Source organism: Paenibacillus glacialis (assembly GCF_001637205.1).
In the GTDB taxonomy this organism is placed as follows: Bacteria; Bacillota; Bacilli; order Paenibacillales; family Paenibacillaceae; genus Paenibacillus_AQ; species Paenibacillus_AQ glacialis.
Window position 1 is genome coordinate 115,344 of sequence record NZ_LVJH01000017.1, and the last position, 57,671, is coordinate 173,014.

Annotated in this window: 59 protein-coding genes, 1 pseudogene and 1 riboswitch (2 of these 61 cut by a window edge); of the genes and pseudogenes, 52 read left to right on the forward strand and 8 right to left on the reverse strand. The window is 42.4% G+C overall.

The window, feature by feature from the left end; translation table 11 throughout:
- The 8 genes from PGLA_RS10390 to PGLA_RS10425 form a co-directional block, all read left to right on the forward strand.
- A protein-coding gene (locus PGLA_RS10390; RefSeq protein WP_068532265.1) for a GNAT family N-acetyltransferase crosses the window boundary here: on the forward strand, positions 1-736 show its 3' portion. Its footprint begins 485 nt before the window's first position; 736 of the gene's 1,221 nt are visible here — the last part of the coding sequence; its start codon lies off the left edge, out of view; the stop codon is at positions 734-736.
- A 557-nt stretch (positions 737-1,293) separates the two neighbouring features.
- Entirely contained in the window at positions 1,294-2,655 is a 1,362-nt protein-coding gene (locus PGLA_RS10395) for an FAD-dependent oxidoreductase (RefSeq protein ID WP_068532267.1), read from the forward strand.
- 265 nt (positions 2,656-2,920) lie between these two features.
- Positions 2,921-3,757 (forward strand): formate/nitrite transporter family protein, encoded by an 837-nt coding sequence (locus PGLA_RS10400; RefSeq protein WP_068532269.1) that lies wholly within the window; start codon positions 2,921-2,923, stop codon positions 3,755-3,757.
- A 217-nt stretch (positions 3,758-3,974) separates the two neighbouring features.
- Positions 3,975-6,041: a molybdopterin-containing oxidoreductase family protein gene (locus PGLA_RS10405; RefSeq protein ID WP_068532271.1), complete on the forward strand. Its 2,067-nt coding sequence runs from the start codon at positions 3,975-3,977 to the stop codon at positions 6,039-6,041.
- Between the two features lie 78 nt (positions 6,042-6,119).
- On the forward strand, positions 6,120-7,343 hold the full coding sequence (locus PGLA_RS10410) for an MFS transporter (RefSeq protein WP_068532273.1): 1,224 nt from the start codon (positions 6,120-6,122) through the stop codon (positions 7,341-7,343).
- A 34-nt stretch (positions 7,344-7,377) separates the two neighbouring features.
- Complete coding sequence (locus PGLA_RS10415; RefSeq protein WP_068532275.1) at positions 7,378-7,875, forward strand: GNAT family N-acetyltransferase; 498 nt, start codon at positions 7,378-7,380, stop codon at positions 7,873-7,875.
- A 126-nt stretch (positions 7,876-8,001) separates the two neighbouring features.
- Complete coding sequence (locus tag PGLA_RS10420; RefSeq protein WP_145939534.1) at positions 8,002-8,337, forward strand: hypothetical protein; 336 nt, start codon at positions 8,002-8,004, stop codon at positions 8,335-8,337.
- Positions 8,338-8,410: 73 nt separating this feature from the next.
- Complete coding sequence (locus tag PGLA_RS10425) at positions 8,411-9,073, forward strand: MOSC domain-containing protein (protein WP_211269527.1); 663 nt, start codon at positions 8,411-8,413, stop codon at positions 9,071-9,073.
- A 24-nt stretch (positions 9,074-9,097) separates the two neighbouring features.
- Here the strand turns inward: PGLA_RS10425 and PGLA_RS10430 are convergent, their stop codons facing one another.
- Entirely contained in the window at positions 9,098-9,352 is a 255-nt protein-coding gene (locus PGLA_RS10430; RefSeq protein ID WP_068532281.1) for a DUF2164 domain-containing protein, read from the reverse strand.
- Between the two features lie 228 nt (positions 9,353-9,580).
- Here PGLA_RS10430 and PGLA_RS10435 point away from each other — a divergent pair, with 228 nt between their 5' ends.
- The gene (locus tag PGLA_RS10435) at positions 9,581-11,272 is read left to right on the forward strand and encodes a glutamine--tRNA ligase/YqeY domain fusion protein (RefSeq protein WP_068532283.1); all 1,692 of its coding nucleotides are present in this window, start codon (positions 9,581-9,583) and stop codon (positions 11,270-11,272) included.
- A 62-nt stretch (positions 11,273-11,334) separates the two neighbouring features.
- On the opposite strand, the gene PGLA_RS10440 is transcribed toward PGLA_RS10435, so the two are convergent.
- Positions 11,335-12,573, reverse strand: a complete 1,239-nt coding sequence (locus tag PGLA_RS10440; protein ID WP_211269528.1) for an MFS transporter — start codon at positions 12,571-12,573, stop codon at positions 11,335-11,337.
- A 359-nt stretch (positions 12,574-12,932) separates the two neighbouring features.
- Between PGLA_RS10440 and PGLA_RS10445 the strand changes: the two genes are divergently transcribed.
- Entirely contained in the window at positions 12,933-13,616 is a 684-nt protein-coding gene (locus PGLA_RS10445) for a TorD/DmsD family molecular chaperone (RefSeq protein ID WP_084410929.1), read from the forward strand.
- Positions 13,617-13,623: 7 nt separating this feature from the next.
- Here the strand turns inward: PGLA_RS10445 and PGLA_RS27935 are convergent, their stop codons facing one another.
- Complete coding sequence (locus tag PGLA_RS27935; RefSeq protein WP_161487870.1) at positions 13,624-13,761, reverse strand: hypothetical protein; 138 nt, start codon at positions 13,759-13,761, stop codon at positions 13,624-13,626.
- Positions 13,762-13,812: 51 nt separating this feature from the next.
- On the opposite strand from PGLA_RS27935, the gene PGLA_RS27940 reads away from it, so the two are divergent.
- Positions 13,813-13,953 (forward strand): hypothetical protein, encoded by a 141-nt coding sequence (locus tag PGLA_RS27940; RefSeq protein ID WP_161487871.1) that lies wholly within the window; start codon positions 13,813-13,815, stop codon positions 13,951-13,953.
- 103 nt (positions 13,954-14,056) lie between these two features.
- On the opposite strand, the gene PGLA_RS10450 is transcribed toward PGLA_RS27940, so the two are convergent.
- The 4 genes from PGLA_RS10450 to PGLA_RS10465 all read right to left on the reverse strand — a co-directional run bounded on the left by PGLA_RS10450 (position 14,057) and on the right by PGLA_RS10465 (position 18,936).
- Entirely contained in the window at positions 14,057-17,203 is a 3,147-nt protein-coding gene (locus tag PGLA_RS10450) for an efflux RND transporter permease subunit (RefSeq protein ID WP_068532285.1), read from the reverse strand.
- Between the two features lie 54 nt (positions 17,204-17,257).
- Positions 17,258-18,157 carry a TetR/AcrR family transcriptional regulator gene (locus tag PGLA_RS10455; protein ID WP_068532287.1) on the reverse strand — a complete coding sequence of 300 codons (900 nt, stop codon included), beginning with the start codon at positions 18,155-18,157 and terminating at the stop codon, positions 17,258-17,260.
- A 117-nt stretch (positions 18,158-18,274) separates the two neighbouring features.
- Positions 18,275-18,589 (reverse strand): DMT family transporter, encoded by a 315-nt coding sequence (locus PGLA_RS10460; RefSeq protein ID WP_068532289.1) that lies wholly within the window; start codon positions 18,587-18,589, stop codon positions 18,275-18,277.
- Complete coding sequence (locus PGLA_RS10465) at positions 18,589-18,936, reverse strand: DMT family transporter (protein ID WP_068532291.1); 348 nt, start codon at positions 18,934-18,936, stop codon at positions 18,589-18,591. Before PGLA_RS10465 ends, PGLA_RS10460 begins: the two co-directional genes overlap by 1 nt.
- Positions 18,937-19,278: 342 nt before the next feature.
- Between PGLA_RS10465 and cls the strand changes: the two genes are divergently transcribed.
- Positions 19,279-20,787: a cardiolipin synthase gene (gene cls / locus PGLA_RS10470; RefSeq protein ID WP_068532293.1), complete on the forward strand. Its 1,509-nt coding sequence runs from the start codon at positions 19,279-19,281 to the stop codon at positions 20,785-20,787.
- Positions 20,788-20,892: 105 nt separating this feature from the next.
- Here cls and PGLA_RS28885 read toward each other — a convergent pair.
- Positions 20,893-21,113 (reverse strand): annotated as a pseudogene (locus PGLA_RS28885) (phospholipase D-like domain-containing protein); the annotation flags it as partial.
- A gap of 389 nt (positions 21,114-21,502) precedes the next feature.
- Between PGLA_RS28885 and fni the strand changes: the two are divergent.
- The 40 genes from fni to PGLA_RS10665 all read left to right on the forward strand — a co-directional run.
- Positions 21,503-22,555: a type 2 isopentenyl-diphosphate Delta-isomerase gene (gene fni / locus PGLA_RS10475; RefSeq protein ID WP_245699798.1), complete on the forward strand. Its 1,053-nt coding sequence runs from the start codon at positions 21,503-21,505 to the stop codon at positions 22,553-22,555.
- A gap of 284 nt (positions 22,556-22,839) precedes the next feature.
- Positions 22,840-23,400 (forward strand): ECF-type riboflavin transporter substrate-binding protein, encoded by a 561-nt coding sequence (locus tag PGLA_RS10480; protein WP_068532297.1) that lies wholly within the window; start codon positions 22,840-22,842, stop codon positions 23,398-23,400.
- Between the two features lie 15 nt (positions 23,401-23,415).
- A complete protein-coding gene (locus tag PGLA_RS10485) occupies positions 23,416-25,119 on the forward strand; it encodes an ABC transporter ATP-binding protein (RefSeq protein ID WP_068532299.1) in 1,704 nt (567 codons plus the stop codon).
- Positions 25,112-25,939, forward strand: a complete 828-nt coding sequence (locus tag PGLA_RS10490; RefSeq protein ID WP_068532301.1) for an energy-coupling factor transporter transmembrane component T family protein — start codon at positions 25,112-25,114, stop codon at positions 25,937-25,939. Before PGLA_RS10485 ends, PGLA_RS10490 begins: the two co-directional genes overlap by 8 nt.
- Before the next feature lie 63 nt (positions 25,940-26,002).
- Positions 26,003-26,212 (forward strand): GNAT family N-acetyltransferase, encoded by a 210-nt coding sequence (locus PGLA_RS10495; RefSeq protein ID WP_068532303.1) that lies wholly within the window; start codon positions 26,003-26,005, stop codon positions 26,210-26,212.
- Positions 26,213-26,599: 387 nt separating this feature from the next.
- Positions 26,600-27,700: a redox-regulated ATPase YchF gene (gene ychF, locus PGLA_RS10500; RefSeq protein ID WP_068532305.1), complete on the forward strand. Its 1,101-nt coding sequence runs from the start codon at positions 26,600-26,602 to the stop codon at positions 27,698-27,700.
- A 409-nt stretch (positions 27,701-28,109) separates the two neighbouring features.
- Positions 28,110-29,177 carry a peptide chain release factor 1 gene (gene prfA, locus PGLA_RS10505; RefSeq protein ID WP_068532307.1) on the forward strand — a complete coding sequence of 356 codons (1,068 nt, stop codon included), beginning with the start codon at positions 28,110-28,112 and terminating at the stop codon, positions 29,175-29,177.
- A 25-nt stretch (positions 29,178-29,202) separates the two neighbouring features.
- The gene (gene prmC / locus PGLA_RS10510) at positions 29,203-30,135 is read left to right on the forward strand and encodes a peptide chain release factor N(5)-glutamine methyltransferase (protein ID WP_068532580.1); all 933 of its coding nucleotides are present in this window, start codon (positions 29,203-29,205) and stop codon (positions 30,133-30,135) included.
- 79 nt (positions 30,136-30,214) lie between these two features.
- Positions 30,215-31,402: an FtsW/RodA/SpoVE family cell cycle protein gene (locus tag PGLA_RS10515; protein WP_068532309.1), complete on the forward strand. Its 1,188-nt coding sequence runs from the start codon at positions 30,215-30,217 to the stop codon at positions 31,400-31,402.
- Between the two features lie 261 nt (positions 31,403-31,663).
- Positions 31,664-32,290 (forward strand): stage II sporulation protein R, encoded by a 627-nt coding sequence (gene spoIIR, locus PGLA_RS10520; RefSeq protein ID WP_245699810.1) that lies wholly within the window; start codon positions 31,664-31,666, stop codon positions 32,288-32,290.
- A gap of 74 nt (positions 32,291-32,364) precedes the next feature.
- Positions 32,365-32,499 (forward strand): hypothetical protein, encoded by a 135-nt coding sequence (locus PGLA_RS29395; protein WP_281197288.1) that lies wholly within the window; start codon positions 32,365-32,367, stop codon positions 32,497-32,499.
- Positions 32,500-32,693: 194 nt separating this feature from the next.
- The gene (locus PGLA_RS10525; RefSeq protein ID WP_145939535.1) at positions 32,694-33,905 is read left to right on the forward strand and encodes an L-threonylcarbamoyladenylate synthase; all 1,212 of its coding nucleotides are present in this window, start codon (positions 32,694-32,696) and stop codon (positions 33,903-33,905) included.
- A gap of 114 nt (positions 33,906-34,019) precedes the next feature.
- Positions 34,020-34,580: a manganese efflux pump MntP gene (locus PGLA_RS10530; RefSeq protein ID WP_068532311.1), complete on the forward strand. Its 561-nt coding sequence runs from the start codon at positions 34,020-34,022 to the stop codon at positions 34,578-34,580.
- Between the two features lie 40 nt (positions 34,581-34,620).
- The gene (locus tag PGLA_RS10535) at positions 34,621-35,199 is read left to right on the forward strand and encodes a low molecular weight protein arginine phosphatase (protein WP_145939536.1); all 579 of its coding nucleotides are present in this window, start codon (positions 34,621-34,623) and stop codon (positions 35,197-35,199) included.
- 50 nt (positions 35,200-35,249) lie between these two features.
- Positions 35,250-35,330, forward strand: a riboswitch (ZMP/ZTP riboswitch).
- 103 nt (positions 35,331-35,433) lie between these two features.
- On the forward strand, positions 35,434-35,889 hold the full coding sequence (rpiB, locus tag PGLA_RS10540) for a ribose 5-phosphate isomerase B (RefSeq protein ID WP_068532313.1): 456 nt from the start codon (positions 35,434-35,436) through the stop codon (positions 35,887-35,889).
- A gap of 13 nt (positions 35,890-35,902) precedes the next feature.
- On the forward strand, positions 35,903-36,511 hold the full coding sequence (locus PGLA_RS10545; protein ID WP_068532315.1) for a TIGR01440 family protein: 609 nt from the start codon (positions 35,903-35,905) through the stop codon (positions 36,509-36,511).
- Positions 36,512-36,868: 357 nt separating this feature from the next.
- Positions 36,869-38,119 carry a serine hydroxymethyltransferase gene (gene glyA, locus PGLA_RS10550; protein WP_068532317.1) on the forward strand — a complete coding sequence of 417 codons (1,251 nt, stop codon included), beginning with the start codon at positions 36,869-36,871 and terminating at the stop codon, positions 38,117-38,119.
- Between the two features lie 450 nt (positions 38,120-38,569).
- Positions 38,570-39,205: a uracil phosphoribosyltransferase gene (gene upp, locus PGLA_RS10555; protein WP_068532319.1), complete on the forward strand. Its 636-nt coding sequence runs from the start codon at positions 38,570-38,572 to the stop codon at positions 39,203-39,205.
- Between the two features lie 21 nt (positions 39,206-39,226).
- Positions 39,227-40,384, forward strand: a complete 1,158-nt coding sequence (gene wecB / locus PGLA_RS10560) for a non-hydrolyzing UDP-N-acetylglucosamine 2-epimerase (protein ID WP_068532321.1) — start codon at positions 39,227-39,229, stop codon at positions 40,382-40,384.
- A 171-nt stretch (positions 40,385-40,555) separates the two neighbouring features.
- Complete coding sequence (locus PGLA_RS10565) at positions 40,556-40,789, forward strand: ATPase F0F1 (RefSeq protein WP_068532323.1); 234 nt, start codon at positions 40,556-40,558, stop codon at positions 40,787-40,789.
- The gene (locus PGLA_RS10570; protein ID WP_068532325.1) at positions 40,782-41,159 is read left to right on the forward strand and encodes an ATP synthase subunit I; all 378 of its coding nucleotides are present in this window, start codon (positions 40,782-40,784) and stop codon (positions 41,157-41,159) included. Before PGLA_RS10565 ends, PGLA_RS10570 begins: the two co-directional genes overlap by 8 nt.
- Before the next feature lie 30 nt (positions 41,160-41,189).
- Positions 41,190-41,951, forward strand: a complete 762-nt coding sequence (atpB, locus tag PGLA_RS10575; protein ID WP_068532327.1) for a F0F1 ATP synthase subunit A — start codon at positions 41,190-41,192, stop codon at positions 41,949-41,951.
- Between the two features lie 88 nt (positions 41,952-42,039).
- Positions 42,040-42,252, forward strand: coding sequence for a F0F1 ATP synthase subunit C (gene atpE / locus PGLA_RS10580; protein ID WP_036699216.1), 213 nt, complete (start codon positions 42,040-42,042; stop codon positions 42,250-42,252).
- 185 nt (positions 42,253-42,437) lie between these two features.
- Complete coding sequence (atpF, locus tag PGLA_RS10585) at positions 42,438-42,926, forward strand: F0F1 ATP synthase subunit B (RefSeq protein ID WP_068532329.1); 489 nt, start codon at positions 42,438-42,440, stop codon at positions 42,924-42,926.
- Positions 42,923-43,474, forward strand: a complete 552-nt coding sequence (locus tag PGLA_RS10590) for a F0F1 ATP synthase subunit delta (RefSeq protein WP_068532331.1) — start codon at positions 42,923-42,925, stop codon at positions 43,472-43,474. Before atpF ends, PGLA_RS10590 begins: the two co-directional genes overlap by 4 nt.
- Before the next feature lie 11 nt (positions 43,475-43,485).
- Entirely contained in the window at positions 43,486-45,000 is a 1,515-nt protein-coding gene (gene atpA, locus PGLA_RS10595) for a F0F1 ATP synthase subunit alpha (protein ID WP_068532332.1), read from the forward strand.
- A 177-nt stretch (positions 45,001-45,177) separates the two neighbouring features.
- Entirely contained in the window at positions 45,178-46,041 is an 864-nt protein-coding gene (gene atpG, locus PGLA_RS10600; protein ID WP_068532334.1) for an ATP synthase F1 subunit gamma, read from the forward strand.
- A gap of 103 nt (positions 46,042-46,144) precedes the next feature.
- A complete protein-coding gene (gene atpD, locus PGLA_RS10605) occupies positions 46,145-47,545 on the forward strand; it encodes a F0F1 ATP synthase subunit beta (RefSeq protein ID WP_068532336.1) in 1,401 nt (466 codons plus the stop codon).
- A gap of 107 nt (positions 47,546-47,652) precedes the next feature.
- On the forward strand, positions 47,653-48,069 hold the full coding sequence (locus PGLA_RS10610) for a F0F1 ATP synthase subunit epsilon (protein ID WP_068532341.1): 417 nt from the start codon (positions 47,653-47,655) through the stop codon (positions 48,067-48,069).
- Between the two features lie 303 nt (positions 48,070-48,372).
- Positions 48,373-48,630, forward strand: coding sequence for a DUF1146 family protein (locus PGLA_RS10615; RefSeq protein ID WP_068532343.1), 258 nt, complete (start codon positions 48,373-48,375; stop codon positions 48,628-48,630).
- Positions 48,631-48,940: 310 nt separating this feature from the next.
- Positions 48,941-50,293 (forward strand): UDP-N-acetylglucosamine 1-carboxyvinyltransferase, encoded by a 1,353-nt coding sequence (gene murA, locus PGLA_RS10620; protein WP_068532347.1) that lies wholly within the window; start codon positions 48,941-48,943, stop codon positions 50,291-50,293.
- Between the two features lie 238 nt (positions 50,294-50,531).
- Complete coding sequence (spoIID, locus tag PGLA_RS10625) at positions 50,532-51,872, forward strand: stage II sporulation protein D (protein ID WP_084410931.1); 1,341 nt, start codon at positions 50,532-50,534, stop codon at positions 51,870-51,872.
- A gap of 59 nt (positions 51,873-51,931) precedes the next feature.
- Entirely contained in the window at positions 51,932-52,669 is a 738-nt protein-coding gene (locus PGLA_RS10630) for a M23 family metallopeptidase (RefSeq protein ID WP_068532348.1), read from the forward strand.
- Positions 52,670-52,887: 218 nt separating this feature from the next.
- Positions 52,888-53,175 (forward strand): sporulation transcriptional regulator SpoIIID, encoded by a 288-nt coding sequence (gene spoIIID / locus PGLA_RS10635; protein ID WP_068532349.1) that lies wholly within the window; start codon positions 52,888-52,890, stop codon positions 53,173-53,175.
- Between the two features lie 121 nt (positions 53,176-53,296).
- A complete protein-coding gene (gene mreB / locus PGLA_RS10640; RefSeq protein ID WP_169810193.1) occupies positions 53,297-54,295 on the forward strand; it encodes a rod shape-determining protein in 999 nt (332 codons plus the stop codon).
- A 67-nt stretch (positions 54,296-54,362) separates the two neighbouring features.
- On the forward strand, positions 54,363-55,247 hold the full coding sequence (locus PGLA_RS10645; protein WP_068532353.1) for a flagellar hook-basal body protein: 885 nt from the start codon (positions 54,363-54,365) through the stop codon (positions 55,245-55,247).
- Between the two features lie 46 nt (positions 55,248-55,293).
- Positions 55,294-56,118 (forward strand): flagellar hook-basal body protein, encoded by an 825-nt coding sequence (locus tag PGLA_RS10650; protein ID WP_068532354.1) that lies wholly within the window; start codon positions 55,294-55,296, stop codon positions 56,116-56,118.
- Between the two features lie 13 nt (positions 56,119-56,131).
- Positions 56,132-56,335 carry a DNA-directed RNA polymerase subunit beta gene (locus PGLA_RS10655; protein WP_068532355.1) on the forward strand — a complete coding sequence of 68 codons (204 nt, stop codon included), beginning with the start codon at positions 56,132-56,134 and terminating at the stop codon, positions 56,333-56,335.
- A 344-nt stretch (positions 56,336-56,679) separates the two neighbouring features.
- Positions 56,680-57,117 (forward strand): 3-hydroxyacyl-ACP dehydratase FabZ, encoded by a 438-nt coding sequence (gene fabZ / locus PGLA_RS10660; protein ID WP_068532356.1) that lies wholly within the window; start codon positions 56,680-56,682, stop codon positions 57,115-57,117.
- 133 nt (positions 57,118-57,250) lie between these two features.
- Positions 57,251-57,671, forward strand: partial view of a phospho-sugar mutase gene (locus PGLA_RS10665; protein WP_068532357.1) — the start only. Its footprint extends 1,298 nt past the window's final position; only the first 421 of its 1,719 coding nucleotides appear in the window; its start codon is at positions 57,251-57,253; its stop codon lies off the right edge, out of view.

Here is a 57,671-nt window from a genome sequence, read left to right on the forward strand (position 1 = left end):
AATGGTTCCGGGTAATGTAGATCGTGTAACGATCGAACATCTGGATATAAAGACGATCTATGAAGAGTTTGCATTACAAAATCATGGGGCGATGCTCCGAAATGAACTAGCATGGGAAGAGTATTTGCGATGGGATTTGGATGACATGACGGTCGCCATTTACTATGATAGCAACGAGAAGCCGATGGGGTATCTGTTGTATTGGATAGCTGAGGAAGTCTTCCATATTAAAGAGATGATGTATCTCGATGAAGAGGCACGAACGGGATTGTGGAACTTTGTCAGTGCCCACTTTTCGATGATAACGTTGGTTAAGGGAGATATTTATAAGGACGAGCCGTTGGCGTTCATACTGGATGACGGCGATATTAAGGAGACCATTGCTCCGTATTATATGGCTCGGATTGTAGACGTCGCACTCTTCATTGAGCAGTACCCGTTTCAAATTCAAGAAGCGGATTGTCAGCTCGTATTCAGCCTGCACGATCCAATGCTCGAATGGAACCAAGGAACCTTTACATTAATGGTAGATAAAGCAGGGAAAGGGTATTTGAAGGAAGGCGGTGGCAAACCTTCTGTTATTATCAACATTCAGACATTGACCACCATGTTTATGGGTTACAAACGTCCAACGTATCTCGCGAAAATCGGTCGTATGCAAGGTGACGATACAAGTGTCCATTTGCTTGAGAAATTAATTCGGAATGAGCATCCTTACTTTTCAGATTATTTCTAAATATTAATTCCAGGTACACAAACAAACCGACTCTGTGCAGAGTCGGTTTGTTTGTGTGTAGATTTGTAGAAATCTCAACGATATAGTGAACCATAACAAAAATAACCCATTTCCCTAGCACTTCATCCGAAACGTACAATCTGAAGTAATGTAATAGAGGTCTAGATGAAGACAGGGTTGGTTATTTGGGGGACCCGAATGGATTGCAATAACTATATTAGGGCCGAGTGGGGGATTTCACGCCCCCTTCGGAACAGCTCCTTTTGAATATAAATGGTTGTTATATGTCACACTAAAACAGTGGGTTAAGATAGTTACATCACAATATTTGGATAGGATATAAATCACTTGTTTTCAGATATAATCAAGGATTATTACTCTCAAACAAGGAGAAGAGGCGACGTTGAGGGGTATTCTTAATTGTGAACATTGTGAAAATTTTATCAATACCCCTTGCAATGTGAAAAATATCACACTATAATAAAGGATATAAAGGTGAATTAATTCACAAAGTATTCAATCTATATAGAACACCCAATTTGGAGGAGGAACAAATCATGAAAATAGCAGTCATAGGTTGTACACATGCCGGAACGGCAGCCATCGTAAATACCGCAAAATTATATCCAGAAGCTGAAATTACCGTATATGAGCGTAATGATAATATATCTTTCTTGTCTTGTGGAATAGCATTGTATGTAGGTGGTGTGGTGAAAGATCCACAGGGTCTGTTCTACTCTTCTCCAGATCAATTAGCTACACTGGGAGTCAATACAAAGATGCTTCATGAAGTGATAAATATAGATACAGAGGGCAAGCGACTTACGGTACGTAATTTGGTGAACGGTGAGGAGTTTGGAGATACCTACGATAAATTGATTATGACGACAGGGTCATGGCCGATCATTCCGAAACTTGAGGGTATTGAATTAGAGAATATCTTGCTGTGTAAGAATTACAACCACTCGAACACGATTATCGAAAAGGCGAGTCAAGCGAAGCGTATAACGGTGGTCGGTGCAGGTTACATCGGCGTGGAATTGGTAGAAGCCTTTCAGATGAATGGTAAAGAAGTGACGCTGATTGACGGTGTCGATCGTATTCTTAACAAATATCTTGATCCTGAGTTCACAGATGCGATCCAAGAGACGCTTCAGAGTAAGGGCATTAAGCTTGCACTGAATCAGACAGTAACTGCATTTGAAGGAACAGATGGTCGTGTGAGCAAAGTCATTACTTCACAAGGGGAGTATGAAACAGACTTGGTTATACTATGCATTGGCTTCCGTCCGAATACGGAATTGCTGAAAGGGCAAGTGGATATGCTACCGAATGGTGCGATTATCGTGGATGATTATATGCAGACAAGTAAGAAGGATGTCTTTGCGGCAGGGGATAGCTGTGCGATTCATTACAATCCAACTGGCAAACATGCCTACATCCCTCTTGCTACGAACGCTGTACGTATGGGTACTCTCGTTGCGCGCAACTTGATGGCTCAGACGATTCCTTATATGGGCACGCAAAGTACATCAGGCATCAAAATATACGAAGACAATATCGCAGCTACAGGATTGACAGAATTATCCGCAATAGATGAAGGCTTACAGGTCGAGACAGTGAGCATGACCGACCATTACCGTCCTGAATTTATGCCAACATCAGAAAGCGTGACGTTGAAGGTTGTATTTGAAAAAGAAACACGCCGTATTGTCGGTGCCCAGCTTATGTCGAAGGTGGATCTCACACAATCGATTAATACGATCTCGGTATGTATTCAGAATCGGATGACAGTCGATCAGCTTGGATTCATCGACTTCTTCTTCCAACCGCACTACAACAAGCCATGGAACTTCCTGAACGCGGCTGGTTTACAGGCGTTGCCTGTGGTAGCTAAATCAGAACCAGTAATGGTTTAGGACGACATATTTAGCGAACTAACGAATCAGTCTTCTATTGAAATAATCTAACAGGTAGACCCCTTGAAGCATACATCAAGGGGTCTTTCTGTATAGAAATGTAAAAGTGACCAGGATCACTTTGCGCAAATCATAACTATTTTGTGAAAACTTTCACTACAATTCATTTATTGTGACATTTATTACGTTTAGAAGTGAAAGATTTACGTTACAATCATAATAATAGATTAGATTTTAACTAAATTGGATTAGAGGGGATAGGATCATGGCCTATTACAAACCTCAGCAAATTGCTGAAATTACAGTTGAGATGGGTACGAAGAAAGCCCATAATCGACTTGCAACGGTACTCATTCTTGGTTTCTTAGGTGGCGCCTTTATTGCACTTGGATTTCTGCTCGATATTCGTGTTATCGCCGGAGCACCAAAAGAATGGAGTTCCATCGTTAATTTCATTGGAGCATCCGTCTTTCCAGTAGGACTTATTCTTGTATTACTGGCTGGAGGTGAACTGCTAACAGGTAATATGATGGCAGTGCCACTGGCTCGTATGGCGAAGAAGATTTCGACATGGGAAATGTTGAAGAATCTAATACTAATTACATTATCTAACTTTGTAGGAGCAATATTCGTCGCTTACTTTTTCGGACATATCGTTGGGCTGACGGAAACGGGCGTGTATTTGGAGAAAGTAGTGGATATGGCGGGGCATAAATTAGATGCAACTTTTCTACAAGCCTTCGTCTCAGGCGTAGGATGTAACTGGTTAGTAGCTCTAGCGGTATGGTTATCTTATGGATCGGATAATATAAGTGGCAAAATATTAGGGATATGGTTCCCGACAATGGCCTTTGTGGCTATAGGATTTCAGCACGTTGTAGCGAATATGTTTCTTATTCCAGCAGCTATCTTTGCGGGTCACTATTCATGGGGAGAATATTTGATAAATTTCGTACCTGTTTGGTTAGGCAATTTAACGGGTGGCGTAATCTTTGTCGCTGCAGCTTATTGGGTAGCCTATCTACGTGAACAACAAGCGACTTCGCTTACGGTTACGGATAGTATCTCGAAAGCGAGTGCATCACAAAAACGTGCGTTGTAAGCTATATTTTTCATAGGGTGTATATGATAAGTTAGGTCGGTCTTTTCCTAATGGAATTTTAGGGAGGTCGACCTTTTTGGCATATGCGTAGCTTTCAACTGGTTTAGCCATGTTTTATTGGTTTTTCTTTGCGGAATTGAAGGTGTAGATTTATGATAGAAGTAGATTAAGGTCAGATGACGTTTATATAAAAAGATCCTAAAGGAGTGTAGCAGAGATGATCGAACAAGAGAATGGTGTGTTTCCAGCGGTATGTCCGCTCGATTGCCCGGATACATGTGGTCTGCTACTGCATAAAGAGAAGGGCAAGATTGTAAAAGTTACAGGGAACCCCGACCATCCAATTACGCAGGGAGCAATCTGCAATAAAGTAAGAAACATGACAGAGCGTGTATATCATCCTGATCGGATACTATATCCAATGAGACGAACGGGAGCTAAGGGTGAAGGTCAATTCGAGCGGATCTCTTGGGATGAGGCTGTTAGTGAGATTACAAGTCGTCTGAAACAGTGCATTCGTGATCATGGGTCGGAGTCTATTCTACCCTATAGCTTCTATGGAAATATGGGGATTCTCAGTGTAGATGGGATGGACCGTCGATTCTTCAATGCGCTTGGAGCAAGTCGCTTGAAGCAGTCCATTTGTAACTCCGCGGGTACAGCAGGCTGGAGATACACGATGGGCTTTAATGGTGGAACTAGCCCAGAAGACACGATAAATGCCGATGTTATTATCGTATGGGGCGGTAACATCATCAGCACCAACATGCATCAAGTGGTGTTAGCGGAGCAAGCTCGTAAACGGGGTGCGAAGGTTATCGTCATTGATGTACACCGTAATAGAACAGCACAATGGGCTGATTGGTTTATTCCCCTCTATCCAGGCACTGATGCTGCTCTGGCACTGGGGATGATGCATGTGATGTTCCGAGATGATCTTGTGAACGAACAATTTATGAAGCAATACACCATCGGACGTGAGGAACTTTGTAAGCATGTACAGTCGTATACGCCAGAAAGAGTGTCTCGTATTACAGGAGTTCCCATTGAAGATATTGAGAAGCTTGCTGTCATGTATGGACGCGCAGATACTTCTTACATTCATATTGGGAATGGTCTTCAGCATCATGATAATGGGGGTATGAATGTACGGAGCATTACTTGTTTGCCTGCCTTGACAGGACAATGGCTAAGACGTGGTGGTGGAGCTTCGAGATCTAATGGGGGCTATGCGCAGATGAATAGCGCTAAGCTTGAGCGGCCTCAGCTTCGCCCTAATCCTAAAGCACGCACAATCAATATGAATCGTATCGCTGAAGCTCTCGAATGGGAAGACAATCCTGTTAAGGCGTTATTCGTATATTGTAGTAACCCTGTTGTCGTCGCACCGGATGCAGACAGAGTGAAGCGGGGATTCGCCCGTGAAGATATATTTACGGTCGTACACGACTTGTTCCTCACAGATACAGCGAAGTATGCAGATATTGTGTTACCAGCCACATCATCATTTGAAAGTACGGATCTCTTTAGTTCATACTGGCACCAATATATCCAACTGCAAGAGCCTGTCATTCCTGCACAAGGTGAGAGTAAGAGTAATATGGAGCTGTTCTCGCTTTTGGGACGTGCGATGGGTATGGATGAAGAGCCTTTTAGCCAAAGTGAAGAGGATATGATTACGGAGGCGTTACAATATCCATCGAACCCGTATCTGAATGGTGTGACACTTAAAGCACTGAAAGAGCACCAATTTGTGAAGCTGGATATGACGCCACAACAGACCTTTCTTGAACGCCTACCGACACGATCGGGTAGAATAGAGCTATATTCATCGGCGATGATGGAGGCAGGGTTACCTCCACTACCGGAGTACGTTCCCCTTCACGAAGGTTATGATGGAGAACGCCGTCCAGGAGTAGATGATCAGTACCCACTGATGTTCATCTCACCACCGAATCATAACTTTCTAAATTCTACCTTTGCTAATGTGGAGAAGCTTCAAAGAATCGAAAAAGCTCCGACGCTGCAAATTCATCCACAGGATGCTGCAGTAAGGGGAATTAAAGATCATGATGATGTGATCGTATTTAATCTACGTGGGCGTTATGAGTTGAAGGCTATTGTTACGGATAAAATGCTTCCAGGTACTGTGATCAGTCAAGGATTATGGTGGGAAAAAGATGGACGGAAACAACGTGCCAACGTATTAACACCAGATCGACTAGCAGATATGGGAGAAGGAGCAACCTTTTTTTCAACAACAGTTGAAGTAAAGCTGCAGTGAAATAGGTTTCAATTATTTTGATTATGATATGAATCTATAAATCTATGTATCTATGAATCATCTGGGAGATTACAACTTATGAGAATGTTACAAACTTACCCGAAAGAAGTGAAGGTGTTTCTCCTTGCAAGTCTGATCAATTCTACGGGTAGCGCGCTGATGTGGCCCCTAACAACGATGTTTGTATTTGATGAATTGGGACATAATATGGCAGATGCTGGGCTTGTTATCTTAATTCAAGCTTTAGGTGGAATCATAGGGCAATTATTAGGGGGATCATTGTATCATCGGGTAGGGGTTAAGAAGCTTATTGTGGGATCATTAGTTCTGAACGCATTAGGACTATTCGCACTGCCTGTGACTAGCCAATACTGGTATTTCTATATGGCGTTAATGGGGTTTATCGGGTTTTGTAATGCGTTATCTTTACCTGCTATTCAGGCATTTATCGGGTTTCGATTTGCCGATCGGCGTGGAGAGTTATTTAATATTATTTATGTTGCTAACAATATTGGGGTAGCCTTAGGGACCGCTCTGAGTGGTTTTTTAGCAGACATTTCGTACAAGCTCACCTTTATCGCGAATGGTCTAACTTCGGCTGTATTTGCAGTGTTCTTTCTCATCTACTTGAATCGACTCGATGGCCAGCAGGGTGAAGTACATTTAGACAAAAGAAATACATCGACCTCTGACGAGAGCATATGGCGGTTGCTTGGGAATACACGCATTTATTTATATTTGGGTATAGGATCGATGTTTATTTTGTTGGGTAACTCGATGTGGAATTCGGGCGTGTCTCCATTCATTATTTCAGAAGGATTTCCGAAGAAAGCGTATGGATTCCTCTGGACGTTGAATGGTATTCTAATCTTCGTGGCTCAACCTGTCATCAGTCTATTAAAGAGGTGGCTGGCGAAATCCTCTTCTTCGCAAATGACGATGAGTGCTGTTTTTTATTTATTATCATATATCGTGATATTAATAACACATAATTATCCTGGATTAGTATTAGCGATGGTCCTAGCGACGTTAGGTGAAATGCTAATATCACCTGCTATTCCTGCATTTATCTCAGATCATGCAGGTCGAGCGGCCCCTTTCTACATTGGGCTGAGTGGAGGGGTTGGTGCTATCGGAAGGGTTATAGGACCCTATACGATGGGCCTCTTATATGATGGAGGTGGACTCATTCCAGTCGCATGGCTAGCTATAGGTACAGCTGCGATCGGTGTAGTGTTCTTCATAGTACATGCCACTCAGAATAGAGTTATGAAGCCCGAAATGGAATCATCTGCAGTCTAACGGTTGTAACAGGAGTCTTGAAAAGGGGTGCAATATGTTGAGGATTAACCAACGAACGCTTACAATACGCTTATCTGAAATGAGAGATGCGCAACAGATCATGGCTCTGGACACCGTTGTATGGGATGATTACAGTTCTCCTGAGCCTTTAAATTGGACATCAAGGGAAGACTTCTTACGACATTGTCACCCAGGGTCGCAGTTGGTAGCTCTCGTTGATGAACAATTGTGCGGGTATGTTGGATTTCGTTATCCTACGATGATCAGAACGAATCACCATGTGTATGAGATCAACATTGCCGTTCACCCACAATATCAGCATGAGGGAATTGGGACAAGACTGATGGATATGGTGAAAGCGTGGGCATCAGAGCAAGGTATGAAAAAGTTGAGTTTACGTGTACTTTCTTCCAATGCTGCTGCTTTGAAATTTTATGAGAAATGCGGTTTCGTTATCGAAGGTCGTCTAGTTAATGAATTTCATGTAAATGGACGATATGTAGATGATGTCTTGATGGGATATTTTTTTTGAATTAGAGAGCGATGCAGGGATCAATGGATCAGGAAGATAATATCTGTATCAAAACAATCTGTCATTTCGTAATACGGATTGTTCTTTTAATTCATATGTAATATATAGTTATAGAATGGGGGGGATATGATGAAAAAAGTACATTGTCAACATTGTGCTAAACATATTGAAGACCGTGGAGATTTGGTTGTGGTTCAAAAAGGGATATGGGGAATTGAACCGTATCATAATACTAAATGTTACGGAGCTGTTGCCAAGGGATTATCTGGATTACTTGTAAGTGGACCCATTAACTCAAAGGTAAATAGGTTATCTATTATTTTTACTGCTATCATAACGATTGTTGCGTTTTTTTTGAATATTCCTGGAGTAGTTAAGTTGGTAGTTCTCTTTTATTTGTTATACGTAGTTTCAATTAGAGCGTGGTCTTGGTTCAATTATGAACGACATTTATCTACATAGATTGAATTAAAGTTTGCGCTCACAAGTTCAATCATTTCTAAAGAGAATCATGAATGTGGGGGGGGGGCGTAGCGTGAGCCGACAATTGATTTCGCTAAATGTGGGGAAACCCATAACCGTTGAATATAAAGGCAAAGAGCTAGAGACAGGAATTTACAAGCAGTCGGTACAGGGTAATGTCTTTTTGGGTAACGAGTTATTTGATGGGGACGGGCAAGCGGATCTAGTTCATCATGGTGGGCCAGACAAAGCGGTATGTGTATACCCATATGAGCATTATCCTTACTGGGAGACCCAACTGGGAAAGCCTCTTGACTATGCAGCATTCGGTGAGAACTTAACTGTCACAGGCATGCTGGAAACCGACGTGTGCATTGGGGATATCTTTCAGGTAGGAGAAGCCGTTCTACAAGTTAGTCAGCCTAGATATCCCTGTTTTAAACTTTCCCAGAAACATGGGGCATCGGATCTTCCTGCCCAAGTTCTGAAGACTGGATTTAGTGGATTCTATTTCAGGGTATTACAGACAGGTTATATCAGCGGAACTTCAGCTATTCATAAGCATGAGTCGCATCCTGCACAAGTAAAGGTAGTCGAAATCCTGCGTCTTCTCGCTAGTGCTCGTACAGATAGAGACCAAGATACGTTGCAACGTATGATGGAATTGGACGTTCTGGCGTCTGTCGTAAAAGAAAAGTTCCAAAGATGGCTGGATGAAGCTCCATTGAATGGATAGCGTGAACACGTTCTCGTTGTATCATTAGCGCGTTTGCTTTATTTGGTACTCCAATGCATATAGATCTTCCTCAAGTGAACTCATCTGTTGTCGCACTAAGTGTCTGGAGTCACTAAGTGCTTGATTATAAACAATGGGCGCTAGATGCGACATGAAGAAATCGAATACGCCGTCTGCGGCTAGATCACCAATCGTCTCATCGCGTTCTTCTTCGAAATATTGCTGGATACGCTGTATGACTTGATCTCGTTGTTCTTTGGGTAATTTCATCGTTTTCATGGTATTAATCGGACCCCTTTTTTGTTTCTAGTCTCTGGATTTCATATTATCGTAATGGAAGCTCGCGGTCAAAAAGGTCTGTCTGAATAATGGTGTAAGCACATTTGGGTGAATCTACAAGGACGTGCTGTTATTGAACTATCCGCATTTTACAGGTATATTTGTATGAAGTAATTTATGTACGAGACAACATAAGACATATATCTCAACAATGAAAGGTTGATTGCAATGGAGAACCCAAGCACTCCCTCCAATTTTATTAAGAATGTGATTACGGAAGATTTGAAATCCGGTAAGGTGAAGGAAATCGTGACACGTTTTCCACCAGAGCCTAACGGTTATTTACATATCGGACATGCTAGAGCAATCTGGATTAACTTTACGTTAGCAGCTGAATTCGGTGGAAAGACGAATCTGCGATTCGATGATACCAACCCAGTCAAAGAAGATACAGAATATGTGAAATCCATTCAGGAAGATGTGAAGTGGCTCGGATTCGAATGGGAAGAGCTTCGATTCGCCTCTGATTATTTCGATGAAATGTACAACCGTGCGGTGTTGTTAATCAAGAAAGGGAAAGCCTTTATCGATGATCTCAGTGCGGACCAAATTCGTGAGACTCGAGGAACATTGAAGTCACCCGGCAGTAATAGTCCATACCGTGATCGAAGTGTGGAAGAGAATCTCGAGTTGTTTGAAGGAATGCGTGCGGGTAAGTTTGACGATGGTGCTAAAGTACTGCGCGCTAAGATTGATATGTCATCACCTAATATCAATTTACGTGACCCGATCATTTATCGAATTTCTCATACTTACCACCATAACACGGGCGATAAATGGTGTATCTATCCGATGTATGCCTTCGCGCATCCATTAGAAGATGCGATCGAGGGAATTACACATTCTCTCTGCTCGTTGGAATTTGAAGATCAACGTCCTTTCTATGACTGGGTAGTGGCGGAATGCGAAATGCCAAACGTTCCTCATCAATATGAGTTCGGACGCTTGAATGTGGAGCAGACTTTAACGAGTAAAAGAAAGTTGAAGTTGCTGGTTGACGAACAACATGTCGATGGTTGGGACGATCCTCGGATGCCTACGATTTCGGGTCTACGTCGACTAGGATATACCCCTGAGGCTATTCGTAACTTCATTTATGAAACGGGTATTTCTAAAACACAGGGTGTGGTAGATCTACAAATGCTTGAGCACTTTATTCGTGAGGATCTGAAGCTTAAAGCACTACGTACGATGGCGGTATTGAACCCGCTTAAAGTGGTTATTACCAATTATCCAGAAGGTCAGAATGAGTGGTTTGATGTCGAGAACAACATTGAGAATCCTGACATGGGTAATCGACAAGTTCCATTCTCACGTGAAATATATATTGAGCAAGATGATTTCATGGAGGTTCCACCTAATAAATATTTCAGACTATTCCCAGGTAACGAAGTGCGGCTGAAGAATGCATATTTCATTAAATGTAATGAGGTTATCAAGGATGAAGAAGGTCATGTTGTTGAAATTCACTGTACGTATGACCCTGAGACGAAGAGTGGAAGCGGATTTACTGCTCGTAAGGTAAAAGGAACGATCCATTGGATCGATGCAAGCCAAGCAGTTCCGGCTGAATTCCGTTTGTACGAGCCACTTATCAAGGCTGAGGAATCCGAAGAGGAGACTGAACAGACAGAAGAGGGCGAGGAGAAAGAAGAGAAAACATTCCTTGATCAAATCAACCCGAATTCGCTCGAGATCGTGCAAGGTTTTATAGAACCGGGAATGAGAGATGTAGTCTCACAGGATAAATTCCAATTCTTCCGTCATGGTTACTTTAACGTGGACTCCAAGTATTCCACACCAGGACATCCGGTATTCAACCGTATCGTATCACTCAAGAGTTCATTCAAAATAAAATAGATCGTAAATAACAAATCAGCTCGCAGTGATATCACTGCGAGCTGATTTGTTATTTATACTACTTATATCGTTAAGTCTTCATCTGGATCTTCTTTACGCTCCGGAAGAGGGAGCTTGTAGCCATGCGTAAGGATCAGGTACCACATCCATCCGAACCCCACAGCACCTATTAAAGCAAATAACATTCCCGTTCTATACATGGCTTCCGCACCGAAGTTTTGGAACATCCATCCGCCTACGAAGGCACCAATGACACCAGAGAGACCGCTCCATGAGAGCGTGTATACAGCTTGGCCCGTTGCGCGGTAGGGACGAGGTAACAATAACAACGTTAACTGGGTTCCAACATAGAAGAATCCACCAAAGGTAATACAGTGTAGAACTTGAATGGCAGCCACTTGTAGTGGTTGTGTGGCTTCAGCCATTAGGAGCCAGCGAAGACCGAAGAGCAGACTTACTAAGGACAGACAACCCAACATCCATGATATTTTGCGTTTCATGTAACGGTCAAACAGGAAGAACACTGCAATCTCTAAAAAGGAAGAAAGGAATACGGCTAACCCGACAATTCTTTTGGATCCTCCGAGCTCCGTTATATATAATGACATGAATGTATTATTCATTGCATTAGGGATCGATACCAGAAGACCCATGAGAATAAAGCAGAGGAAATATCGATTACTCATAATATTGAGGAATCCCCTGAGATACAATGTGGGTGATTCGGAAGAACGTTTTAGTGGAGGAAGGACTAAGACAGCTCCTATAGCTATTATAAGAACAGCAGTAAATAATGACGATACTTTGGATATACCTGTCCAATCTAGAATCTGTCCTACCGCAATGGCGGTTACACCCCAACCTATAGATCCCCATAAGCGAAAAGAACCAAACTTATAAGGTGTATCCTCAATATATCCTAGAATAAGGCTGTTACTATGCGAGAAGATAGGTGTCTGAAAGAAGAAGAATAGGATCATTGCCAAATACACCGACGCATATGTATCGGCTTGAAAGACGAATTGAACCAGTACTAATGCTCCACTCATCATAATAATGATAATGCGTTTCATATTAAGTAGACGGTCGCCGCAATATCTCCAAAAAGGGTTAGCGAACAAGGAGACAAAGGGCCCCATGGCCATTAGTGCTCCGATTTCAAATTTCTTCATGCCTACATCCTGTAGGTATAGTTGAAAAAAGCTTGTGAAGATAACCATGGTGCCATATATGAAGAAATTAAATAGCTTAAGGGATGTTAAGGAAGACTTTATTTGTATAGATTCACGCAATATCGACATTCCTTTCCGATTTGAATGCAAATCGACAATGGCTATTTACTGTGTTTAAGTTGACCACTCCACTTTATCACGTGTTGAAAGGGGATTCAAACCAGCAAATTTCCATATTGTAAAGGGCTGTATGAAATGAATGTATCCATAGATGATTTGTCCCTAGTATCGTATGCATTTGCCTTTTTAGATATGAATCAAATCTCTAAATGTAAAGGAAATGGTCTTGAAATCCAGTTTCTTGACTTGTGAACTATGTCACATGAATTAATTAACATTTGATGTAATCTGAATTTAAAGAAAGCGCTACCTTTTAGAACTTTTACAATGTACCTTCTCAAATTACTAATACATAAGGAGGTTAACTGATGACGATGACTTTGGAAATGGTTAGAGAGTTAGAAGAATATGTACGTTGGAAGCAAGGGAGAGGCTGGGTATACCAGTTACTTATAGATTTCTTAGGGAACCCACCAAGTTTGTCGCTGATTGCTCTGTGGCAGAAACATATGGTAAATAGAGAAGAAGCGGTACTCACACAAGAGGGGCAGAAACTTAAGGATTATTTATCCGAAATGATGCCAAAGCAATTTACTCAAGTATGTGAAGTCGAGAGGGCTGAGTATCACCGTTTATTCGAAGGTATTCGACCGATAGTTCCTTCGCTTTGTGAAAGTGATTATCGAAGTATATTGAGCAAGAATAGTGTGGATTTTACGTTGGATATTAGTAATATGTATGCACAATCGAGTATTGTCTTTAATAAATTACACCATGAACAAGATGATCACATCTCGATTGAGTTAGAATTTATGGCTGTTCTCGGTGAACGAATGTCAGATGATATACGTTTACGAACTTCCCAACAATTATTAATTGATACTCAAATTCAGTTTCTAGAGCAGCATGTAATGAAGTGGGTTCCAAGTTTAGCTGACGTCTTATGTAAACAAGCACAAACTCCAGTATATAGAAGCCTTGGCTATATCATTCAAGAGTTTCTACCCTATGATATTGCAATGTTACGCTCATGGCGAGCAGAACTTGACTAGTGTTTGATCATTTCATAGCCGCATTCACCCCTTTACCACCTGGAACGGATAGGTATCCATTCATGCGGTGCAATTGGTTCACTTGGAATTGAGGGATGGTATAAGTAATATCTAAAGCTGTATTTAAGGTTACCGTGGTGATCATGTGCCACTACTCCTTCGGATGGTTATTCTAATTGTCATAGATTATCGCATAATGCCTAATCATAAGCACGCTGAATCGAACAAACAAGTAGAAACGGCTGCGATCTCCTTCTCCAAGGAGCTTATGCTTCCGATGCTAGCGATACTTCGTATCACTTTAAGGCACTCGTTTCAGCGGAAATATAAGGAATAGAGTATCAAGTGAAACTTATACTTTCTTATATTGTAAGGAAAAGGACGTATCCTCCATCCCATAAGGGAAAGAGGATACGTCCTTCGTTATTACTGTCGTTGTCTTAGTCTTGTAATTTAGGCTTTCTAAATTTCATTAAGAACTCATACACAACAGGTACGATAACTAGTGTTAGCAATGTGGAGCTGATCAGACCGCCGATGACAGTAATTCCAAGTCCACGTGAAATGATTCCGGCACTATCTTCTAATCCAGTAACTAGTGGTAGCAATGCACCAATCGTGGCAAGTGCAGTCATTAGAATTGGACGAAGGCGAGTTGCTCCTGCTTCAAGCAATGCATCACGTGTAGAGAATCCTTCTTGTTCTTTGTGAATAACGCGGTGAATAAGTACAATCGCATTCGTTACAACGATCCCTATGAGCATCAATGCACCCATGAGTGAGGATACGTTTAGTGGTTCTTTCGCAATCAGTAGTCCAACAAGAGCACCAATGATCGTGAATGGTAAGGAGAAGAGAATTGCAAACGGTGCAAGACCTCCACCGAATGTTACCACGAGTACAAAGTATACAACCGCGATGGCAGCTAACATGGCAAGACCAAGCTGTGTGAATGTATCGTTGATTTGTTCTGTCGCACCACCGAATTTAATTTCAATACCATCAGGCTTCTCGATGTCGTTGATTTTATTTTCTAATGCTGTAGAAGCTTTACCAACATCAGCGGTCACGATATTCGCTGAAATAGACACGACCATCTTACCATCTGTACGTGTAATGGAGTTCGGTGAAGTTCCTTTTTCCACTTTGGCTACATCTTTAATGGCTACTTCCATACCAAGAGGGGACATGATCTTCTCATTAGAAATCTCATCAATACTCTTATAAACGGTACTGTCTGCTTCGATGTATACTTTATAGGTTTTGTTATCGACTTCAATTTCAGTTAGCACTGGACGCTCACGTACAGGGCTGAGCTTCATAGCAATCTGCCCAGCAGTAAGGCCAAGTGAACTTAATTTCTCTTGATTCGCAACAATCGTGTATTGATCATAGGAAGTAGAGAGACTTGTCTTCGCTTTGTCGAAGTGTTCTGTATCTTCTTTAACAAGTTTTAGGATTTCATCAGATACAGGTTTAATGTCCTCTAAGCTATCTCCAAAGATGCTAACACTTAGTCCACTTCCACCCATTCCGCCAGTCATGTCTAGAGAAGCCCACTCACCTTCAGGAACTTGTTGTTGTAGATCTTCGACGAGTTGTTTTTGGACATCCTCGAAATTTTTCGTATCGGTACTGTATTCGATATAGAATAGACCCGAGTTGGATGCGCTAGCACCGCCCATAGGATTACTACCACCGATCGAATATTGCATTTTCTCTACGCCAGGTTGATCAAGAATGAACTTCTCGGCTTCCAATGCGAGTTTCTCGACTGCGGCAAGCTGCTCTCCAGGTTTAGGTGAGTAGGTCACCATGGTGAACTTATCTTTTTGGTCCGGCATGAAGCTAGTACCGATTAATGGATACAACATCAGACTACCAACAAGAAGCAGGATAGCCCCACCGAAAGTAATAGCTTTATGAGATAGACACCAGTTCAGAATACGTTGATAAGCTCTAGCAAGACTACCAATTTCCTCTTTATGTGTGTGCCTTTTCTTATTAATTCCCTTTTTGAAGAGTGAATGTGCAAGCATAGGTACAATCGTAATAGCTATAAGAAGTGAAGCCAAGAGAGCGAATACCATCGTTAATGCGAAGGGCGTGAATAGCTCTCCGACCATACCACTTACAAAGGCAAGAGGCAGGAACACTGCAATCGTTACGATCGTTGATGACATGATTGGAACGAACATTTCACGAGTTGCTTCGCGAACGAGTTCACGACCACGTAATTTCTCGTCGCTATCGGTTAGGCGTCTATAGATATTCTCAATGACGACAATGGAGTCATCGATGACTCGACCAATAGCAACCGTCATAGCACCTAGCGTCATCATATTTAGCGTAATATCTAACTGCCAAAGGATAAGAACAGCTGCTAACAGTGACAATGGGATGGAGATGATAGAAATAATCGTTGATCGAATATTACGTAGGAAGATTAGAATAATGATAACTGCGAACAATGCTCCAAATACGGCTTTACTTAGCATGGTATTTACAGAATCTTCGATAGGTTCACCTTGATCAAGTAATGTGATTAGTTCCAAGCCAGCGTAATTTTTCTTCAGATCGTCGACTTTGTCTTTCACAGCATTGACGACATCAACCGTATTCGCATCGTTGTCTTTTACAATTGAAATCCCGATGGATTCCAAACCGTTGGTACGAGAGATGGACTCTGCTTTACCAATAACTTGAATATCGGCAATCTCGCTAAGTTTAATTGTAGGAATACCCATCGCAGCGCCACCAGCCGGAGCATTTACATTTCCTACTGGAGGAGTGGTGTTAGCGTTACCTGTAGGGCTGTTAAGTCCTGAGTTAGCTGTGTTCGGAATGACTGGAATGGCTAAGTTCTTCAGGTCGTCGAGTGCAATGACATTCCCATCCACCACAACGGCTTTTTCAGACTCCTCTAAATTAAATAATCCTAGAGGTACACGTAGGGAGGAACCTTGAACGATACCTTTAACAGTATCTTGGTTGAGGCCCAGTTCAGCCATTTTTGACGTATTAAATTTCAATTGAACTTCTTTAACATATTGTCCCGATATACTTACGGAGGCAACACCTGCAAGCTTCTCGATTTCAGGTTTCACCTGATTCTCAATGACCTTTGTTAATTCTTCTAAGTCTTTCGCTTGATTGTTTGAAGCACTTAGCGAAATGACAGGGAAAGAACTTAAACTGAATTTGGAAATGGTAGGTTTTTGTGCATTTTTAGGTAGAGTGACTTCATTTAGAGCTTCTCGGACAGCAGCAGTTGCTTGATCCAAGTCCGTACCATAATCGAACTCCATAGCAACGGAAGCGGCGTTCTCCATGGAAGTGGAAGTCACTGTCTTGACTCCGTCTACGTTACGTAAACGCTGTTCAAGGGGAAGGGCTACATCTTGAACAACACCTTCTGGCGCTGCACCAGGATATACAGCAATAACATTTAGAAATGGAATGCTGATATTAGGCATGGTCTCTTGCTTCATGGATACTCCGGCGAATAGTCCAGCAGCAGTGACAATAATCGTTAGAATCCAGATAGCAAATTTGTTGTTCAATGAGAAATTGATAATACTCTTCATAAGGATGGTTCTGCTCCTCTCTCTAATACTTCTTGGTTACACAGGATGAGGGTTTCACTGAGTCATCGGATATAGTGAAATAATCTCCTTGAGTTCATTATTTAAGACTTGTATCTCGGTAATTTGTTGTAAATTTCCGATCATACCTAACAGAATAACTCTCCGAGGTTGAATATCAACAATTTCTTTCTCCAGAATATGAATCGATTCTAGAGCATCTGCGTACGTCCTCTTATCAAGTGAGCTAGCCTTGAGGTAATCCTTTATTTCTTTGGTTATCAGAAGAGGATGCCGTTGAACACTAGATTTATCTTTGTATACATTAATCCATTGACCCCACACATCCGAAGTGATAAGTGGTTCGGAAGACTTAGAGATCATACTTTGGGTGACGTTGTCAAGTAAGGACATAAGATGATGCGACATTTTATGGATGTTTATAGGGAGGCCAGGAATGAACAACATCCGCAAATAGGCGCACAATATACCGCCAAAGAATAAGATGATGTCGATCGTGTAAGGCTCAACTTCAGAACCATAGATGGTTTCAAGTTTAACTTTGAACCAGTGAAGCATTCTGAAATGCTCATCCCGCATACAATTATGTTTTTTACTTGGACCAGGACCGTCTATGAACTGCTTCTTCACGAACTCCCGTAACTCAATCAGATGACTTAGAAGAACCTCCACTTGTTTATGTAGTTGCTCTTTAGGAGAAAGAAGAGTGTCTTGTTCTACCTGAATAATACTGTCTCGAATGAGATGGAAACAATATAGGTAAATACTCTCTTCCAATTCATCTTTAGATTTGAAGTGTAGGTATAAACTTCCCTTAGACATTTCACATACTTCAGCAATTTCTTGCATGGAGGTTGAGGATATACCTTGAGTAGAGAATAGTTGTAAGGCAGTCTTCAAAATGTAGTTTTTCTTGTCCGCTGATTTGTCAGCCAATGTGCACTCGCTCCTTTCTAGAACTTTCGGGTTCTGTTTTTGACTTGTTAGTCAAATTATATTACAAATCCAAATGGGTTACAACTTTGCAACACTGTTCAACAGTATTACGATCCATTAAGAGATCAATTTCAGACCTATAGCCGCAATAAGAATCATTGATATAAACACAATTCTTTTGAATTCTTTTGGTTCGTTATACAGCGTCATGCCGACGATGGCACTACCTACGGTTCCAATTCCTGTCCATACAGCATAAGCCGTACCCATAGAGAGGGATGTCATGCCATAAGAGAGCAAGGAGAAGCTACATATAAAGGAGAGGGACATAAGTACATATGCCTTGGGTCCTTTGCGATCTGCGATGCCCTTGATACCGATGACGCCAAATACTTCACATAAACCTGCGAGAACAACTGCAATCCAAGCCATTAGATATTCGCCTCCTTCGAAGGGGTTATGTCTTTATCCGTAATTAACTTGAGACCAATGACGCCGGATAGTAATAACAGAATCAGTAGTATTTTGGACAAGCGAAAAGGTTCGTTGAAGAATAGCATCTCTGTAATGACCGTTCCTCCCGTCCCTAATCCTGTAAATACGGCGTAGACCGTCCCGATAGGCAATCGTTTCGAAGCCATGATGATAAGGTAAAAGCTGATTGCAATCGCAAGAGCTGTTCCCATCCATTCAACAACGGTATTTGAATGTTTAAGTCCAGACACCCAAATTACTTCAATAATTCCTCCAATAAGTACATACAGCCATTGTCGATTCATGCTGACACTCCTTTTTCCCTTATATTGTCTTGATGATGAGTCGACCGACAGAAATCGGCCATGCAACAGTAATTTTTGTCTGAAAGTGACATGAAACATCAGTATAACATTTCAGTAGCTTCGTTTAGAAATTGGGAACGCAAACTTTAGTTCAATTTATATAGATAGAATGAACTAAAGTTTGCGCTCACAAGTTCAACCATTTCAAAAGAGAATCATGAATAGGGGGGGGCGTCTTTAGTTCAATTTATATAGGTAGGAGGATTAGAAAGAATCATGTACAATAGTATTGTTATAGGATGCTATTCGAATACATAAAGCAGATTAAAAGTGAGGGAACATATGAGACGAGGATTACAAATAGTATTAGTTTCAGTCATTGTGTTTGCATTTTATTATTTTGGGTTCGGAGTTGTAGGGAAAACGGCTGGAACAATTGTAAGTATATTTGCAACACTAACGGTTATTTCGTTGTGTTTTATTATCTTTATGGAGAATCGGAATCCCTCCACAACGTTATCTTGGATACTATTGCTCGCATTAGTTCCTGTTGTAGGTCTAATCTTTTATTTTCTGTTCGGACAGAACTATTTCAACCGACGGAAATACGATAAAAAAGCACTGCGTGATATGGAGGTATACGAAAGATTAGAGAAAGAAGAATTGCGGTTCCATCAGGATCTTTCGCAGTTTACACCTCGTCAACAACAAATGTTGAAATTATCCCAGAAGCTAGCGCGTACGCCAATTTCATTTTCTACAGAAACAACCATACTTACGAATGGAGAGCAGACTTTCTCCAATTTGATTCATGAACTCGAGAACGCCAAACATCATATTCATATGGAATATTACATTTTTAGAGATGATGATATTGGCACACGAATTCAGCAAATTCTGATCAATAAGGCCAAATCGGGTATTAAGGTAAGATTTATGTATGATGCGGTGGGTAGTATTCAGATTTCTAAATCATTTCTGAAAGAAATGGTCGATGCGGGTGTGAAATTGGTTGCGTTCGGTAGCGTTAAGACGAATTTCTTCTCCAGTCGTGTGAATTTCCGTAATCATCGTAAGATTGTCGTTATTGATGGAGATGTAGGTTTTATAGGTGGACTGAACGTGGGCGATGAGTATTTGAGCCGAAGTAAGACTTATGGCTACTGGCGGGATACACACATGTTAGTTAGAGGAGAAGCTGTACGAACGCTACAGATGATCTTCTTGCAGGACTGGTTGCATATGACTGGAGAGAAACTCCTTGAACAAGAGTATTTCTCACCTACCCTTACGAGTGGTGGTGATGGTGCCGTTCAGATGATTGCGAGCGGTCCCGACAATGAGAGACGAGTACTACGGAATATCTTCTTCTCGATGATCACTTCGGCGAAGAAAAGTGTATGGTTGGCAACGCCGTATTTCATACCCAATGATGATATATTAACGGCTTTAAGAGTAGCTGCTTTATCGGGGATGGATGTTCGGATTCTATTCCCTGCTAAGCCAGATAAGAAGCTTCCATTCTTTGCTTCGCATTCCTATTTCCCATCTTTGTTGGATGCGGGTGTAAAGATATATGAGTACGAGAAGGGATTCATTCATTCCAAACTATTGATCGTGGATGGTGAAGTGGCGACTATAGGGACGGCCAATATGGATATGCGCAGTCTGAACCTTAACTTTGAAGTCAATGCGCTTCTTGTTGGGACATCTAGTGTAGAAAGAATGGTTGCAGACTTCGAACGGGATCTATTAACAACGAATCTCATGAATTTAGATCAATTAAAGAACAAGAAGATATGGGAGCGTTTCTTAGAATCTGCTGCAAGATTAATGGCACCACTATTATAAACGACAAAGAACGTCTGCTCATTAGCGGACGTTCTTTGTCGTTTATAGCTACCAGCACATTTGACGCTAGAATGTTGTGAAACTAAGAATTTTCTGAAGTCTAAATTCATGTGCGTTTCCAGAGGAGACTAGCGCTGTCTGCTCGCTAACAACTAATTTTCGTTGATTAGCTTTTACATTAAGAAGGTCTACATAGGAACGAAGTGTAATCTTAGGACCTTGATCAGCTATGAGGTTTGATAACTTTCAGACTGACCCAACCATTGAACAAAAGTACGCCAAACAGACGAATAAATAGGGGTTGAATCGCGTAAAGGGTCTGGATCTGGTAAAGGATCACAGTAAGAAGCGATAACACCAGTAATCCCAACGCTGAGCGAATCCATATTGAGCTTCCACTCACTTCAAGCTAACGGTTTAAAATGCATTAATAACTGCGTTCTCTATGGTGCATCCAATGAACACACGATATGTTTGTCGCTTCGTCGTCCTCGGTTTGCCTAAGCAATCGTAGTAAGGAAATCTCGCACCCAGCATATGGTATAATACATCTATATTTGAATGTGTTCGTTTAAGAAATGAGTTTTGTTCCAAAACTTTAAGATAAATGCTTACGAGGAGAGTTTTGTTCCAAAACTTTAAAGCAAATGCTTACGAAGTAAGTTTTGTTCCAAAACTTTAAGGAGGAAATGTAATGAAGACGGATTCCACTGGAATGTTGAGAGAGTCACTCATGCCTGAGGTGCCAACGGGTGAACGTAAAATAGAACATGTACGGCTTTGTCTCGATGAAGAAGTAGGGGGCAAAGGTGTAACAAACGGATTTGAGCATTATCGATTCCGTCATTGCGCTTTACCAGAGGTCAACTTTGATGATATTAGTATCGAGACGAACTTCTTAGGGAAGACATTACGCACGCCTTTACTCATTAGCTCCATGACAGGTGGAAGTGAGGCGACGGGAGCAATAAACTCTCGACTGGCAGAAGCAGCAGAGCGAAGAGGTTGGGCTATCGGAGTTGGCTCTGTTCGTGCTGCCGTGGAGCGGGAAGAACTAGCATCTACTTTCTATGTTAGGGATAAGGCGCCCAATATTCCGATTATCGCTAATCTGGGGGCCGTTCAGCTTAACTATGGCTTCACAACGGAGGATTGTTTACGGGCCATTGATATTGCTGGCGCGAGCATGTTGGTGTTACATCTGAATGGACTTCAAGAAGTCTTTCAACCGGAAGGAAATACGAACTTCGGTGGATTGCTGTCACGAATTGAGGAAGTGTGCGTTAAGCTTGATGTACCTGTAGGCATCAAGGAAGTGGGTTGGGGTATTGATGGGGAGACCGCGTCGAGGTTATATGACGCGGGCGTTGCCTTCATAGACGTGGCAGGTGCCGGAGGCACCTCTTGGAGCCAAGTCGAGAAATTCCGCAGCCGCGACGAGGTTCGTCGCGCGGCAGCGGAAGCATTCGCGGGGTGGGGCATCCCCACCGCGGAGTGCATTGTCGAGGTGCGGGAGGTATCCCCACACGGAGGATTGATCGGCAGCGGCGGGCTGAATAGTGGCGTGGACGCCGCTAAAGCATTGGCGCTCGGCGCCGATATTGCGGGGTTCGGCCGCAGCCTGTTGGGGCCGGCCGTACAATCCGAGGAGGCGCTCGACGCTGCCCTCGCGAGGGTGGAGCTTGAGCTACGCACAGCGATGTTTGGCATCGGCGCTGCGAATATATCGGCGCTACGTACGACACGACGCTTGATTCGAGTGAATTAGAGAATAAAGAAAGCTTGTCTAGCTCTTATTCATATTTATTAGGCTTAATTTGCTGATGTTAAGCAAAAGGCATACATTAAGATAAATACCCTTATATCACATGTGAAATAAGGGTATTTATCTTATGATTCGCAAATTATCAATGATATCAACGTAATTATTGATGAATTTTTCTTTTATGTTGTAAAAAAGTTTTGCCTTCCTGTTCTAATCCACTTATATTAATAGTACAAATAACGGAAAATGTTCGTTTTTGATATTAAAGAAGCGGGAAGGTGAATTTTATGAAGAAATCTCTTTTTCAATTGAATACAAAAACAGTGGTGACGATCGGGATTTGTGCAGCGCTTTATGGTGCGACGGGCTTTATTGGAGTTCCTATTGGTCCTGATACTTCATTAAGACCTGCTATTGCACTACTAGCCATTTTTGGTGCATTGTTTGGCCCGGTTGTTGGATTCACAGCTGGATTCATTGGACACGTCCTAACGGACTTGTTGACAAGTGGTATGGTGTGGTGGGGATGGGCACTTGGTTCTGCCCTAACAGGAGCGTTCATGGGTATTATCTATTTGTATAAAGGATTCGACCCGTTGGCCGGACTTGTCAAAAGTAAGCATATTGGATTCTTTGCGGTGTACGGTATCGTTGGAATAATATTATCCCTACTCTTCTCCTGGTGGTTCGATATTACGTTCATGGGTGAACCGTCAGATAAATTAGTTATTCAGGTTTCGTTAGCATCGCTCTCTAATATTGCTGTATTTGTAGTGTTAGGTATACCCGCTGTGCTTGGTTATGCGAAACGGAATCGGAAGGCAAGCAATTTAAGTGTGAATGAATAGGAGTAGAGAAATTACATGAAGCCCATCATCTCGTTTCAACAGTATAGCTTCCGATATAAGAGTCAGAACGAACCAACATTAAAGAACATCACACTAGATATTTATGCTGGTGAGAAAATATGGATTGCAGGACCTAGTGGTTCTGGAAAGTCAACGTTAGCCCATTGTATCAATGGGCTAATCCCTTTTACGTATAAAGGTGAGACCAGTGGTAGCTTGTCAATCGATGGTCGTGATCCATCCGATTTAAGTATATTTGAACTTAGCAACACAGTTGGAACCATTCTTCAGGATCAGGACTCTCAGTTTGTTGGTCTCACCGTTGGGGAAGACGTTGCTTTTGTTATGGAAAACAAGGGTGTTTCACGTCCAGACATGAAAGCTCAAGTTATTTCGGCTCTGACGATGGTTGAAATGCTCCACAATATAGAACAAAGTCCCTACGATTTATCTGGTGGACAGAAACAAAGTGTATCCCTTGCGGGGGTGCTATCTACAGATGCGGAAGTACTTCTATTTGATGAACCTCTGGCGAATCTAGATCCAGTGAGTGGGAAGCGGGCGATGAAGCTCATTCATGATATTCACGTTCAAAGTGGAAAAACAACGATTATCATCGAACATAGAGTAGAGGATGTTCTACAGGAGCCAATTGATCGTATTGTACTCATGAACCAAGGAGAGATTGCCGTGATAGGTACGCCTGACGACATTCTTTCTTCTGGATTGCTACGGAAGTATGGACTGCGTCCACCGCTTTATACGGATGCCATGGAGTATGCAGGCATTTCATTAGATGGTGTGAATGGGCTAAGTGTACCTCAGAAGCTCGACATTCCCGGTTTGAAAGACCAATTAGATGCTTGGACACGTGATATTGGGAAGGGTGACCCTATTCCCACCAGTACGCCATTACTCGAACTAAAGAGTGTTGAGTTTGGATATGACAAAGATAAGTCTGTCATCAAGGATGTCTCGCTAAATGTCGGTACAGGTGAAATTGTGGCATTGCTCGGTAATAATGGAGCTGGAAAGTCAACACTATCGCAATTAATTACCGGTATTTTGAAACCTCAGTTGGGTCGGGTGATCTATGCAGGAGAGGATATCAGCTCATGGTCGATTCGCCGCCGCGGGGAGCAAATCGGTTATGTGATGCAGAATCCGAACCACATGATTACACAGCATATGATTGCCGAGGAAGTTGGCCTCGGATTGAAGGTTAGAGGTGTGGCTGCAGATGAAATTAAGGAACGTGTAGAACATGTTCTGAAAGTGTGTGGACTACATCCATTCCGTAATTGGCCGGTATCTGCTCTTAGTTATGGACAGAAGAAGAGACTCAGTATTGCATCCATTCTTATTCTAGAGCCGAAACTTATGATATTAGATGAACCGACAGCAGGACAAGATTATCACCATTATAAAGAATTTATGGATTTCATTCGTGGACTGGCAGGGCAAGGATTAGCATTTCTCCTGATTACCCATGACATGTATCTAGCCTTAGAGTACGCTCAGAGAGCGGTAGTGCTGAGTGATGGTAAAGTGATCGCTGAGGATACGGTAGCCTCCGTATTAAGCCAACATGAAGTTACGAGTACAGCGCATCTGAAGGAGACTTCACTCTCCGTATTCGCAAGATTCAACGACTTAGAACAGCCTGAACGTTTGGTTCAAGCTTTTATCAACTATGAAAAGGAGAAGGGCTATGAATAGAACGGGAAGCCTATATGAACCGGGGAATTCCCTCTTTCATCGATTGGATGGGGCGGTCAAACTATGCCTGTTCGCGATATGGACAATCCTAACCTTTCTTTTTTTAGACTTACGTGTGTTTGGAGTGATGCTGGCGTTAGGGGTTATTTTACTTGTTACAGCAGGTATCCCTTTCAAAAGAATTGCATTTTTGTTCTGGATCATGATTATCTTTACCGTTCTTAATAGTGTGTTTATTGTGTTGATTACACCGACCTTTGGCACACGACTAACAGGTACGAATACCCCATTGATTCCACTTGGGTATAACACGATAAATGCGGAGACACTCTTTTATGTACTGACTTTGTCTGCGAAATATTTAACGTTGCTTCCAATTACGTTGTTGTGTATTTTTACAACTCAGCCAAGTGAATTCGCCGCTAGCTTAAATAGGATAGGAATTCCTTATAAAATCGCCTATGCCGTGAGTATTGCTTTGCGGTATATTCCGGAATTAACAGCAGAGTTTCGAAGTACGCTACATTCGATGCAAGCTCGTGGGATGGGAATCTCGAAAGAGGATGGTAAGTTAATGCAGCGATTTCGTAATCTCTCCGCTGTTGTAGTACCTGTTCTTCAATCTGCACTACATCGAATTGATTCGGTCACAAATGCTATGGAACTTCGGGGCTTTGGTACTCAGAAACGCCGTACTTGGTATAGTGGCAAGGACATGAAATCGTTGGATTGGATGATGATTGGTGTAAGTGTATTGTTGTTCGGATTAGGTCTGTGGTTAAGGTTGAAGGGGCTAGGGCCATATTGGTTTCCTTTTTAATAAATATAAGAGTGATGGGAGGAACGATGTAATCGTTTCTTCTGGATAATGTAGGTTAAGGAAGTGATTTCACATGGTGACATCGCGATCTATGAGACTTACCAAGGAAAAGGCTACGGTACGCAAACCATGTCGGCTTTGGAAGTAGAAGCGAAACGTCTGCAAGTAGATAAGATCTCGCTCCATGTATTTGGACATAATAAGATTGCATTTGGCTTGTACCAGAAGATGGGGTATGAAGTGACAGATATAAGTATGTCGAAGAATCTTTAATATTGCGTTGGAACGTCATAAGGATGAAGTAGCTTTATGGCGTTTTATTTAAGACCATCGTCCGGATATCATGTAGAAGTCTCAATGTGCGACTGAAGATTAATTCAACCAATTATTGTGGGACAGTAACCCATGTAGTAGGGTTGTTTAAGTGCTGTGAGCTGAACGTTGAACCATATATGTACGTTTATCCGCGTCTAATCCTTGCTGGCTTATATGTTCTAATATATAATGGGTAAGATCAGTCTGCATTATGATATATACATTGAACTAGAGAACAACTTGCAAGTGTATCATATGATAATCATGGATATGGATTTAGCAACAGAGGTTGTAGTTCATTATATATAGCAAGATCAATTACCTAAAATGGGAGTTGTCATATAAATGGCTTTAAAAGCAGGTATTGTTGGATTACCGAACGTAGGTAAGTCCACGTTGTTTAATGCAATCACACAAGCAGGAGCAGAAGCTGCGAACTATCCTTTCTGTACGATCGATCCAAACGTAGGGGTTGTTGAAGTACCAGATGAGCGTCTAGACAAGCTAACGGAATTGGTTACTCCGGATAAGACGGTTCCTACAGCATTTGAATTTATAGACATTGCTGGAATTGTTCGTGGTGCAAGTAAGGGCGAAGGTCTTGGTAACAAATTTCTAGCGCACATCCGTGAAGTGGATGCGATTGTTCACGTTGTTAGATGTTTTGAAGATGAGAACGTGACACATGTTGATGGTAAAGTGAATCCTGTCAGCGATATCCAGACGATTAATCTGGAGCTTATTTTGGCGGATATTGATAGTGTTGAGAAGCGTATTGATCGCTCACGTAAGAACCTGAAAAATGGTGACAAGAAGATCGCTATCGAAGTGGAAGTTCTTGAACGCGTGAAGGAAGCTCTTTATAACGATATGCCAGCACGTAGTATTGAACTAAGTGATGATGATAAGGCGATTGTTCGTGATCTTCATTTACTTACACTTAAGCCAGTATTATATGCAGCTAATGTTAGTGAAGATGGCGTTGCTGATGCTGACAGTAATCCGTATGTACAACAAGTGAAGGATTTCGCAGCGGCAGAGAATTCCGCAGTTGTGCCAATCAGTGCTAAAGTAGAAGCGGAAATTGCAGAACTTGAAGGTGAAGACAAAGCGATGTTCTTGGAAGAGTTAGGACTAGAAGAGTCTGGTCTTAACCGTCTGATCAAAGCCGCATATAGTCTACTTGGCTTGTATACGTACTTTACAGCTGGTGTCCAAGAAGTTCGTGCATGGACGATTCGTAAAGGAATGAAAGCACCGCAGGCAGCAGGCGTTATCCATACGGATTTCGAACGCGGATTTATTCGTGCTGAAGTCGTGTCCTACGATGATCTAGTCGCTGCTGGCTCCATGGGTGTTGCTAAGGAACGTGGACAGGTGCGTTTAGAAGGTAAAGAATATCTCGTGAAAGACGGAGACGTTATGCATTTCCGTTTCAACGTTTAGAGTACTACCCATTGCACATGAATAAGTTTGCCCACGTGGCAGGCTTATTCATGTGATTTTAATTCATAGGGGCAAATAATTGTATCCTTCTCACCATGTGGGTTGTCGCTGGATGTGATTATTTACCGCTTTCTCACAATGAATGGCCATCATTCCTTCCATTTGTGCTTCATCCCCAAATGCTAGAATAACCCTTTATATATTTGAAATGAAACCAAACAGTACGCACAATAGGCGGATGCACGTGTAGTTTAAGCGAAGCTTGGCATACTGTATGTACTAAGATAATCCATAATGTAATGACAAGCCGTGGAAAATAGTTCTCTTTATATAAATTATTTATAATACGTGATATAATAAAGAGTCGAAATTGTATTGGTTTGATCTTGAAAAGGAGAGGTGACCCCCAATGTTGGATAAATTACAATCCTTGGCGGACCGCTATGAAAAACTGAGCGAACTGCTCTGTGACCCTGACGTTGTTAGTGATAACACAAAGTTACGGGAGTATTCTAAAGAACAATCAGATTTGCAGCCTGCATTTGAGGCTTTTACTGAATATAGAACGGTTATTGAAGAGTTAGATGCTGCAAAAGTAATGCAAGGTGAGAAGCTAGATGATGAAATGCGTGAGATGGTCAAGATGGAAATCGATGAATTGACATCTCGTCAGGAAGAGTTGGATAGTCAGATACGTTTACTTCTATTACCGAAGGATCCTAATGATGACAAGAACGTCATTGTTGAAATTCGTGGTGCAGCAGGCGGGGATGAGGCAGCTTTATTTGCCGCCGATCTGTATCGTATGTACACTCGTTATGCCGATGCGCAAGGTTGGAAAGTAGAAATCATGGATATGAACAGCAATGACCTAGGTGGTTTTAAAGAGGTAATCTTCTCGATTAACGGTCGTGGTGCTTATAGCAAAATGAAATTTGAAAGTGGTGCACATCGTGTGCAACGCATTCCAACGACTGAATCTGGTGGACGCATTCATACGTCGACATCGACCGTGGCAGTTATGCCAGAAGCGGAAGAATTTGAGATTGAAATTCATGACAAAGATATTCGTGTGGATACGTTCTGTTCTAGTGGTGCGGGTGGACAATCCGTTAATACGACGAAATCTGCTGTGCGAGTGACTCACATTCCTACGGGTATTGTGGCAACTTGCCAAGATGGTAAATCACAGAATAAGAATAAAGACTCAGCGCTTAAAGTACTTCGTACGCGTATCTCAGATATGACGCGTCTAGAAGAAGAAGCTAAATACGCAGGCGAACGTAAAAGTAAAGTCGGTACAGGCGATCGCAGTGAACGCATTCGTACGTATAACTTTCCGCAGAGCCGCGTAACCGATCACCGTATCGGTCTTACTGTACACAGGCTGGACCAGATCATGAATGGTGATATGGAAGATATTATCGCTGCTTTAAGTATTGCTGAGCAAACTGATTTGATGGATAAAGGGGAATAATGCTTTGAATAACGTAGCTTTTGTTATGACACCAAAGCAAAGTATACGGGGAGCCTTTGCGGAGGCTTCCTCTTTTTTAACTCAATGCGGCGTGTTGGAACCGCAAAGGAATGCTCAACTATTGCTTGAGCATGTCCTGGGTCTGTCTAGCACTGCCTATTATATGATGTTGCCAGAGCCTTTCCCAGAAGCAGCCATTGCTGCTTGGGAAGATGTGGTCACCCGCAAAGCAGCGGGTGAGCCTGCGCAGTACATCATTGGAGAGCAGGAGTTCTACGGCCTGCCCTTTACTGTAACGCCGGCCGTGTTAATTCCACGGCCAGAGACGGAGCTGCTGGTCGAGGTGGTTCTACAGCAGATCGAGCGGCTATGGCCAGGCCGCGCCGCTGCATCTACAGCAGGCGAAGAATCCGCCTCAGGCTGCGCTTCGGCAGATCGTCCGATCGTGGTCGCCGATATCGGCACCGGCAGCGGTGCCATTGCCGTGACGCTGGCTTCGCAGGCCCCGGGCCTGTGCGTTTACGCCAGCGACATCTCGCCGGAGGCGCTTCGCGTAGCCGAGCGTAATGCGGCTCGTCATGCGACAGCCGTTGCCTTTCGTGAAGGCAACCTGCTTGCGCCGTTTGCCGGAATGACGTTGGACATTGTTGTGTCCAACCCACCGTATATACCGGCGGATACAATCGCCGGTCTGCAGCGCGAAGTGCGCGACTTCGAGCCGCGCTTGGCACTGGATGGCGGTGACGATGGGCTATGGCCTTATCGCATCATGATTAAGCAGATCGATCTACTCGTTGCACCTCCCCGAATCATCGGCTTTGAGCTGGGAATGGGTCAGGCTAAGGACGTTGCTAATATGTTACGTCAAGCGGGGCATTGGAATGAGATCATCATTGTTCCTGATTTAGCAGGGATAGATCGTCATGTTATCGGTGTAGATAGTTTATTTGAATTTTGAAGGGTTAATCCTATACAATAGAGTTAAGTGCTCTAATGGGGCACAAGAGGCAGGAAGCCTCAGCACTGGAGGGCGGCACATGCTTCGAAAGTTAAAAAAAATAGATTTTATTATAGTAGTAGCGCTATTTGCGCTTATGGCAATTAGTATACTGTCTATATATAGCGTAACTAACGGAAGAGCGACGTATGATGGACATCACTTGACGATGTTAAAATACTATGCCGTATCTTTTGTCGCTTTTATCGTATTGGTCATGATTGACTACCGACTATTAATCAAATACTCCTTATATATTTATTTATTTGGGTTATCTTTGCTTGGCGTTGTGAGTTTTTTTGGGAAGTCCAAAAACGGTGCATCCGGATGGTTAGATGTGGGTGGACTTTCATTACAGCCTGCGGAACTTTTTAAATTGTGTTTAATCCTTTTCCTAAGTTATGTTCTTGTTCGCAAGAATAAGAATCAGTTAACCTTTTGGCGCGATGTTGTCCCGGTTGGTATGATAGCCTTTATTCCATTTGTGTTGGTTATCCTACAGAACGATCTTGGGAACTCAGGCAGTTATGTCATTATTTTGTTGGGTTTAATTTGGATCGGCAATATTAAATTTTCCCATGCTATGATTGCTATGGTTATTATGATTGGAGCCATCATTGGTGGAATTCAAGGGTATATCCATTTTCATGACAATATCAAAACATCTTTGGAATCTATCGGTAAGGATCACTGGATCGAAAGGCTCGATCCTTGGCTTGTTCCTGAGAAGGCAACAGCTAAAGCTCTGTACCATACCGATAACGCGAAGCGTGCAATTGGTTCTGGTGGTATGAGTGGTGAGGGGTATATGAAGGGGACTTCGGTTCAATCAGAACGTGTACCGTACACGTATTCTGACTCTATCTTTGTGCAGATCGCTGAGGAGTTCGGATTTATCGGGGCATCTGTATTGCTCTTAGTTTATTTTATAATGATTCATCGCATGATTCTGATTGCATTGGAGTGCAAAGATCGAGCGGGGCCCTACCTCATTGTGGGTGTAGTCGCCATGATGTTATATCAAATTTTTGAGAACATCGGTGCGTTTATTGGAATTATGCCTTTAACAGGGATAACACTCCCTTTCATTAGTTTCGGAGGAACATCCTTGCTTATTAATATGGCTAGTATTGGTATAGTCATGAGCGTACGAGTCCATAGTCAGGATGAAGAAGATGAATTCGTGGTTCAACCTGCGAACTATTCTAGTGTTGGAAATCCAAATTGATATGAATATATAAGATATAGAAATGATTCGAACCGCTCTTGTAAACCTATGAGGTTTATTGGAGTGGTTTTTGTTTTTTTTCTTCTAAGTTTAATAGATTAATAGGTTTGGACTCTCTCAGAAGCGGACATACTGACAAGTATGAATCGATAGAGTGGAGTGGTTGACGTGAAGTGGAATGCTATCAAGTTGGATGAACATACTCAAGACGTGCTACGCGTATTAGTGAAGAAAGCAGCTATTATATTTAGTTTATTATTTATGCTTGTGATGTCGTGGGACGCGCAACGTACAGATGCATCTGTAGTGGGAGGGCCTATTCCAGAGGATTCGATCCGGTTACGTATTCTAGCGAATTCAGATCGTGTGGAAGATCAACTTATCAAAAGAGAGATTAGAGATGCCATTGTAGCGGAAATGAACGGATGGGTGGGAGAGCTTGAGGATCCGCAAAACCTGGATCAGGCAAGACAAACCATTCGTAATCATATGGATGATTTAAATCGATTAGTGGGTAGAGAACTGAGTAATCGAGGTATTAACTACGCTTATAATGTCGAGCTTAGTGTAGTCCCTTTCCCAACCAAGTTATATGGGGGGACAGTGTATCCAGCGGGAGATTATGAAGCACTGCGCGTTACCCTGGGTGAAGGAAGAGGTCAGAACTGGTGGTGTGTACTATTTCCGCCGCTGTGCTTCATCGATGCGGGGAGTGGAGATGCAGTAGCTACAACGCCTGAAGCGAAGGTACAAGCAGCTGGAACAGGTGATTCTAAAGAACTGGCAGTGAAGCAAGTTTCTACAGCTTCTAATCAAGAACCGGAAGTACGCTTCTTCCTATGGGATTTCCTTATCGGAATCTTGGATTGGATCAAAGGATTATTTTAGATGAACCAAAGCACAACCCTTAATGGTCCGTCAAAAAAGGGGATTTATCCATAAAACTATATGATCCCGATGATGTGCTAATCAAAGAACTAGTTACGAATCAAGCGGGAACGGAAGAAATAAAAACGGACAAAGACGGGAAATATAAGTTGGAGATTATCGGTGATTGCACCGAGGGCAGTTTCAAGATTGATTATAAAACGGAATAATTTAGTATATAGGGAAGTAAGTCAGAATTTAATTACATAAGCTTTTATGCTAACATAGGAAGAAGTTGATAGCTTAAGTGCTTCAGCCGTTGGGTAGAACATCGCCCTGGCTTGGTGGCGCTTTTTCGCTGTGTAAGGAATATCAAATGAAAGTAATGATAATGAAATTTATATAGAAAGCTTGGGATATAACAATGACTCATAGTCTTGATGTGGGAATGGGTAACGAAACGGAGTGGAAAAGGGTGACAACGGCTTATTGGAATGTACAGTCCTTATCTGAGGAAGGTGAAGGGACCGCTAAACAAGATGTAGCTACTAAGCAAGCCATGAAGGAAGCGTCGGAGCTTTTACAAAAGGGTGGAATCGTAGCCTTTCCCACAGAAACTGTATATGGTCTTGGAGCAGATGCCCGAAGTACAGCGGCAGTAGAAGCTGTGTTTGCTGCAAAAGGACGCCCAGCAGATAATCCGTTAATCGTTCATATTGCCGAACGTTCGCAATTAGAGGAGCTTGTCACAGAAATCCCTGCTGTTGCCCTCACACTAATGGATGTTTATTGGCCGGGTCCGCTCACGATTGTACTCCCTCTGCGTCCGAATGTGCTCTCGCCTCGAGTTACCGCAGGTCTGGATACGGTGGGTATACGTATGCCTGACCATCCTGTTGCACTGGCCTTGATTGCAGCGTCGGGTTGCCCGATTGCTGCCCCCAGTGCGAATCGTTCTGGACGGCCTAGCCCCACACTTGCGTCACACGTACAAGAAGACTTGGTAGGTAGGATTGATGGGGTTCTCGACGGTGGTCCAGCCGGTGTGGGTCTTGAATCTACTGTAGTGCGGGTATTCTCAAATGGGCAGATTCAAGTGTTGCGACCCGGGGGTATTACGATAGAACAACTTTCTGCAACGACAGGCGCTACCGTTATTAGTACAGGAGGAGCAGACGAAGAAGCGCAGTCTGCGATCTCACCGGGACTTCAGGCGGTAAGAACTCACGTTAATACGGTTGATTCTGAGGCACCGCGTTCTCCGGGAGTAAAGTACACTCACTATGCTCCGCAAGGCGAGCTGAACATTGTGCGTGGCTCATCAGCGCAGGTTGTTGCGACTAAGATTAAGTTCTTGTTGGACAAGGCTGCACATGAAGGAGCTGTGACGGGTTTACTTGCTTTCGATGAGCACATCCCTTTCTATGGTTTAAATCCGGCAAGTGTTGTCATTTCACTCGGATCGCTGGTTAATCCAGCTGAGACCGCACATAAGCTTTATGCATCACTGCGACTATTTGATGAGATGGCGGTCGATTATATACTGTCTGAGGCGTGCCCGGAGGAAGGGCTTGGTGAAGCTATAATGAATCGACTTATTAAAGCTGCAGGCGGACGGATTATCGATATAGGTTAGTACTACTTTTTTTGCTGAGGCAGTGGGAGTTGCTCTGTGCCTTGACATGTTTCACTTCTTGTCCGCATATGGTTGTACATAAGCAAAAGTACAAACGGACATGGAGGTATACTCATGCTAGAGAATTCTGCCGGGTTGGGGCAGCTCATTACAATTTTTATCATGGCGGCAGCTTTGGGAATGGATGCCTTTTCACTTGGTGTGGGTATTGGGATGAGAGGAATTCGATTGTTGCATATTCTAAGAATAAGCTTAATGATCGGTTTTTTTCATATAATCATGCCATTGTTAGGAATGTTTACTGGACAATATGTTGGGTTGCTGTTGGGAAAGGTTACTGGATATGTCGCAGGTGGGCTATTAGTGTTACTTGGAGGACATATGATTGTGAATGCTTTTCGTGGCGGATTTGCCAAGCCCGTAAATCACCGTTCATGGGGAGGGATGATTCTCTTCTCACTGAGTGTCAGCATTGATTCATTTTCAGTTGGGGTTTCTATGGGGATGTTTAAAAGTGATCTGCTAGTGACGATTCTAATATTCGGGTTCTTCGGGGGGTTAATGTCGATCATGGGTCTTCTCCTTGGGAGGAAAGTGAGTCGTAATCTTGGAGACTATGGTGAGGCTCTAGGGGGCGTGGTATTACTAGCATTTGGACTCATGTTTATCATTTGATACAATGGAGAAAATTATTATATTTTGGAGGTGGAGAAACGTGTTGCGTATTTTATTTGTGTGTACAGGAAATACATGCCGTAGCCCCATGGCGGAAGCTATTCTCCGGAAATTAGCTAAAGAACGTGGACTTAAGCTTGAGGTACAGTCTGCAGGTGTAGCTGCTAGCGAAGGGATTCCTATTTCTCGACATGCAGAAGCGGTACTGCGTGATCATAATATAGATGACAAGATAACTTCTAAGACATTGAGATTAGACATCGTACGTGATAGTGGTCTAATTCTTACCTTAACTCAAGCACATAAACAACATGTTATTAGGAATTTCCCAGAAGTTGTGGGTAGAATCTATACACTGAAGGAATATGCTGAGGATGATGAAGCTGTACTTCGAGATGTTGCAGAGCTGGATACACTATATGCGGCTTGGGCAATGAATAATGCGCTAGGTAAGCCGATGGAGAACAGGAAACGCATGATTGAGATTCAACAGCGTATTCCAAGCTTCGATATATCGGACCCATATGGCGGGTCGCGAGAAGATTATGAGGTGGCTGCAGCGGAGATACGTACAGCGATTGATCGTTTATTATTGAAGTTAGAAGAGAATTCTAACTAAATGACCGTTGCATTTCATCGTCGTTTGTTTTATCATGAATTTAGAAGAATCGGTTCCGATGTAACTGGCGACGCTGTGGATTAACCACGATGGAGCATCGGGATATACGGCCGGTCGCCTGGGCACAAGAGCAATTCTACGGAGTACCGTAGACTGCTCTTTTTTCGTCTTTTGGCTCATTTGAGGTATAATGGTACAAGACAAAAGAGGAATAATTAGGAGGTTTTTCGACAGATGAGGATTGCTTTAGGGACAGATCACGGTGGTATTCGCTTGAAACAGGACATCAAGAGTGTTATTGAGAAATTGGGGCACGTCGTTGTGGATGTAGGTTGTGATTGCTCGGATGCTGTTGATTACCCGGATTATGCTCTTCCTGTTTGTGAACAGGTTATTTCGGGTGAAGTAGACCGAGGGATATTAGTATGTGGGACGGGTATTGGTATGAGTATTGCGGCTAATAAGGTTCCTGGCATTCGGTGCGCACTTGTCCACGATACATTCTCTGCTAAGGCGACACGAGAACATAATGATACAAATGTACTCGCACTCGGAGAGCGTGTCATTGGTCCTGGCTTAGCTTGTGAAATCGTTAAGGAATGGCTTGTTACGGAGTTCAGTGGAGAAGAGCGCCATGTAAACCGTGTGAACAAAATCAAGCTTATCGAAGATCGGTATCTGCAAGGCTGAGGAGGATTTCTTCATGGATCAAAGTTCGATATCAGCAGGTGGTTCTCTTAAAGAGCAAGTAGCACTAGTATTGCGTGAAATTGTTGAGGTTGCTCATCTAGGTGCGGGGAAGGTACTCGTGGTCGGTACGAGTACCAGTGAAGTAGCGGGTAGTCGTATAGGCACAGCAGGGGCATTGGAAGTAGCAATCGAATTGCTTCTTGGTATTGAAGAGGTTCGAGAAGAGTATGGATTTCATGTGGTGTTTCAATGTTGTGAGCATTTGAATAGGTCGTTAGTGATAGAGCGGACTCTTTTGGAAGAACTATGTTTAACTGAAGTGGCTGCGATTCCTTATCCTACGGCAGGAGGTTCAATGGCTTCTGCTGCTTATCGGAAAATGTCGAATCCTTGCCTTGCTGAAAGCGTGGAAGCTCATGCTGGAATCGACATCGGTGAGACTATGATTGGGATGCACATACGGCATGTAGCGGTACCTTTTCGTCCTAGCATTCGTTATATAGGGCATGCCCGCGTGAATGCTGCGTATACTCGTCCGAAGCTGATTGGCGGCGAACGAGCGCAATATCGATTGGAAGAGGAATCTTCCATTTCGCAAGGCAATTCTCATTCTTGTGATTAACTATAAAAGTGAAATGCAGTGACGAGTAAAAAATGGATCCAATCCATAGTCAGTACTAGCAGGAGGTAGCGAGGGTGACGAAATTGTCCTGAAGAAGCGAAAGCGTTCGCCTACAAGCTTTCCGTAGGAAAGCTACTACGAAAGCATAAGCTTGCCCTATGATTTCAACCGCATAGGCGGTATACAATCAAGAAATCAGAGGGCAACCGCGATCGGAAGGACAATTCGTTATCGTAGCGGTGATTCTAGCACTGGTTATGGATTGAACAAAAAAACTTTAAAGTAATATGCTTTCGATGCAAGTTTTTTTGAAGATTATTCATGAAGTAACACACAAAAACTTTTAGGAGGAACATTATCATGGAACAATTACGCAATTATGACCCAGCAGTATTAGAGGCTATGAACTTGGAACTTAAGCGTCAACGCAATAATATTGAACTTATCGCTTCGGAGAATATTGTGAGTGAAGCAGTTATGGAAGCTATGGGTTCCGTACTAACGAATAAATACGCAGAGGGATATCCGGGTAAAAGATATTATGGCGGTTGTGAACATGTCGATATCGTAGAAGACATCGCTCGTGATCGTGCAAAAGAATTGTTTGGTGCTGAGCATGTTAACTTACAGCCGCATTCTGGTGCACAGGCGAATATGGCAGTCTATCTTGCGGCTCTTCAACCTGGAGATACTGTACTGGGTATGAATCTTGCTCACGGCGGACATTTAACACACGGAAGTCCGGTTAATGCTTCGGGTTTGTTGTATAACTTTGTTCCTTACGGTGTTCAAGAAGATACTTTCTTAATTGATTATGATGAAGTGCGTAAATTAGCATTCAAACATCGTCCTCGTTTACTTGTAGCGGGTGCAAGTGCATACCCACGTACCATTGATTTTGAAGCTCTTGCTTCCATTGCTAATGATGTAGGAGCGCTATTCATGGTGGATATGGCTCATATTGCAGGATTAGTTGCTGGAGGAGTTCATCCGAGTCCTGTACCGCACGCACATTTTGTGACAACAACAACACACAAAACACTTCGTGGTCCTCGTGGAGGAATGATTATCTGTAAGCAACCATGGGCGCAAGCAATTGACAAGGCTGTATTCCCAGGATCGCAAGGTGGACCTTTAATGCATGTTATCGCTTCTAAAGCTGTAGCTCTTAAGGAAGCATTGGACCCAACATTTAAAACTTATGCGCAGAACGTTGTTAAGAACGCTCAAGTGTTGGCTGAGACGTTAATCAGTGAAGGATTGAACATCGTTTCAGGTGGCACGGATAACCACTTGATGTTAATTGATACACGTAGTGTGAATATTACGGGTAAATTGGCAGAGAAGGTACTCGATTCAATTGGTATTACTGTAAATAAGAATGCGATTCCGTTTGACCCGACAAGCCCGTTCGTAACGAGTGGTATCCGTCTGGGTACTCCGGCTGCAACATCACGTGGCATGGATGAGAAGGCTATGGTTGAAATTGGGAAGATCATTGCTCTAACGCTTAAGAACCCAGACAATGAAGCGGTATTAGCGCAAGCTACTGCGCGTGTAACTGAGTTAACAGATCAATACCCGCTATATTCCGATTTGAAATATTAAGAATTGCAAAGGTTATTTAGAAGGGCTGGAGAAGTTTCTCCGGTCCTTCTTTCTTGCAAATATTGTCGAAAAACAAACTTCATTAAAGAATGCTTAGTTTTCGATGAATGTTTTCGATGAATATGATGAAACTATGTGAGAAATAGAACGTAGATATAAGAATGTGTTTTGAGGGATGCAGTAAGTTGAGAATCATATGTGGGTATATTATAAACGAAACGTATGGAATCCCTATTTTACGCAACGGGATGTATAACAATCCACCAAAATAATATCGTTAAATCAGCGTGAATCCATCAATATTCTGAGATGGTTTCCCCGGTTATGCTTTACTTCGATCTAAGTGGGTGCAAATTCCTTTTTCAGAATGCTATAATAGACAAGATTTGAAGTTGAAATAGCAGTGATCAGACAACAATAAGACATATGAATTAACCGGAGGGACTTACCATGGGACAAGGGAAATTGGTGATTTGTGATCACCCTTTGATTCAACACAAGCTTACTTTTATTCGTGATGTAGAGACTAATACTAAGGATTTTCGAGAACTTGTTGATGAAGTAGCTACTTTAATGGCATATGAAATTACACGAGATGTCCCACTAGAGACTGTTACAGTGCAGACACCAGTGGCGACGACAGAAAGTCGTGTCATTTCTGGGCGCATGTTAGGACTTGTTCCAATCCTACGGGCTGGACTTGGAATGCTGGATGGCGTACTAAAGTTGCTTCCTGCAGCAAAGGTGGGTCACGTTGGATTATTCCGCGATCCTGACACACTGCAACCAGTAGAATACTATACAAAGTTACCAACGGATGTTACGGAACGTGAATTAATTGTGATCGATCCTATGCTTGCAACAGGCGGTTCCGCAATCGCTGCCATTGATGTTCTGAAGAAACGTGGCTGCACTCAGATTAAAATGATGAATCTCATTGCTGCACCAGAAGGTGTTAAGGCTGTACAGGATGCTCATCCTGATGTAGACATCTATGTAGCAGCATTAGATGAACGGTTGGATGATCATGGATATATTATCCCTGGATTAGGGGATGCAGGAGACCGTCTATACGGAACAAAGTAAGAAAAGAGAGGTATTCCATTTATGTCAAAGATAAAAGTGATGACGATCTTCGGAGTTCGTCCTGAAGCGATTAAGATGGCTCCACTCATTCTTGAATTGCAGAAACACTCGGACAGAATTGAATCAGTTGTTTGTGTAACGGCACAACATCGTCAGATGCTAGATCAAGTGCTAGATGTATTTAAGATCCATCCCGATTATGATCTGGACATTATGAAGGAAAGTCAGACACTGAATGAAATTTCAATTCGTGTATTGGCAGGGCTTGAACCTGTGCTTCGCGAAGCTAAGCCTGATATTGTACTCGTGCATGGAGATACATTGACGACCTTCCTCGCTAGTTATGCAGCATTTATGCAACAGATTCAAGTAGGGCATGTAGAGGCAGGGTTAAGAACATGGAATAAGCAATCACCTTTCCCTGAGGAGATGAATCGTCAGTTGACTGGAGTTATTGCTGACCTTCACTTTTCTCCTACAGATATGTCTGCAAATAATTTGCTTTCTGAAAACAAATCAAAGTCAAGCATTTATATCACAGGAAATACAGTCACAGATGTGTTTCAATATACTGTACAACCCGATTATGAACATCCTGTATTGGATTGGGCATCAGGTAAAAGACTTATTCTGATGACAGCACATCGCAGGGAGTCTCAGGGGGAGCCACATCGTCAAATTTTTAATGCGATTAAACGAATTGCTGATGAATTCGAAGATGTAGCTATTGTATATCCTGTTCATCCTAGTCCTGCTGTCAAGGACCCAGCACATGAGATTCTAGGGAGCCACCCTCGGATCAAACTGATCGAACCGTTGGATGTTGTGGATTTACATAATTTCTATCCACATACGCATTTGATTCTAACTGATTCTGGAGGACTACAAGAAGAAGCACCATCCTTTGGTGTACCTGTCCTTGTGCTTCGTGATACGACAGAACGTCCTGAGGGAATTGAAGCAGGAACACTAGAATTGGTGGGCACGGACGAGGAGAAGGTGTATGAATGGACTAAGCGATTGTTAACGGATCCTGTCGTCTATGAATCTATGAGTAAAGCTGCCAACCCATATGGTGATGGAAAAGCTTCAGAAAGAATTGTCAATGCGATTCTTCACAATTTCGGATTAGAAAGCGAACGTCCTGAAGAGTTTCACAGAATGTTCACAAAAGGGTGAGTTAGTGTTATATTTATATCCATAGAATAGTGTACAGTTATACTGTACGGTTTCCGTGGTTTTGCTCGCTTTGCGACATTGGAATTAACTCATTTTCACGCTTTAATGCGATGAAAACGTTTGATTGACAAACTCTTCAGTCATTCAGTAAAATTAGTTGGGATTAATGCTATGGACAACCCACAACGCAAAGATAATCCATGGTTTATGGCTCTATATATTGGTGGAGCCGGAGGCATTCTTGCTACCTATATTCTCATTGGTTTTTTTACAGCGAGATGGTTGGTGAGTATGGTGGAAGGACCAAGATATTGGATCGCAATTGGTACGATTTCAGGTTTAGTGTTAGGTTCCTTTCATATTGTCATGTTGATCAAAAAAATGATGGGGGAACAAGATGGATGATATAGCTTCCATTGTGAAGGGTGTCACAAGAATGACATTGGTCATTATGGCAGGATTGTTGTTGGGATGGGCCCTTCATCCGGAAACCAGGATTTATACGCTGGGTATGGTCTTAGGACTGGTAGGAGGTTTGGTAAGTGTTCGCCATCTTGGAGCTAAAACCCGGAAAGTTGCACGTGCCGTTGCAACGCAAGAGTCGAGGTCATTTAGCCTAGGCTTTATAAGCCGAATTAGTTTCGCAATTCTAGTTGTGATGTTCTCAGTGAAGATCGAACATTTTTCATTGGAACTAACCATCGCTGGACTCTTCTTACCACAGCTTTTGACCATTCCTGTAGGTATATATTTGAGTGTGAAAAAGAAAATTTAAATATTAAGCGAAAGGAGGAAATACATTTCAATGCATGAACATCCGATTATCCATGTTGGGGGACTGAGTCTCGATCTATCCGCCATTTCTATGCTGTTGGTGAGTATGATTGTTGTATTCGTGTTCGTTAGACTCTGCGTTAGTAATCTATCAGTAGAAAACCCTTCCAAGCTACAGAATTTTATGGAGTGGGTTGTGGAATTTGTTCAGAGTCTGATCGGAAGCGCAATGGATTTGAAGAAGGGTAAGCAGTATATATCATTAGGACTTACACTAATTCTATTCATTTTTGTATCTAACTTGTTAGGACTACCGTTTTCTATCATTACTGAAGCAAACGGCCCTACAGAAATCTTTGGTTACGTTATTGAAGCCACAAGAAATTTAGGAGCTGGCGAGCATGCTGAGATTCTTTGGTGGAAATCACCAACTGCAGACATTAACATGACTGCTGGTCTTGCAATCGTTATTTTCATCTTAATGAACTATCTTGGGCTTAAACATAACCGCAAATATTATTTGAGACATTATATCGAACCGTTTCCGATTTTCCTTCCATTGAATATTATTGAGAACTTAGCTAAGCCAATTGCTCTTGCAATCCGGTTGTTCGCTAATATATTCGCTGGGGAAGTACTGATTACCGTTATCCTGAAGTTAGGTATCATAGGGATTCCGTTTCTTGCGGTTTGGCAAGGATTCAGTATATTCGTAGGCGCATTACAAGCCTTCATATTTGTAATTCTGAGTATGGTTTACATCGCTCAAACAACGATTCATGAAGAACATTAATTAACTTCAGCGAAAAGATTCCATTCTTTGCGCAGAAGATATTATATTACACAAAATAATAAGAAGATTTTAAGGAGGATATTTTATAATGGAATTTTTAGCAGCAGCTATCGCAGTTGGTTTAGGGGCACTTGGTGCAGGTTTAGGTAATGGTATGATCGTTAGTAAGACAGTTGAATCTATCGCTCGTCAACCAGAGGCTCGTAACGCACTACAAACAACGATGTTTATCGGTGTTGGTATCGTCGAAGTTATTCCGTTGGCAGCAACAGTTATCGCTTTCTTGATCATGTTCACGTAAATAGTATTGGTTGGCGGGGAGGGCCGATGCCATCCACGCCTTCGTTTTGTTCAAATCATCAGTACGTATAAATTGAATTTATATGTACTGTAGTTTCTTTTTGATAAACGCAATGCATCAGTAGATGACTTGAAACGTTTATGGTGGTAATTCGCACTTCGTGCTAACAGAAAGGAGTGACTTCAGTGGATCTTCATTGGGAGACTATCGTCATATCTATTGTCTCATTTATCGTTCTATATTGGGCGCTTAGTAGATATGCTTTTGACAAGTTATTTAACATTATGGAGCAACGTCGTGTACTCGTTCTAAAACAATTAGAAGATGCTAAACAAACGAAAGAACAAGCAACTCAATATGTTGAAGATCAGAAGGCTGCGTTGAATGAAGCTCGTAAAGAAGCTTATGAAATCGTAGAACGCTCTAAACAGACAAGTAGTAAGCAAGCGGAACAGATTCTTGAAGAAGCTAGCAACGCCGTGGTACGTCTTAAGTCTGAGGCTGTACGCGATATTGAAAGCGAAAAGAACAAGGCTGTGGAAGCATTGCGAAGCGAAATTGGTACTGTTTCAGTAAAAATCGCATCCAAATTGCTTGAAAAAGAAGTCAATATGGATAATACGCAAGAACAACTTGTGGACCAATACCTCAAAGAGGTAGGGGGCAAATCATGAGTCGCGATACGGTAGTCGCTAAACGGTATGCAAAAGCACTGTTTGAAGTGGCCTCACAGGAGCAGGCAACGCTTGAAGTTGAACAGGATTTGAAGGCAGTTGTAGAAGCCATTCAATCGAATAAAGAGATTGGAGTTTTCTTAACTACGCCGAATATTTCCGATTCTAATAAAATGAATGCGCTCAATGGAGCTCTTCAGGGCAAGCTGTCACAGTCTGTGATAAATACCGTGGATCTACTTGTGAAACGGCGGAGAACTGATATATTCCCTGATCTTCTAGAAAATTACATCAAATTCAGAGGTGAAAGCCTAGGGATGGCGGATGCTATTGTTTATTCAACGTATCCGTTAGATGAAAAAGAAAAAGAAGCAGTGGCGGCTGAATTTGGCCAAGTTGCGCACAAAACGATTCGTGTAAATAACGTTATCGATAAGAGCCTACTTGGAGGATTGAAGGTTGTGATCGGTGATACGCTGTATGACGGTAGTATATCCGGTAAGCTTGCGCGTCTTGAAAAATCATTTAATGACAAGCATAGTAGATAGGGGTGAAAATATTGAGTATCAAACCTGAAGAAATCAGTACACTTATTAAAAGTCAAATTGAACAATATAAATCTGACATTGAAGTCGCTGAAGTAGGTACTGTCATTCAAGTAAGTGATGGTATAGCACGCGTGCATGGAATTGAGAATGCAATGTCCGGTGAGCTATTGGAATTCTCCAATGGTGTTGTCGGATTGGTACTCAACTTGGAAGAAAGCAACGTAGGTGTTGTTATTCTAGGTCGTTACACCGAGATTAAAGAGGGTGACCAAGTTAAACGTACAGGTCAGATTATGCAGGTTCCCGTTGGTGAAGCCTTGCTCGGACGTGTCGTTAATGCTCTTGGAGAACCACTTGATGGTAAAGGTCCAATCGCTGCAACTGAATTCCGTCCTGTAGAGAATAATGCACCAGGCGTTATTGATCGTAAATCGGTACATGAGCCAATGCAAACAGGTATTAAAGCCATTGATGCAATGGTACCAATTGGCCGTGGACAACGTCAGCTAATGATTGGTGACCGTCAAACAGGTAAAACTGCGATTGCAATTGATACGATTATTAACCAAAAGGGTAATGGTGTGAAATGTATCTATGTCGCTATTGGTCAGAAGCAATCTACCGTAGCACAAGTAGTAGAAACACTTCGTCGCCATGGCGCATTGGAATATACAATCATTGTTACTGCAGCTGCTTCAGATCCATCACCACTACTTTACATTGCACCATATGCAGGTTGTGCTATGGGTGAATATTTCATGTATAAAGGTGAGCATGCGCTCATTATTTATGATGACTTAACGAAACAAGCTTCTGCTTATCGTGAACTTTCCTTGCTACTTCGTCGTCCACCAGGTCGCGAAGCTTATCCAGGGGATGTTTTCTATCTTCACTCTCGCTTGCTGGAACGCGCAGCTAAATTGAGCGATGCAATGGGTGGAGGTTCCTTAACGGCAATTCCGTTCATTGAGACACAAGCATCAGACGTAGCTGCTTACATCCCAACGAACGTAATCTCGATTACGGATGGTCAGATTTTCTTGGAATCTGAACTGTTCTATTCGGGCCAACGTCCCGCTATCAATGTTGGGGTATCCGTATCACGTGTAGGGGGTTCAGCACAGATCAAAGCGATGAAAAAAGTCGCAGGTGGTTTGAAGCTTGACCTTGCTCAATACCGTGAGCTTCAAGCGTTCTCCCAATTTGGATCGGATTTGGATAAATCAACATTAGCACGCCTAAATCGTGGTGCTAGACTGATGGAGATTCTTAAACAAGGTGTTAACCAACCAATGCAGGTAGAACAACAAGTTATTAGCTTGTATTCAGCTGTTAAGGGTCATTTGGATGATATTCCTGTCGCAGATGTCCGTCGTTTCGAGAAAGAATTCGTTGCTTTCGTAGAAAGTAATCATCCTGAAATCCCTCAATCTATTCGGGATACGAAGGACCTGGTTGCTGACAACGAGGCTGCTTTGAAGGAAGCTATTGCGACGTTCAAAAAAGGATTCTCCGTATCGGCGTAAACTATATAACCGGGCCGTAAGGCTCGGTATCACTATTTATAAATGATGAACGATGCTAGTTTTGACTTCGTCAAAATTAAGTTAATGTTTAGGATGCTAGTTTTGACTTCGTCAAAACTTAAGTTAATGCTTACGATGCTAGTTTTGACTTCGTCAAAACTTTGAGGTGGTGAAAATATGGCAAAAGGTTTACGTGATATTAAACGTCAGATCAAGAGTGTACAGAGCACCAAACAGATCACCAAAGCAATGGAAATGGTAGCTGCTTCCAAACTTAGAAGAGCACAAGAGAAGGCTGCTGCAGCCCGCCCTTACTCAGATAAGCTTAAAGAAGTGGTGTTCAGCATTGCATCCGCTACGAAAGACATCACTCATCCGATGTTTGAGAAGCGACCTGTAAAGAAAACAGGTTATTTGGTTATTACTTCTGATCGTGGTCTTGCTGGCGGATATAATACAAATATTTTAAAAAAAGTAATGGTTACTATTGCTGAACGTCATCAGTCTAAAGATGAGTACGAAATATTCGTAATTGGCCGTAAGGGCCGTGAGTATTTCCGTCGCAGAGAGCTTCCTGTGGTTGAAGAGCTGACAGACTTGTCTGACACGCCTTTGTTTGCAGATATCAAATCCATCGCTTATGCAGCAGTTCAACGTTTTGAATTGGGCCATATCGATGAATTGCATATTTGCTATAACCGTTTCGTGAATGCTTTGACACAGGTTCCAGAAGTTGACCAGTTGTTGCCAATGGTAACCGTCAATATGAATGCTGCTGTGACTGCATCTTATGAATATGAACCTTCCGCAAATGCTGTATTGGAAGTGCTTTTGCCTAAATATGCAGAGACACTAATCTTTACTGCCCTGCTTGATGGTAAGGCTAGTGAATTAGGATCGAAGATGACGGCGATGGGTAGTGCAACTAAGAATGCTACGAAGATGATCGGAGATCTTCAGTTGACCTATAACCGTGCCCGCCAAGCGGCAATTACACAAGAAATATCAGAGATTGTGGCTGGAGCAGATTCTCAGTCCTAAGATTCATTGTGAATATGAATTACGTACCAAAGCCATGTAAGTTATTTCAAGATATTAATCTTAATACTATGGCTTAAGCAAACTTGTAGGAGGGGAACAAAAGATGAATAAAGGACGCGTTGTCAGCATTATGGGTGCGGTTGTCGACATCGAATTTGAAAGAGGTCAACTTCCGGAAATCTACAATGCGATTAAAATTCAGACTGTCTTGCCAAACGGAAGAGAGATTAACCTGACTTTGGAAGTTTCGAATCATTTAGGCGATAACCGAGTGCGTTGTATTGCTATGTCCAGTACTGATGGATTGGTTCGCGGGATGGAAGTTGTGGATCTAGGTGTTTCCATTACTGTTCCTGTTGGTCCAGCAACCTTAGGTCGTGTATTTAACGTATTGGGAGAACCAATTGACCATGCGGGCGAAGTTGTTTCTGAGGATTCAAGACCAATTCACCGTGATGCACCTAGTTATGATGAACTGTCAACGCAAGCTGAGATGCTTGAGACAGGAATTAAAGTTATCGACCTTCTAGCCCCATACCAAAAGGGTGGTAAAATCGGACTCTTTGGTGGTGCTGGTGTTGGTAAAACGGTAGCAATTCAAGAGTTGATTAATAATATCGCGCAAGAGCACGGTGGTATTTCCGTGTTTGCGGGTGTTGGTGAACGTACTCGTGAAGGTAATGACTTACTTCATGAAATGACGGACTCTGGCGTTATTAAGAAGACGGCTATGGTGTTCGGTCAAATGAACGAGCCTCCAGGTGCACGTCTTCGTGTAGCACTTACTGGTCTTACGATGGCGGAATATTTCCGTGATGAAGAAGGTAAGGACGTGCTATTGTTTATTGATAACATTTTCCGTTTCACACAAGCTGGTTCTGAAGTATCCGCATTGCTTGGCCGTATGCCATCAGCAGTAGGTTACCAACCAACATTGGCAACAGAAATGGGTCAATTGCAAGAGCGTATCACTTCCACTAAAAAAGGTTCAGTTACTTCCATTCAAGCAATCTACGTGCCTGCCGATGACTATACGGATCCGGCTCCAGCTACTACGTTTGCTCACTTGGATGCAACAACAAACTTGGAACGTAAAATTTCTGAAATGGGTATTTATCCTGCGGTGGATCCATTGGCTTCCAGTTCGCGTATCCTAGCTCCAGAAATTGTTGGTGAAGAACACTACAACGTTGCTCAAGGTGTTAAACAAATCTTGGCTCGTTACAATGAACTTCAAGATATTATCGCGATTCTCGGTATGGACGAGTTGAGTGAAGATGATAGATTAACAGTTGGTCGTGCACGTAGAATTCAACGTTTCTTGTCTCAACCATTCCACGTGGCTGAGCAGTTCAATGGATTCCCAGGAAAATATGTTCCAGTTAAAGATACGATCCGCAGTTTTAGAGAGATTTTGGATGGTAAACATGACAATCTTCCAGAAGCGGCATTCCTATTTGTTGGGGCAATTGAAGAAGCTGTTGAGAAGGCGAAGACACTTTAAACTGTCTCTGTTATTCTAAGGCTTTCCAAGCTGGTTAATCTCCGAATAGCTAAGCTAAGCTTTCGAAGTAAGCTATTCTACGAATAGCTTTTGAAGGAGGGGAATTAATGAACACTTTTTTATTAGAAATCGTTACGCCGGATCATGCAGCTTACTCTGGTGAGGTCAATGGCGTGAGTGTACGTGGTATTGAAGGGGAATTAGGTATATTACCTGGTCATATCCCATTCATAACTCCTCTACAGGTAGCTCCGGTTAGCATTAAAATAGGGAATGAATATACCTCTATTGCAGTAAGTGGAGGTTTTGTGGAAGTACGTAAAGATAAAGTGGTAATTTTAGCGGAAAGTGCGGAGCTTGAGACTGATATTGATGTTGAACGTGCAATTGCTGCGAAAGAGCGTGCAGAACGTCGTATCGTTGCAGTGAAAAAGAATCAAGCGGATATTGATTTCCAACGTGCTGAGCTTTCCCTAAAGAAAGCCATGAATCGGATTAACGTGCATACCAGTTCCAAGAGATAAGATATTTTAAGAAACAGTCAAGCTAATTCTTAGCTTGACTGTTTTTTTTGTTATAAGGGACCATGCGTTGACTTTGCACCCAAACATTCAATGGATCATCTGACCATTATTTTAATTAGAGGATGATATTGGCATTTTTAGGAGCTATCGATCACGCTTTATCAAGTGTTTCTTATAAAAAAAATAAATAGTTACAAAAAAAGCGTTTTCAAAAGTGGATTCTTTTTATGTAGGCAAGTATGATGGAAGAGTCGTATAAATAGCGTTAAGAACTGGAATTCAGAAAGGATAAGATGAACGGGTATGAATCAAAGCATATCAAATGCGGTCTCTGGTGCAGTAAGCGTCAGTGGATTGGTCTCGATTGTTGTATCGCTTTTTTGTATTTGGCTGTCATGGTGGGCTTTGCAGAATCTGAAGTTAGATCTTGTGATTCGTAATCCCCAAGGAACTCAAGGGAAGTTACTGCAGGTTCTTTTGGCCATCGTTCTAGGTCATTTTGTTGCTGGATTTCTGTTGGACTATTTGACGTGGAGTCAAATGATTCGTTATATGTTTTAAAAGGTTCATGAGTGGTTATATCTCTGTTAGGATTAATCTTTGAATGTAGCAGTGCTCTTATAACAATAACTCATCTCGAATAATCATATTTTTTTATGTCAACAATGGGAATAAGTAATTTTTTTCTTTGAACCTTTTATGAACTTACAACATAATGATAACTAACTGTTAACTGAGATATTAATCTGTAACTTTAAAAAACGCTTGTACACCTGAAATAATCAATGCTATGATGGAAGTTGGGAAAATAAGAGTGTATTTTCAGGAAGTTAGCATAAAAAGGAAAATTACGGACGCGGAGGGAATCAAGATGAGCAAATTTATCGTCCGCGGTGGCAATAGATTGATCGGAAATGTAAAAGTTAGTGGGGCTAAAAACTCAGTTCTTCCGATCATCGCTGCCTCTCTATTAGGGGGAGAAGGGCAAAGCACAATTTACGACGCCCCCCCTCTAGACGATGTGATTACGATTACTAAAGTATTGGAATCGCTAGGTGTAAATGTAAGTTACGACAACGAAGTGTTACGAGTGAACGCGGAGCAAATTACAACTTGTGAGGCGCCATATGAGTATGTTCGCAAAATGCGGGCTTCTTTTCTAGTCATGGGTCCATTGCTAACTCGCATGGGATATACTCGAATTTCTTTACCAGGTGGGTGTGCCATTGGTTCACGACCGATTGACCAGCACCTGAAGGGATTTGAAGCTCTTGGAGCGGAAATCAATCTTGGGCAAGGTTTTATTGAAGCCAAAAGTAACGGTAGACTACGTGGCGCCAAGATTTATTTGGATGTCGCAAGCGTAGGAGCCACTGAAAATATTATGATGGCAGCTACGATGGCAGAAGGAACAACCGTTATCGAGAATGCAGCAAAAGAACCAGAAATTGTTGATTTGGCGAATTACTTGAACAGCATGGGTGCCAAAGTACGTGGTGCTGGTACTGGAGAGATTCGTATCGAAGGTGTCGACAAAATGTTTGGTGTAAAACATACTGTTATTCCTGACCGTGTTGAAGCAGGTACATATATGGTAGCTGCTGCGATTACAGGTGGGGATGTATATGTAGAAGGTGCAATTGCGGATCATTTGGGTCCTGTCATCTCCAAGATGGAAGAGATGGGTGTGAAGATTGAACCAGACGAGAATGGAATTCGCGTCATTGCGAATCAACCTCTACGTTCTGTAGATATCAAGACACTTCCCTACCCTGGGTTTCCTACAGATATGCAGTCTCAGATGATGTCTCTTTTACTTGTGTCGGAAGGCACTAGTGTAGTGACTGAGACCGTATTTGAGAATCGTTTCATGCATGTAGATGAATTCCAACATATGAATGCTGAGATCAAGGTAGAAGGCCGTTCAGCAATTATTACGGGTCGGGCTAAATTGAATGGTGCAAAAGTATGTGCAACAGATCTACGTGCAGGTGCAGCGTTAATCTTGCTTGGGCTTGTAGCGAATGGTACAACTGAGGTCAGTGGTGTACATCATATTGACCGCGGATATGTCCATATAGCAGAGAAATTGTCAGCACTTGGTGCCGATATTTGGCGAATTACTGTAGATGAGCCTGTATTGGAGCCTGCGTCAGAACACTCGGTTCAACAGAAAGCCAAAGATGAAGTGAAGCGGTTCTCTGCTCAACCAACTTGGGTATAATATATTAGGAATATTGTGTAGTCGTATAACGCTCATACAACCAAAAAATCGAGCCTCGTAGGCTTGGTTTTTTGGTTTTTTTTGCGTTAAAATGCTAAGCATATATATCTTTTTTAAATAGTAAATCTCATTCTCTCTTAAAATGGTTCTATCATATCTTCTGAATTCATATTTATAAAGTAGATAGAGACGATAAGTAATAGACGATTGATGTGAGCGAATGGAGGTTTACCATACAATGAAGGATCCCCGTCAGCAAATAAAAATTTCAATAGAACCATTACGCAAAGAGTTATTGTCCGAAGAAGTGACTCAATCTGTAGCACAAGAGCAGCTCACATTCGTACTGCCACCACAACCAGCTATTCGGAATGTGGAAGAGCATCCTGAAGAGCATAAACAATTGCCGGAGGAAAGAGTTACATTCGGATTAGAGGCAGATAAGGTAGCATCCAATACTGCACGCTTTAACGTACGCCACACACGTCGCGGTTTCGGTCGGTACTTCCATCGGCGCAACAACCATTCAGTGAACCGGCGTGTCCCGTCCGTCATATGGGCTACGGCGGGTATGCTAACACTTGCACTTCTGCTACCGGTAGTCGTAGTGTTGTTTCGTCACCAGCCTGTGCCCCTACCAATACCGGAGCAATCCATAGAGGTGCCTGCTTCCTCAACTCCGTTGGTAGTGGAGGAACAACCCCAGGTAGCTGTATATTTGTCCAAGCTGGGTCAAATTGAGACGCTTCCACTTGAAGACTATGTAGTCGGCGTTGTTGCAGCTGAAATGCCAGCGGATTTCGAGGTCAGCGCACTGACAGCTCAGGCTATTGCAGCCCGAACATATATTGTGCAACGACTATTAGATAATGATAAGAGTGGGGTGCCCGTAGAAGGTGCAGATGTAACAGATACGATTGCCCACCAAGCCTATATATCTACAGAAACACTAGAGAAAGAGTGGAAGAGTAGTGGGAAGTCAACTCAACTAGCTAAGTTGCAGATTGCCGTGAAGAATAGTCGCAATATCGTTATGACGTATAAAGGAAAGCCGATCACTGCGTCCTTTTTCTCTACGAGTAATGGTTATACTGAGAATTCAGAAGATTATTGGAAGACTTCGATCCCTTACTTACGTAGTGTGCCAAGTCCCTGGGATAAAGAGATATCCCCACGGTATAAAGAAACTCTCACGATAAGTAAGAAACAATTTTTAAGTGATTTAGGACTATCGATCGCTATACCAACATTGAAGAATGATAGTTCCTCCCTTAACTCTCTCATTCATATTCTCTCAACAACAGAAGGACATCGTATAAAAGAATTAAATATTGGTGGTGTTACCTTTAGTGGGCGAGAAGTTCGAGAGAAGCTTGGGCTACGTTCAAGCCAGTTCTCCTGGGTGGCTTCAGGCAATGATATTGTCATTACCACATATGGTTACGGACACGGTGTAGGGATGAGTCAATGGGGGGCGAATGGGATGGCCAAGGAAGGGTATACAGCCTCTCAAATTCTGAAACACTATTATACTGGAATAGATTTTCAACAAGTTACTAAACTACTCGCAAAAAAATAATATAAAGAAAAGGTATAAAAGATTTCGTCTCGGTAACAATGGTTACAGAGGTGATAACTATGAATGAACAAAACAAAAATCAATTGAATGGAGAAACTCCTAAACCATTAAAAGGAGGGCCTGTTAACAAGCCATCTTCATGGAAAAGGTTGTTGTCAAAACGCTGGATTTACCCGGCAGTCTATATGGCAGCAGTCGCAATTATACTAACTTTAGTGTGGGTCTATCAGGATTCCAGTCAGAAAGCACTTACTACAGACCCTACTACAGTATCTGATGGCATTGTCACAAAAGATACTGAAGTTGGTATAAACAAGTTGGACCCGGACGCGCTAGAAGTAATTGCTAAGGCGGAACAGATTGCATGGCCCGTAAGTAATGTCAAAGAAGTAAATGTTGTGAAACCGTTCTATGATCCAAAGGGTTCAGATGAGAATCATCAGGAAGCTATGGTTCAATACAAGGATACCTTTGTAACGAACACAGGAGTAGACTTAGCACGTGAGGATGATAAACCGTTTGAAGTCAAAGCGGCGCTTAGTGGTAAAGTCACTCGTGTAGAAAAACACCCATTGATGGGTAACGTAGTGGAAGTCACCCACGCGGGTAACTTTAAGACGGTGTATCAAAGTCTAACGGATACCAAGGTTAAGTTGGGCGAAGAGGTAATCCAAGGAAGTACGATCGCAACTGCTGGACGTAGTGAAATGGAGAGTAGTCTCGGGAACCACCTACACTTTGAGGTATATGAGAACGATGTATTGGTCAATCCTGCGGAATTACTTCCTGTGAAATAAATAAAGAAATTAAAGCAAAGCTAAAGTTCGAAGAAATGCTGAATTAAGCGGAAAAGACAGGGGAAACCCTGTCTTTTTGGTGATTCCGAATGGCATCATAAATAACATGTCCACAAAATAAATGAGCATGACCAAGCTTGTCAAACATCTAAACTGCGAATATATAGGCACGCCCCTCATATAATGTACCAAACTATCCACAGTAGGGAGGCGGGGGCGTGCACGATTACATTAAGGAACGGACGATCAAAATTGGACGTTGTATCGTGGAGACTAAGCAGACAGTCCGAACCATTGCCAAGGAGTTTGGCGTATCGAAGAGTACGGTGCATAAAGATTTAACGGAACGACTGCCTGAGATTAATCCCGATCTGGCTGATCAAGTTAAGCACATTCTCGAATACCACAAGTCAATCCGCCATCTTCGGGGAGGCGAAGCCACCAAAATTAAGTATAAAAAAACAAATAGCAAAAAGAGAGAGACAGTTGGAACAGCAAAGTCGTAAGTTTTAGTTAGATACGGACATTTCCCCGTTGAATCCATCCCCTAAAGTATGATATGTTAAAAGATGGTATAGCGTCGAAAACTGTCTATACCATAAAATAACACTTTGGGGGCTCTTCATGATGTTAAGCAAGGATATTGGAATAGATCTCGGCACGGCGAATGTGCTCATTTACGTCAAAGGGAGGGGTGTGGTTTTAAACGAACCTTCAGTTGTGACGATTGAAAGGGATACCAAGAAAATTCTTGCTGTCGGGGAAGATGCACGTCGTATGATTGGACGTACTCCGGGCAATATCGTGACGATTCGTCCGTTGCGTGATGGAGTCATTGCTGATTTTGAAGTGACTGAAACGATGCTTAAGTATTTTATCGACCGCGTGGGGGGACGTACCTGGTACAGTCGCCCTCGTATCCTCATTTGTGCACCAACCAACATTACTTCTGTAGAACAGAAGTCTATTCGAGAAGCAGCTGAACGAAGCGGAGCTAGAGAAGTATATCTAGAAGAAGAACCTAAAGCGGCAGCGATTGGTGCCGGTATGAATATATATGAGCCGAGTGGTAACATGGTTATCGATATCGGCGGCGGAACGACGGATGTCGCTGTTATTTCTATGGGGGATGTCGTTACCGCTTCTTCTCTTAAAGTAGCAGGGGACAAGTTCGATGAAGCTATTATCAAGTACATAAAGAATAAATATAAGTTGCTCATTGGAGAACGCACGGCTGAAGACATCAAGGTGAATATCGGAACTGTACGTCCTGGTGGAAGTCAGGCTGAGATGGATATTCGTGGAAGAGATATGGTATCTGGACTACCTCTAACGATTACTGTCTCTTCTGGCGAGGTGCAAGAGGCGTTATGGGATCCGATTTCCTCCATTGTCTTAAGCGCTAAATCTGTATTAGAACGTACACCACCTGAGTTGTCTGCAGATATTATAGACAGAGGGGTAATCTTGACCGGCGGCGGAGCGTTATTGAACGGACTGGATGAATTATTGTCTGATGAATTACGTGTCCCTGTATTGGTTGCGGAGGACCCGATGCACTGTGTTGTTAAAGGTACCGGAATTATGCTGGACAATTTAGATAAAGTGATTAAGAAAAGGTTTTAATACACCGATATATACTTTAGAAGCTAGATAATCTTATTTATAGATGTTAGAAAGGGGAATTACCTTCATGATAAGAGGGCTATATACGGCTGCATCTGGAATGATAACACAACAACGTCGCCATGACACCGTGACGCAGAATATTGCTAATATCAATACGATGGGATACAAACAGGTTGATAGTGTAGCACGCTCATTTCCCGAAGTCCTCATTTCTGTTACAGGTGGAGATTCGAACAATAAGAATCGTCAGTTAGGTAAGCTTAATACTGGTGTCTTTATGGAGGAGAGTCTCTCCATGTTCGTACAGGGGGATATTACCGAGACTAATAAGTCAACTGATTTTGCGCTTCAATCTGATTTAACTGTGAATGATCCGGCTACGAGACAACCTATTCCATTTGATGCTAATGGTAAATATGTGGATGAAGACGGAAATACGATATACCAACCGCAATCCTTCTTTACCGTACAGGACGATCAGGGGCAGGTTAGATATACGCGTGATGGGAATTTTAAAGTTAATGCAAACGGGGAGTTGCTTACGTCTACTGGGTTCCAAGTACTAGGGGCGAACAATCAACCTCTTACCATAGCGGGGTCTATCGATAACCTTAAAGTGGATGGACAAGGGCGCATTATAGATATGACTACAGGGATGCCTACGGGCGCTTCATTATCCATAAGCGTTGTAAGTCAGCCTTATGAAATGGTACGAGAAGGTAATGGTGTATTTCGTATAGATAATGAAGATGCTGCAGGTGTCAGATTAAGTGCAATGGGCGATAATATTGATGTGCGGCAGGGTTATGTGGAGCGATCTAACGTGAACTCTACTCAAGCCATGGTGGATATGAATTTAGCCGCGCGAGCATATGAATCGAACCAGAAGGTTATTCAATATTATGATAGAAGTTTGGATAAGGCTGTTAATGAGATCGGTAGAGTATAATAGGCTTATGGAGTGAATTTTGTACTTGAGGAGGTTAGACTAGATCATGAATAACTCTATGATTAGTGCCGCAGTATCTATGAACAGTATGCAGTCGAGGCTCGATCTGATTGCGGATAACATTGCCAACATGGATACGAATGGATATAAACGCAAAGAGAATTCTTTTGAAGACGTGTTGACTCGTGTACAACAGCATCCGAAAGATTTCAAAAGTTCAGTAAGAGCCACGCCACTGGGATATAATTTAGGGTTTGGTGTGAAACTTGCTTCTGTATCAACCAATATGGAACAAGGTGCTCTTCTAAATACGGGGATTCCTACAGATCTTGCGATTGAGGGTAACGGGTTATTCGCTGTAAAGAGCAATGGCGCAGTTGCCTATACGCGTGAAGGTGCCTTTCATTTTGTTCCGGACCCAACCGATGCTGCCTCTATGGTGTTGGTGAATAACGTAGGGGATATCGTTCTTAATCGGACGGATAATCCAATCAAGGTTCCAGCAAATGGAAAAGTGGCGATTGATGCCGAGGGTAAAGTATGGACCTCAAAGGGTAATGAACCAAGGGTACAAGCGGGCCAGATTCAAGTGGTCGAACCTCAAAGACCTGAAGGGTTAGTTCAAATGGATGGGAATAAATTTGTTCTGGCAAACGGTGTAACGATTAATGATGTATTTGGCACAACGAAGACAGATGTGAACTTACCTGAGGGTTTATCTATACGTTCAGGATATCAAGAGAAATCTAATGTGGACTTAACGGTAGAGATGACAGATATGGTTCAGGTTCAACGGGCATACCAACTGATGGCTCGTTCATTAACCTCAAGCGATACCATGATGGGCCTTGCCAACAATTTGCGCGGGTAGGGAGGATCTAATCATGAGTGAGGAACGTAAGCCAACGCAGAAGTCACCAACACCTAGATGGCGAATTGTACTACGGTTCATGATTCCGCTGTTTCTACTACTAGCTTTAATGGGCGGTGTGATCGTAGGTTATGTGATTATAGGTAAGCGAAGTATGAGTGAAGTGTTTCTTTGGGACACGTGGAAACATGTCTTTGATCTCGTATTTGCACCTTAATGATGTTTCATAATGTGAATAATGAGATGAAAAGAAAGAAAACTCCGTTCAATTGGGAGTTTTCTTTTTAGGTTCGATAACTGTATAATGATGGGGGACTAACAAGTCGAAACGGCTATGCCGTCCTGTTTCAAGGAAGGTACCCGTTTTAGCGGAAATATAAGGAATAGAGTATGAAGTGAAACTTATACTTTCTTATATTGGGACAAAAGGACCCTCTTCCATAGACAGTGATTGTCTAAAGGAGAGAGCCCCTTATCTGAACCTCCATGTTCTGCAGAAAATGAAGGATATTACATAGTATTACCGCAACCTATAAAGCTTATTCGAAGGGAGTTTTGTTTGTGTTAGATGTGAATCAGATTCAGGAGATTATCCCGCATAGACCACCATTTTTACTTGTTGATCGTATTATTGAACTTGAGGATGGAAAACGTGCGGTAGGTATTAAGAATGTAACCATTAATGAACCTTTCTTTACGGGGCATTTTCCAGGTTATCCAGTGATGCCAGGAGTTCTGATTACGGAGGCGCTGGCTCAAGTAGGAGCTGTCGCTATTTTGAATGTAGAAAGTAACAGAGGGAAGATTGGATTTCTTGCTAGTCTTGATAATTTCCGCTTTCGAGGTCAAGTAGTACCAGGTGACACGTTAAGATTAGAAGTTGAGATTATTCGTCTAAAGGGAAGCTTTGGTAAGGGTAAGGCAGTTGCTACTGTAGAAGGCAAGGTTGTAGCAGAAGGCGAGATTATGTTTGCATTATCAGATCCTAAAGCTAACTAGTGTCTAAGTGTATTCTTGTAATTATTCCTAACTGGAATTCATCCTAATTAGTATAGATTGAATGAAAGACGAACTCTCATGTTCAATATAATCTTTAGTTCAATCTATATAAAAAAGTGAAGGGGGACTTTACATGTCTCAATTAAGTGAACAGTCCATGAATAACATCGAACAGTGGCTTCAGGATTCATATATCGATGAGGACACTAAGCGGGAACTTCGAAATTTAGAGCAGGAGCCACAGGAGCTAGAGGATCGTTTTTATAAAGATTTGGAATTTGGTACGGGTGGACTAAGAGGCATCATAGGTGCGGGTAGTAACCGTATAAACCGTTATACGATTGGCAAGGCTACGCAAGGATTTGCACAATTTATACTTAAATCTTATGGGAAGGCTGAGGGGAAGCCTTCAGTTGTTATTGCCTATGATTCCCGTCATTTCTCCCCAGAGTTTGCATTGGAAGCTGCTCTTGTTCTTGCTGGTAATGGTATTGTAGCTAAGTTGTTCCCTTCACTTCGTACGACACCTCAACTATCATTTAGTGTGCGTGATT

Coding starts and splice junctions, on each gene's coding strand:
- PGLA_RS10395 (WP_068532267.1), top strand. CDS start 1,294: ATGAAAATAGCAGTCATAGGTTGTACACATGCCGGAACGGCAGCCATC.
- PGLA_RS10400 (WP_068532269.1), top strand. CDS start 2,921: ATGGCCTATTACAAACCTCAGCAAATTGCTGAAATTACAGTTGAGATG.
- PGLA_RS10405 (WP_068532271.1), top strand. CDS start 3,975: ATGATCGAACAAGAGAATGGTGTGTTTCCAGCGGTATGTCCGCTCGAT.
- PGLA_RS10410 (WP_068532273.1), top strand. CDS start 6,120: ATGAGAATGTTACAAACTTACCCGAAAGAAGTGAAGGTGTTTCTCCTT.
- PGLA_RS10415 (WP_068532275.1), top strand. CDS start 7,378: ATGTTGAGGATTAACCAACGAACGCTTACAATACGCTTATCTGAAATG.
- PGLA_RS10420 (WP_145939534.1), top strand. CDS start 8,002: ATGATGAAAAAAGTACATTGTCAACATTGTGCTAAACATATTGAAGAC.
- PGLA_RS10430 (WP_068532281.1), bottom strand. CDS start 9,352: ATGAAAACGATGAAATTACCCAAAGAACAACGAGATCAAGTCATACAG.
- PGLA_RS10435 (WP_068532283.1), top strand. CDS start 9,581: ATGGAGAACCCAAGCACTCCCTCCAATTTTATTAAGAATGTGATTACG.
- PGLA_RS10440 (WP_211269528.1), bottom strand. CDS start 12,573: ATGTCGATATTGCGTGAATCTATACAAATAAAGTCTTCCTTAACATCC.
- PGLA_RS10445 (WP_084410929.1), top strand. CDS start 12,933: ATGACGATGACTTTGGAAATGGTTAGAGAGTTAGAAGAATATGTACGT.
- PGLA_RS27935 (WP_161487870.1), bottom strand. CDS start 13,761: ATGATCACCACGGTAACCTTAAATACAGCTTTAGATATTACTTATACC.
- PGLA_RS27940 (WP_161487871.1), top strand. CDS start 13,813: ATGCCTAATCATAAGCACGCTGAATCGAACAAACAAGTAGAAACGGCT.
- PGLA_RS10450 (WP_068532285.1), bottom strand. CDS start 17,203: ATGAAGAGTATTATCAATTTCTCATTGAACAACAAATTTGCTATCTGG.
- PGLA_RS10460 (WP_068532289.1), bottom strand. CDS start 18,589: ATGGCTTGGATTGCAGTTGTTCTCGCAGGTTTATGTGAAGTATTTGGC.
- PGLA_RS10465 (WP_068532291.1), bottom strand. CDS start 18,936: ATGAATCGACAATGGCTGTATGTACTTATTGGAGGAATTATTGAAGTA.
- cls (WP_068532293.1), top strand. CDS start 19,279: ATGAGACGAGGATTACAAATAGTATTAGTTTCAGTCATTGTGTTTGCA.
- fni (WP_245699798.1), top strand. CDS start 21,503: ATGTTGAGAGAGTCACTCATGCCTGAGGTGCCAACGGGTGAACGTAAA.
- PGLA_RS10480 (WP_068532297.1), top strand. CDS start 22,840: ATGAAGAAATCTCTTTTTCAATTGAATACAAAAACAGTGGTGACGATC.
- PGLA_RS10485 (WP_068532299.1), top strand. CDS start 23,416: ATGAAGCCCATCATCTCGTTTCAACAGTATAGCTTCCGATATAAGAGT.
- PGLA_RS10490 (WP_068532301.1), top strand. CDS start 25,112: ATGAATAGAACGGGAAGCCTATATGAACCGGGGAATTCCCTCTTTCAT.
- ychF (WP_068532305.1), top strand. CDS start 26,600: ATGGCTTTAAAAGCAGGTATTGTTGGATTACCGAACGTAGGTAAGTCC.
- prfA (WP_068532307.1), top strand. CDS start 28,110: ATGTTGGATAAATTACAATCCTTGGCGGACCGCTATGAAAAACTGAGC.
- prmC (WP_068532580.1), top strand. CDS start 29,203: ATGACACCAAAGCAAAGTATACGGGGAGCCTTTGCGGAGGCTTCCTCT.
- PGLA_RS10515 (WP_068532309.1), top strand. CDS start 30,215: ATGCTTCGAAAGTTAAAAAAAATAGATTTTATTATAGTAGTAGCGCTA.
- spoIIR (WP_245699810.1), top strand. CDS start 31,664: ATGCTTGTGATGTCGTGGGACGCGCAACGTACAGATGCATCTGTAGTG.
- PGLA_RS10525 (WP_145939535.1), top strand. CDS start 32,694: ATGACTCATAGTCTTGATGTGGGAATGGGTAACGAAACGGAGTGGAAA.
- PGLA_RS10530 (WP_068532311.1), top strand. CDS start 34,020: ATGCTAGAGAATTCTGCCGGGTTGGGGCAGCTCATTACAATTTTTATC.
- rpiB (WP_068532313.1), top strand. CDS start 35,434: ATGAGGATTGCTTTAGGGACAGATCACGGTGGTATTCGCTTGAAACAG.
- PGLA_RS10545 (WP_068532315.1), top strand. CDS start 35,903: ATGGATCAAAGTTCGATATCAGCAGGTGGTTCTCTTAAAGAGCAAGTA.
- upp (WP_068532319.1), top strand. CDS start 38,570: ATGGGACAAGGGAAATTGGTGATTTGTGATCACCCTTTGATTCAACAC.
- wecB (WP_068532321.1), top strand. CDS start 39,227: ATGTCAAAGATAAAAGTGATGACGATCTTCGGAGTTCGTCCTGAAGCG.
- PGLA_RS10565 (WP_068532323.1), top strand. CDS start 40,556: ATGGACAACCCACAACGCAAAGATAATCCATGGTTTATGGCTCTATAT.
- PGLA_RS10570 (WP_068532325.1), top strand. CDS start 40,782: ATGGATGATATAGCTTCCATTGTGAAGGGTGTCACAAGAATGACATTG.
- atpB (WP_068532327.1), top strand. CDS start 41,190: ATGCATGAACATCCGATTATCCATGTTGGGGGACTGAGTCTCGATCTA.
- atpE (WP_036699216.1), top strand. CDS start 42,040: ATGGAATTTTTAGCAGCAGCTATCGCAGTTGGTTTAGGGGCACTTGGT.
- PGLA_RS10590 (WP_068532331.1), top strand. CDS start 42,923: ATGAGTCGCGATACGGTAGTCGCTAAACGGTATGCAAAAGCACTGTTT.
- atpG (WP_068532334.1), top strand. CDS start 45,178: ATGGCAAAAGGTTTACGTGATATTAAACGTCAGATCAAGAGTGTACAG.
- atpD (WP_068532336.1), top strand. CDS start 46,145: ATGAATAAAGGACGCGTTGTCAGCATTATGGGTGCGGTTGTCGACATC.
- PGLA_RS10610 (WP_068532341.1), top strand. CDS start 47,653: ATGAACACTTTTTTATTAGAAATCGTTACGCCGGATCATGCAGCTTAC.
- PGLA_RS10615 (WP_068532343.1), top strand. CDS start 48,373: ATGAATCAAAGCATATCAAATGCGGTCTCTGGTGCAGTAAGCGTCAGT.
- murA (WP_068532347.1), top strand. CDS start 48,941: ATGAGCAAATTTATCGTCCGCGGTGGCAATAGATTGATCGGAAATGTA.
- spoIID (WP_084410931.1), top strand. CDS start 50,532: ATGAAGGATCCCCGTCAGCAAATAAAAATTTCAATAGAACCATTACGC.
- PGLA_RS10630 (WP_068532348.1), top strand. CDS start 51,932: ATGAATGAACAAAACAAAAATCAATTGAATGGAGAAACTCCTAAACCA.
- mreB (WP_169810193.1), top strand. CDS start 53,297: ATGTTAAGCAAGGATATTGGAATAGATCTCGGCACGGCGAATGTGCTC.
- PGLA_RS10645 (WP_068532353.1), top strand. CDS start 54,363: ATGATAAGAGGGCTATATACGGCTGCATCTGGAATGATAACACAACAA.
- PGLA_RS10650 (WP_068532354.1), top strand. CDS start 55,294: ATGAATAACTCTATGATTAGTGCCGCAGTATCTATGAACAGTATGCAG.
- PGLA_RS10655 (WP_068532355.1), top strand. CDS start 56,132: ATGAGTGAGGAACGTAAGCCAACGCAGAAGTCACCAACACCTAGATGG.